Genomic DNA, 57,671 nt, shown 5'->3' on the forward strand with positions numbered 1-57,671 from the left:
CAGATCGAGTACTGCTCCTCGTCGTTGCGCACCACGAGGTACTCCTCGTCGGTGTCCGGGCGGGCCTCCTCGGCGTCCGCGCCGTTCGCGAAGTCGGGTTGCGTCACGGTGAACCTCCCGCGGGTGATGGGCCGGCCGCAGGTCACGGCCGGCGCCGACAGCGTGCACCGGGCCCGCACACCGAGGTCAGGGACGAACACGCCGACCCCGCGGCACGTGTTGCTGCCGGATCTTCTCTGTCGGCCCGCCCCCGCCGCGCGGGACCGTGCTGTCCGGCCGGAGAACCCGGCGAACCCGGGGCGGACCACCGTCCGCCCCGGGGCCGGTGGCCTCCCCGCACCCCCTTTCCGGAAGGAGCACGCGATGTCGGACGAGCACGCACCTGTCCTGCTGCCGGGCGGAGGCTGGCGGCTGTGGGAACAGTTCGCGCTGCGCGGTCCGGGCTTCCCGGCCGACGGCGTGCTGCGCCTCGCCCCTCCCGGACTGGCCGAGGCGGCCGACAAGTTCACCCCCGGCGCCCCGCTCACCGGCCCCGAGTGGGACGGCTTCACCCAGGAGCTGGCCGCCGCCGCCGTGGACACCGCCCGCCACCTCCAGGAGGTCGCCGCCCGGCCCCGCTTCCAGGCGGCCCTGGCCTGGCAGAACCCGGCCGTGCTGCGCACCGGCATCGCGCCGTTCCTGCGCTGGAACCCCGACACCGACAAGCGCAGCAGCATGCCCCGCCAGCGCGAGGAGCTCGTCGCGCACTACTGGCAGCGGTTCTGCGTGAAGAACGACACCATCGGCTTCTTCGGCCCCGTCGGCTGGGGCCGCTGGGACCTTGCCGCGACGGACGCCGTCGCCACCCGCGCCGGAGACACCTTCCTCGCCGCGAGCGCCGTGTACTTCTCCGGCTGGGCGATCGACGCCCTGGCCAAGGTGCTCGCCGAGGACCCCGCGCTGATGCGCTGGATCCCGCCGCGCCGCGTCTCCCTCGTCCGCACCGACGGCCTTACCGTGCGCGTGCCCGGACGGCCCGCGCGGCAGATGACGGAACGCGAGGCGGCCGTCCTGGAGCTCTGCGACGGAACCCGCCCGGTGCCGGAGATCGCCGCCGCCCGCGACCTCACCGAGGACGAAACCGAGGCGCTCGTCCGGGAGCTGGTCCGCCGGCGCTGGGTCCACTGGCGTCTGGAGGTGCCCGCGGCCACCCACCCCGACCGCGCCCTGCGCGCCATCGTGGAGCGGGTCCCCGACGAGGAGGCCCGCGACCGCGCCCTCGCCAAGCTCGCCGTCCTGGAGCGCGGGCGCGACGCCGTCGCCGACGCGGGCGACGACGCCGAGGCGCTGACCTGCGCCATCGGGGCCCTGGAAGCCGACTTCGCCGCCCTCACCGACGCCGAGGCCCAGCGCGCCAAGGGCGCCCGGACCGCCCCCTGCCGCGGACTCGTCTACTCCGACACCCGCCGCGCCGCCACCGCCACCGCCGGGCCCGGCCTGCTCGCCCACCTGGAACCCCTCCAGCTGTGCCTGACCGCCGCCCGCTGGATGACCAACCGATTCGCCGACGGCATCCGTGCCCGGCTGCGCGCCGTGTACGACCGGCTCGCCGCCGACGGCCCCGTCGACCTCGCCGCCCTGTGGCTGCACACCCTGCCCTCCCCGCACCCCGAGGCCGGCGCCCTCATCGACGCCGTCCAGGGCGAACTGCGCGCCAAATGGGCCCGGTTGCTGGACATCCCGCCCGGCGCCCGCCGTGTCCGGCTGACCACCGCCGAACTCGCCGCCCGCGTCCGCGAGGAGTTCGAGGAGCCCGGCGACGGCTGGTCGCTCGCCCGCTACTTCAGCCCCGACGTCCTCGTCGTCGCCGAGGACGAGGCGGCGCTGGCCCGCGGGGACGTGGAACTGGTCCTGGGCGAGATGCACAGCGCCCTCAACACCATGGGCGCCTCCCTCTTCGTCCACCAGCACCCCGACCGCGACGAGCTGATCGCCGAGACCGGCCGCGACTTCCCCGGCCCCCGGCTGCTGCCCATGCTCGCCAAGGAGCTGCCGCTGAAGTGGTCCACCCGCAGCCGCCCCTCCCTCGACCGCGACCAGGACCACTACGTGGCGCTGGTCGACCAGACCGGAGACCCGCACCGCCCCCGCACCGCGCTCGGCGCCGACGTCCCGGTGGAGGACGTCGACGGCAGGCTGACCGTCCGGCTCCCCGACGGCACCCGCTACGACCTCCTCGACGCCTACGCCAACACCCTCACCCAGCGCGTGATGGACCGCTTCACCCTGCGCCCCGAGGGCGACCACACCCCCCGCATCAGCGTCGACCGCATGATCCTGGCCCGCGAGACCTGGCAACTGCCCGTCGCGGAGCTCGACTTCGCCGACGAGAAGTCCGAGGCCGCGCGCTTCGTCCGCGCCCGCCACTGGCAGCGCCGCCACGACCTGCCACGCTTCGTCTTCGTCGTCTCCCCGACCGAACCCCGCCCGTTCTACGTCGACTTCGACAGCCCGGTCTACACCACCATCCTCGCCAAGGCCGCCCGCCGCCTCGCCCGTACCGACCCGGACGCCCGGCTGAAGGTCAGCGAGATGCTCCCCACCCCCGAACAGGCCTGGCTCACCGACAGCGACGGCCGGCGCTACACCTCCGAACTCCGCTTCGTCGCCGTCGACCAGACCGTCACCGCCGAGGGGGACCGGTGATGCGCACCCTCGCCGACGACCTCGCCGAACACGCCGCACGACACCCGGACCGGATCGCCCTGGACACCCCGGACGGACCCGTCACCTACGGGCAGCTCGACCGGCGGACGCAGGAGGTGACCCGGCTGCTGCGCGCCCACGGGGTACGCCCGGAGACCGTCTGCGCCGTCGCCGTGGAACACGGCCCGGACGCCGTCGCGGCCATGACGGCCGTCCTGCGCTGCGGCGCGGCCTTCCTCACGCTGGACGTCACCCAGCCCCGGGACCGGCTGGCCTCCTTCGTCCGCAGCGCCGGCGCCCGCCTCCTGCTGACCACGACGGCCCACGCAGCCGCCCTCGACCTGGGCACGCCCGTGATCGAGCTGGACGGCCCGGGCCCCGATGCCCCGGACGCGACGGCCGCCGACGCGTGGCACCCGACGGCCGCCGACACCTCCGCGTCCCCGGCGGCCGTCGACCCGCACGCTCTCGCCTACGTCAGCCACACCTCCGGCAGCACCGGCGAGCCGAGTCCCGTGTTCGTCGAGCACCAGGCCCTCGACACCTACCTCCGCGACACCGTCCGCGCCTTCGGGCTCGGCCAGGACACCGTCGCCCTGCAGACCGCCCCGCTCGGCTACGACGCCTCGCTCCGCGACACCTTCGCACCCCTGCTGGCCGGGGCCCGCCTCGTCCTCGTGGAGCGCGCGCGGCTGCTGCGCCCCGCCGATTTCGCCCGCACGGTGCGCGAGCACGGCGTCACCGCCCTGCTCAGCGTCACCCCTTCCTTCCTCACCCACCTCGCCGGACAGCGCGACCTGCCCGACCCGCTGGCCGGCGTCACCCTCGTCGCGTCCAGCGGCGAGTCCCTGCGGCCCTTCCTCACCGCGGGCGGCCGGTCCCTCGTCCCGGGCCGGCTGGTCAACCAGTACGGGCCGACCGAGTGCACCATGACGACCACCCGCCACGACGTCCCGGCGGACCCCGACCCGGCCCACGACGTGGTCGGCCTGCCCCGGACCGGCGCCACCGTCCGCGTCCTCGGCCCCGACCTGACCCCCGTCCCCGACGGAACCGTGGGCGAGGTCTACATCGGCGGCACGGGCCTCGCCCGTGGGTACGGAGGGCTCCCGGCCCGCACGGCGGCCGCGTTCCTCCCCGACCCCTACGGTCCGCCCGGCTCCCGCATGTACCGCACCGGCGACCTGGGCCGGTGGACCCCGCAAGGGCTGCGCTACGAAGGCCGCGGCGACCGCCAGATCAAGATCCGCGGCTACCGCGTGGACCCCGCCGAGGTGGAGGGCGCGCTGCTCACCCACCCCGCGGTGAGCGGAGCCGTCGTCACCCCGCACACCGACGACCGGGGCCGCGTGTACCTGGCCGCCCACGTCACCGGCGACCACACGACGCCGGACGCCGCCCTGCGCCGCCACCTGGCCCGCACCCTGCCTCCGCACCTGATGCCGCGCCGCTTCCTGCGCCACACGGCCCTGCCCACCACCCGTGGGGGCAAGGCGGACCGCGGACGCCTGGTCGCAGGGAGCACCGCATGAGCACACCGACCACGACGGGCCGCCCGGCCGCCACGGTCCGCCCGCCGACCACGGTCCGAGCGGCCACGCCGGCCGCCGTCCCGCACTCCGCGCTCGGCGTCCACGGGCCCGCCGACCTCGCCGTCGCCGCCGCCCGCATCGCCCCGTACACCGTGCGCACGCCCCTGCTGCCCGGCCCGACGACCACCGTCTGCGGTCCAGGCCTGCTCCTGAAGGCCGAACACCTCCAGACCGGCGGCTCCTTCAAAGCACGTGGCGCCGCCAACGCCGTCCTCGCCCTCGCCGCCGACCGCGTCGTCACCGGTTCCTCCGGCAACCACGGCATCGCCCTCGCCCGCATCGCCCGCACCCTCGGCCTGGAACTGACCGTCGTCCTGGCCGCCGGCGCGTCCCCCGCCAAGGCCGCCGCCATCCGCGCCCTGGGCGCACGGGTCGTCCAGGTCGGCGGGGGAGTGGCCGAACGCGAGGAACGTGCCCGGACGATCGCCGAGACGACCGGCGCCGCCCTCGTCCCCTCCTCCGACCACCCCCTGGTGATCGCCGGCCAGGGCACGGTCGGCGCCGAAGTCCTCACCGACGCCCCCGACACCGACACGGTCTACGTCCCCGTCGGCGGCGGCGGCCTCCTGGCCGGCGTCTGCCTCGCCGCCGCCGGACACCCCGTCCGCGTCGTCGGCGTCGAACCCGCGCTCACCCCGCGCTACGCCCGCTCCCTGGCCGTCGGACACCCGGTCCAGCTGCCGCCGACCCGGACCGTCGCCGACGGCCTGCGCGGGCAGCGGCCCGGCCACTTCACCTACCCGATCATCCGCGACCGGGTCGACGACCTCGTCGCCGTCGGCGAGGCCGAGATCCTCGCCGCGGCGGCTCTGCTGCACCGCCACGGCGTCGACGCCGAACCCAGCGGCGCCGTCGCCCTCGCCGGAGCCCTGCGGGCCGCCCGGCGCCGCGAAGCCGCGGTGGCCGTCGTCTCCGGCGGCAACACCACCGCCCGACTCCACACCCTCACCGCAACCACCACCCTCCGGAAGGACACGCCATGACCGAGAACACCGCCACCGCCGTCAGCACCCTCGACCTGCTCGTCGACATCTTCCGCGACGTCCTCGGCTATCCCGGCCTCACCGCGGACACCGACTTCTACGAGGCCGGCGGCGACTCCCTGGCGGCCTTTCAGGTCACCGGCCGCCTCCAGGAGACGCTGGGCTGCGACGACATCCCGGTCTCCCTGGTCTTCGCCTACCCGACCCCGCGCGACCTCGCCGAGGTCGTCGACGCGGACTTCGGCCGCGACTGAGCGGAGGGCCGGCGCGGCGGCCCCGCGGCGCCTGCGCCGCCCCGACGTCGCCCGACAGGCGCAGGCACCTGGGCCGCCCGCCGACCCTGCCGGCCACAGACACCGACCGACACCTCAGGACCCACCGCACACGCCCCTCCACGACCACACCTCCCTCGTCCCGTAACGCGTCAAAGGAGTGCCGTCATGTCCGAAGACCTCGTGCCGTTCCTCGGCAGATGGCGCCTGTGGAACCAGTTCGCGCTGCGCGGGCCCGGGTTCCCGGCCGACGGCGTGCTCCGCCTCGCCCCGCCCGGACTCGCGGAGGCCGCCGACAAGTTCCTCGTGGACACGCCGTTGTCCGGCCCCGACTGGGAAGCCTTCGCCGCCGAACTGGGCACCGCCGCAGTGGAGACCGCGCACGTCCTCCAGGACATCGCCCGCACCCCGGCGTTCCGCGAGGCCCTGGCCTGGCAGAACCGCCCGCTGCTCGACTCCGGCATCGCGCCGTTCCTGCGCTGGGACCCCGACACCGACAAGCGCAGCAGCATGCCCCGCCAGCGCGAGGAGCTCGTCGCGCACTACTGGCAGCGGTTCTGCGTGAAGAACGACACCATCGGCTTCTTCGGCCCCGTCGGCTGGGGCCGCTGGGACCCCGCGGCATCCGGCGCACACGTCGACCCGGGTACCGGGCTGATCGCCGACTCCACCGTCTACTGGGCGAGCTGGGGCATCGACGCGGTGGCCAGGATGCTGGACGCGGACCCGGCGCTGCGCGAGTGGATCGCCCCGAGACCGGTCCCGTTCGTCGTGCTGAACGGGAACGAGGCACGCGTGCCCGGCCGCCGTCCGACCACGGTGTCCGACGCCGAGGCAGCGGTCCTCGCCCGCTGCGACGGAGTGCGTCCGGCCCGCGACATCGCCGCCGACCTCCCCGGCACCGACGTGGCCCGGACGCTGCACGACCTGGTCGCCCGCCGCTGGGTGACCTGGCGACTGGAGGTCCCGGCCGGCACCCACCCCGAACGCGCCCTGCGCGGCTGGCTGTCGACCGTCGGCGACCCGGACCTCAGGCGACGCGGCCTGGACGCCCTCGACCTCCTGGAGCGGGGCAGGGCGAAGGTGGCGGCGGCCACCGACGAGACCACCCTCCTCACCGCACTCCAGGACCTCGAACGCGACTTCACCGCACTCACCGACACGGCCGCGACCCGCGAGAAGTCGGCCTCCACCGCCCCCTGCCGCGCCCTCGTCTACAGCGACACCCGGCGCTCGGCCACGGCGCGCCTCGGCCCGGCCGTCGTGGAGGCACTGTCCCCGCTGCGCCTCCTGATGGACAGCGCGGGCTGGCTCACCGCCCGGCTTGCCGCCGTCGTGGAGACCGAGATCCACACGGTGCACCACCGCCTCGCCGCCGGCGGCGACCCGGTCGACCTGGCCTCCTTCTGGTTCGCGTGCCTGCCCGTGCTGCACGGCACCGCCCGTACGGCGGCGAGCGAGGTGCAGCGGGAGTTCGCCGAGCGCTGGCAGCGGATCCTCGCGGTCCCGGACGACGCGCGCAGGGTCACCCGGCGGGCCGTCGACATCGAGGAGTCCGTGCGGCGGGAGTTCGAGGGCGGCGGGGGCTGGACGGCGGCCCGCTATCTCAGCCCGGACATCATGATGGCCGCCGACGGCCCCGAGGCCGCCGCGCGCGGTGACCTCACCCTGGTCCTCGGCGAACTCCACCTGGCCGCCAACACCTTGGGCGCCTCACTCTTCACCCATCAACACCCGGACGTCGACGAGCTGTTCGCCCTGACCGACCAGGACCACCCCGGCCCCCGACTGATGCCGCTCATCCCCAAGGAGCACCGGGCCCGGCTCTCCGCCCGCGTCCGGCACACGCTGGTACGGCCGGAGGACTACCAGGTCGCCCTCACCGACTTCACGGCCGACCCGGCCCGCCCCCGCGCCGTCCGCAGCGCCGACGCCCTGGTCGAGGAACGGGACGGCGCCCTCGTGGTCCGGCTGCCCGACGGCGCGGTCTTCCCCGTGATCGACGTCTTCTCCCACGTCCTGACCACGCTGTCGATGGACCTCTTCCAGCCGCTGCGGCCGGCCGCCCACACACCCCGGGTCGCGGTCGACCGCCTGGTCATCGCCCGTGAGGCCTGGCAACTGCCCGCCGCGGAGGCCACGTTCGCCGACGACAAGGACGAGGCCCGGCGCTTCGTACGGGCCCGCCACTGGCGCACCCGCCTCGGCCTGCCCCGCTTCGTGTTCGTCGTCTCCCCGACGGAGTCCCGTCCGTTCTACGTCGACTTCGACAGCCCGGTCTACGTCACCATCCTGGCCAAGGCCCTGCGCCGACTCGCCCGCAAGGACCCGTCGGCCACGGCGACGTTCACGGAAATGCTCCCGACCCCGGAACAGACCTGGCTCACGGACGACGAGGGCCACCGCTACACCTCGGAGCTGAGGTTCGTCGCGTTCGACACGCAGGGGAGGGAGACGGAGGGGGCGGCCCTGGCTCGCGGTTCGGAAGCGTGGTGGGCGACGGCGTCACTCCGCTGAGGTCAGACATTCGCTGAGGAGGCCGACGACGTCGTGCCAGGCGCGCTGCGCGTGCCGTGGGTGGTGGCCGACGCCGGGGAGCGTGGTGTGGTCGACCGGCGGGTGGTGGAAGGCGTGCAGGGCGCCGCCGTAGACCACGAGGCGCCAGTCGACGCCCGCGGCCTGCATCTCGGCGGTGAACGCCTCCCGTTGCGCGGGCGGCATGATCGGGTCCTCCGATCCGACGCCTGCCCACACAGGGCAGCGAATGCGCGCCGCCTCGCCCGGCCGGCCTGTGATCAGTCCGTTGACCGTCCCGATCGCGCGCAGGTCGACGCCGGCGCGGCCGAGTTCCAGCGCGATCGCGCCGCCGGTGCCGTAGCCGACGGCGGCGATCCGGTCGGGGTCGGTCCGTGGTTCGGCGCGCAGCGTGTCGAGCGCCGCGTGGCCGATGTCCCGCATCCGGTCGGGATCGGCGAGCAGCGGCAGGCAGCGGGCCAGCATCTCCTCGGGGTCGTCCAGATAGCGCCCGCCGTGAAGGTCGAAGGCGAGCGCCACGTATCCCAGCTCGGCGAGCGCGTCGGCCCGGCGGCGCTCGACGTCACTGAGCCCCGTGCCCTCCGGCCCGAGCAGCACCGCGGGCCGGCGATCGGCACCGGCCGGGAGGGCGAGGTGCCCGAACATTGTCAGACCGTCGGCCAGGTACTCGACCGTGCGCGTGGTGATCGTCGTCATGAGACGGACGGTAGTGATCGTCGGGTCCGGTCGGGCCGCTGTTCTGCCGCTGGCAGAACGGCGCGGGTGTTCCTCCGGGACGCGCCGACGGCTCAGGGTTGAGTTGCCGGTGGATGACACTGGCCCCTGCCCTCAGCTTGTCCAAGGCCTTACTGATCGTTTCAGAAGGGGGCGGACGGTCAGTCGTCGTCGAGCCGCTGAAGGACCCGCGTGAAGTCACCACCATCGAGCGGCACCAGAAGTAGCGGCCATTCAGGGACTCGCCGGTTCGGGAATCCTTTTCCATGAGGCGCTCGACCTCAGCAAGAGTGAACACGGTTGCGCTCCAGCGTGATGGGCTCAACCGGTGTGACGTCCTGCCGCCGGTCGCGTGCCGGCATCGTGTCTCACCGCACGATGCCGGCGGTGCGGGCGGCGGCCAGCCAGTCGGGGAACTCCTGCAGCAACTGGTCGAAGAGGTGGTGGTCGGGGATGGTCTGCGGGGTGCGGCCGGCGTGGAAGAAGCCCGCGTTGTCGACGATGCGGCGGGCGGGGACGGCGAGCGTGTCCAGCTTGCGCAGGAAGGTGAATTCGTTGTCGTCGGGGTCGCCGAAGCCGATGAACTGCCAGAACAGGGGGAGGCGGGCGGCTTTGCACAGGTAGCGTTCGGCAGCCGGCCTGCTGGTGGGGCCGCCGTCGGTCTGGAAGATGACCAGGGCGGGGCAGTGGCTGCCGGATTCCACGTAGTGGTCGATGACCGCGTCCATGGCCCAGTGGTAGTTGGTGCGTCCCATGTGGCCGAGGTTCTCGTGCAGCTTGTTGATGCGTCCGCGGTGTCTGCCGAGACTCAGATCGGTGGTTCCGTCGACGTCGGTGGAGAAGAACACCACCGGAACGGTGTCGTCGTCATCGAGGTGGGCCGACAGTGACAGGACCTGTTCGGCCAAGTGCTGCATGGTGCCGTTCTGGTAGTAGGGCCGCATTGACCCGGAGCGGTCCAGCACGAGGTACACCGCAGCCCGCACGTCCTCCAGCCCGTGACGGCGCACGCTGGCGCCCGCCGTTTTGTACAGGCTGACCAGGTCGGGCGCCTTTTCCTGCACCTTGGTCAGGCTGATGGCCGCAGCGTGCTCGATGCCGTTCGTCGGGATCACTCCTTCTTGGCTGTCCCCCGCTTCTCACCAGGTGCCGGTGGCTGCCGCGTCGGCTGCGACCAGTGCGGTTCAGACTGTATGACCGGGCTGGGCCGGGTGCGGGCCCGTGCAGGGGGACCGCTGCGGGGCGGGCGCAAGCGGCGTTGCCGCCGCCTGCGCCCGGGTGTCACTCGGCTGCCGTGCGTTCCTTGGACGGTGTCCGGCGTGTTGTCGGGGTGTCCAGGTGAACGACGACGGTGGTGTAGAAGCGGTGCACGGCGTTGTCGACGCTGCGGATGAAGCCGGTCTCGGCGTTGCCGCGGCCGCTTCCCATGCTCTTGAGCAGGGACAGGCGGAAGCCGGTGATTCTGGCGTTGTCCTTGGGCAGCAGGTCCGCCGGTTCGGGGCGCAGACGCTCCAGGGTTCCGCGCGGGCCTGCGGCTTCGCCGTCGACGAGGGTCTCGACATGCAGGTCCGCCGGTGCCTCGGCCAGGCGCCGGACAAGTCGCTTGGCCCAGCTCAGGGGGTAGCCCTGTGCAGGGGCCGGGATGTCGATACCGGTGCGCAGCTTGCCGGTGCGCAGGTCGGCGCTGACGGTCAGGACGCCGGGCGTGCCGTCGATACGCAGCTCCGCCTGGAGCCGCCCGTCGAGGCAGAGCCGGTCGGCCAGGCGGTCTCGGCGCTCCTTGGGATCCGCTCCGCGCTTGGCGCGCTGCACGGGCAGGACCTTCTGCCCGAGTTCGCCGCCCAGTCTGAGGCAGACCTGGCGGATGAGCCGCTCCCAGTTCTCGACCACTTCCAGTGCCCGGGCGTCGCCCTGGCAGAGGGTTTCGTCGTCGATGCCGTTGCGCACGGGGACCCAGGCCGGCCCCATGTTCTGGAAGCCGTGGCAGCCGGAGTTCTCGTGCTGCAAGTAGTGCAGCAGTTCCTGCAAGAGCCAGGCGTGCGCGGCGTTGCCCACCCCCTCGTGCCTGATCAGCATCTGCGCCTGGTGGGCGACTTCCGCCCAGGACAGGTGCCAGAGGGCGACCTTGTGCTTGCGCCGCTTGTCGATCTTGACGTCGACGAGCGGACTGCCCTCCAGCGCCACGTCGTTCGTCAGCGTGATCACGGCCTCGTAACCGCGGCGCGCGGCGATGTCCATGTACGCCTGCACCTGGTCGGCCTTGAGCGCGTTGCCGTTGGTCTTCGTCTCGACCAGCGCGGTCCACAGCTTGCCTGCCCGCTCCACCCGGATCACCCCGTCCGGGCGCCGCGGACTGTCCCCGTGGGGCAGGGAGACCTCCGTGAACGTCTCCATACGGCCCGCCGGAGCCCCGAACCCCGCGGTGAGCCTCCTGCTGAACTCCGGCACCTGCGCCATCACCGACAGCAGCACCGAGGTGGCACGCATCTCCCGGTCCCGGTCGCTCTTGAGCACCGAGACAGGGAAAAGCCTGGCCGACTTCCAGGAGTCGTTCTCCGCAAGGGTCTTTTTGACCGTCCTGGGAAGGGTGACCTTCTTCTTCGCGGTGCGAGGACGGGCGGCCTGCTTCCGCGGCTCACCAGCCTCGCCCTCAGGAGGGCGAGGAGCGGGGATGGCCCCCAGCGCCGTCTGCCGGACCGGCGTCCCGGCCGGCGCCGGAGCCGCTGCATCCGCCTGCTCGTCGGCTTCCGCGCCGTCGAGCGCCGCTTCGGCTTCCGTAGCCGCGTCGTCCTCGATGTCGACCCCGAAGTCCGTCGCCAGCCCCGCAAGCCCGGTCTCGTAGCCCTGCCCGACGGCACGGAACTTCCATCCCTCGCCCCGCCGGTACAGCTCACCGAAGATGACCGCCGTCACCGAGTCGGCATCGTCGACGGCGAACCGCAGGAGGCTCGCACCGGCTGCGTCGGCCAGCGTGATCCGCACATCCTCCAACTCGCCGAAGCGGGCTTCGCCGTACCTGCTCGCAGCGACGACGATCCGGTCGATCCCGGACGGCACCGCGGTGAGATCGAAGCTGATCCGGTCCTCACTGCCGTCCGCCGTCGGTGTCTTGCCCAGAAGCTGCACACTTCCGTCAGCAGCCACCGGATGGTTGTAGAAGTAGAAGTCACCGTCGCTGCGCACCTTGCCGTTCGCGTCCAGCAGCAGGACCGACACATCCGCGTCGCCTTCGCCGGTAGGGCTGACCCAGCCCAGACTGACGATGACCGAACCGACACTGTCGCTCAGATCCGCCAGGGCCACATTCGCACCCTTGATCATTTCCTGCACAAAGCCCCCCAGCGGCACATCATGGGCATGCGGAAGATTCCGCCCCATTCATCCTTTGCGCGACACAAGATGACGAGCCGCGCGCAGATAACTGTAATGCGCACCGAGCCCGATCGTGGAGGTTCCGTGAAGCACGGCAACCAGTGCTCTGACCGCATAGGTCCGCCAGGTTGGCGGAGCCGGTGCCCGGGCCGGCTGGGCTCGGTGCGGGAACGATTCCAGTTCGCTGGCCTTCCAGGAGTGGTGGGGATCGCGGACGACGACTGGGCGGCGCTGGGAACGGCGGAGTTCCTGCGGTCCTGGGTCGGGCACCCCGCCTTCCGGCTGGTCAGGTTGCGGCGAGAGCGGGGCGTCCGCCCAGCGGATGCCCTTCTCACTTCGGATGTCAGTGCGTTCTCTGCCTTCGGCGGCCAGGACGCCGCGGTGGCGGACATTGGCGTTGCGCCGGCGCAGGTAGGCGTGCGGTGCCCGGGTCTGCACGAGGTGGTTCGGGTGCGGGAGTTGGCGATGGTGAACTGCCCAATGGTTCGAAGTACGCCTCGATCGGGTCCGCCCGAGAGGCGTAGGTCGGCGTGAAGTACAGCTGATCGACCTCAGCCCGGTCGGCGTGTTCGCCGCACCCTTCGTGGCACGGGGCAACGCACCGCGGAGCGGAGACCCGCGCAACTGCTCGGAGCCTCCCTCACGGCGCAGCCGAGTCCCCGAGCACCTGTCACAGTGAAGCGGAACGCCCGCCGGGCTGGTGGTCTGCTCAGGCGCCGCCCCGGAGGGGCGCCGCCGCTGAAGTCCGCCGTCGGGCACGTGCCCGCCGTCCCCTCCCTGCCTGGCCGCTCATTGCGGTCGCAGGGCCTGGCGCATCCAGCGGAGGCGGTCCAAGGAGCGGCGGCGCATCCACACAACCCAGAAGCACAACGCGACCATGCCGAGCGCGAAGAGAAGGGGAAAGACCAGCGACCCGCTGACGGCCCCCAGGACGAACATGCCGACCGCGATGAGGCCCATGGTGCCGAACCAGTACGGCAGCCACTTGCCCGCCCGCTCCATCTGGCCGAGCTGCTCGGCGACCAGCCGTCGTACGGCCGCCCGCTCATCGGGGTCCTGCGGCACCTCATGGTGGCGGATCTTCCGGTTCAGCTCGGCGAGTCCGCCCGCGTCGGTGCCCACGGCCCGGGCGGCCCGGTGGCGCTGTACGGCCAGGAACGCAACGGCGATCCCGGTGTAGAGGGCGCTATGGAGCACCCAGACAGCCGGGTGCTCGTCCCTGCGGATCAGGGCCGCAATGCCCAGTCCCAGCAGGAACACCAGGATTGCCTGCGCGGTCACACTGCGGTCGAGTAAGCGCTTGAGCGAAAGCACGGCGTAGGCCTCCTCGAAGAGGGAGTCGGGGACAGCGTGGTCGCCTTCCGGATACCCCCTCCTCCCCCCACCCATCTGACCAAGCGCCGGCTGTCGCACATCCCATCCAAGAGCGAGGGCCCGGCGTCCGGCCGCGTCGATGCCGATGGCGAACCGGCGCAGCACCTCGCGCCGTTCGGCCACGAGGTGCGCGGCGTGGCGGTCAGGCAGAGCCGGAAAGCCCCGGGATCCGCTGGTCGTCGTGGAACGCGGCCCACGGGCGACCAAGATCACCGACGGTTGGCGCGAAGGGGCGCGAGGTCGAAGCCGTCCAACCCCCGGCTGTGAGAGCTACCGGTCGGGTCCCAGCACTGCCCCGGTACTGACGTAAGCGAGCCGTCGGCCGGATGTCAGTCAGCTGACGGAGGCTGTCAACACAGCGGTCGAGCCACCCTCGTGGAGACATCGAATCCGCCCGGTACCCGGGCGGGACCACGAGGAGCGGACCATGAACACCATCGCGCAGCACTGGATCAATGGACAGTGGACCGGCTCCGGTTCGGTTCTGGAATCGATCAACCCGGCCGACGGCACCGTCGTCGGCTCGTTCTACGACGGTGGCGAGGCGGAGGCCTCGGCCGCCGTGGACGCCGCCGCCGTCGCGTTCGAGACCACGGAATGGGCGCGCACTCCCTCGCTCCGGGCGACCGCACTCGGCCGGCTGGCCGACGCCCTCGAGGCCCGGGTGCCCGAGGTCGCGGCCATGTTGTCCCGGGAGAACGGCAAGCTGCTGGGTGAGACCACGTGGGAGGTCAGCGGTGCCGTCGGGTGGCTGCGGTACGCGGCGGCGTCCGCGCGCACCCAGACCGCGGGGCGCGCCGCCGAGACGGCGCCCGGTCAGTACACCCACTCGGTGCCCGAGCCGCTCGGTGTCGCCGGGATCATCTCGCCCTGGAACTCGCCCGTCATGCTGACCGTGCGGGCGCTGGGCCCGGCGCTGGCCGCCGGCTGCACCGTCGTGGTCAAACTGCCGGCTCAGACGGCGCTGACCAATGAGCTTTTCGCGCAGGTCCTGGCCTCGGTCCCGGACATTCCGGCGGGCGTGGTCAGCGTGTTCACCGAGTCCGGCAACACCGGGGCCCCTTTCCTGGTCTCCTCGGACAAGGTCGACGTGATCAACTACACCGGCAGTACGCCGGTCGGGCGCCGTATCGCGGCCGCGGCCTCCACCACGCTCAAGCGGCTCGGTCTGGAACTGGGCGGCAAGGCGCCGATGGTGATCTTTCCCGACGCCGATCTGGACATGGTGATCCCGACCGTGGTGCAGTCGCTGGTGCTGATGAACGGGCAGTTCTGCTGCACCGGCTCCCGTGTTCTGGTTCACCGGGACATCGCCGACCAGGTGCGCACGCGGCTCACCAGCGCGCTCGCGCAGGTGCGGCTCGGCTCGGGCGACGACGAGAAGGCCCAGCTCGGCCCGGTGATCGACCGGGCGTCCGCCGAGCGGGTGGACGTGATCGTCGAGGAAGCCGCCTCGTACGGCACGGTGCTGCTGCGCGGCGGTGTGGTCACCGACGGCCCGCTGGCCGCCGGCGCGTTCTACCGGCCGAGCCTGATCGAGGTGGACCGCACCGACGTCCGGATCGTGCAGGAAGAGGTCTTCGGTCCTGTCCAGACGTTCGAGATCTTCGACGACGAGGACGACGCCGTGACCAAGGCGAACGCCACCGTCTACGGCCTGGCCGCCTCGGTGTTCAGCTCGGACTCGATGAAGGCCCGCCGGATCGCCCGGCGCATCCGCACCGGCACGGTGTGGATCAACACCTGGGGAGCCATCAGCGAGGACTTCGAGGAGGGCGGCGTCAAGGGAAGCGGTTACGGCTACCTGTGCGGCCCGCGAGCGATCGAGGAGTTCCAGGCCCTCAAGGTGTACGTGGAGCAGGACCACACCCAGTCCGCTCACTGACCGGATCACGACCTGGCCCGGCGCCCGCCTGGGCGCCGGGCCGTCCCCCTGCACGGGAAGGCCCTGCGCTGCTCACCGGCAACTGCTGCCGCTGTTGCGCGCGGGGCAGCCCCTCACGCAGCGCCGACACCGCCTCGGTCGCGCAGGAACCGATGGAATCGGAACGACACGCAGCATTTGAAGTGGAGTGGTCCCGTTCATGAACGAGAGAATCGTTTCCCCTGCCTACGGTGCCGACGATCCTGGACTGCCGAGCCCACCGGCGGTGACAGACATCCGGCACACGCACCGGGAGCAGAGCCGGAACGCGTTCGCGCACGCCGAACCCCCGCTCGACCCCACCGTTCCGGCCGCCGTCCGGCGTTGGAAGCTGTGGCTCCTCACCGTGTGCGGTATCTACCCCACCATCGTCCTGCTGGGCCTGGCCACGAACCCTGTTCTGGAGGATCTGTACCTGCCGGTGCGACTCGCCGTACTCGTCCCGGCGGCCGCAGCGGCGATGGTCTGGCAGATCAATCCCCGGCTGCAGCGGCATTTCGGGGCGTGGCTCACCAGATGACAAGCAGCCCGGCTCCGCCGCCGGTGCACTCCGCGGCGCCCGCACACCACAGACCACTGCGCAGACTCACCGCGCGAGGCCGCGACGAGACCCACCGCGGCGTCTCCTCACTGGAGCTCTTCTTCGACCTGTGCTTCATCGTGGCCACGGCCCAGGCAGGCGCCCAGTTGGTGCACGCCATGGTCGGGGGACACACGGGCGAGGGGATCCTCAACTACGTGATGATCTTCTTCGCCATCTGGTGGGCGTGGATGAACTTCACGTGGTTCGCCTCGGCCTACGACAACGACGACGTGCTGTACCGGATCGTCACGCTGGTCCAGATGGCCGGCGTGCTCGTCCTGACGGCAGGCGTCTCCCAGGCGTTCGAGGAACACGCGTACCTGGTCGTCGTCCTGGGCTATGTGATCATGCGGCTCGCGATGACGGCGCAGTGGCTCCGCGTGGCGCGGTCGAGCCAGGGCCCCGAGCGGACGATGGCGCTGCGGTACGCCATCGGGCTGTGCCAGATCGGCTGGCTGGGGCTCCTGGCGCTGCCGGAGGCCGGCCGCCCGTGGGTCTTCCTGGTGATGGCGCTGCTGGAGATGGCCGTACCGCTGTACGCGGAGCGGGCCCACCCCACGCCGTGGCACCCCCGCCACATCGCCGAACGGTACGGGCTGCTCACGCTCATCGTGCTCGGCGAGACCGTCGCGGCGGCCACCGTCGCCGTGCAGTCGGGGATCGACGAGCACGAGGCCCTGGGTGAGTTGCTGCCCATCGCCGCCGGCGGACTGCTGATCATTTTCGCCGCCTGGTGGGTGTACTTCGCGGTCCCCATCCACGGGCACCTCCGGTCCAACCGGCAGTCCTTCCTCTGGGGCTACGGCCATTACCTGATCTTCGTCTCGGGTGCCGCGATCGGGGCCGGCCTGGAGGTGGCGGTGGAGCAGGCGGTGGGCAAGACGCACCTTTCGGTGCTGTCGGCGTCGGCGGCGGTGACGCTGCCGACAGCGCTGTTCCTGCTCACGGTGTGGGCGCTGCACTCGCGCTTCTACAAGGTGGGGATCGCCCAGCAATCGGTGCTGCCGGCCACGGCGCTGCTGGTGGTCGTCTGTACGTTCCTGGGTCACTGGGCGGTGCTCGCGGCGGGGCTGGCGGCGGCGCTGGCGGTGGCAGCCGGGGTGACGCTGACGGCGCTCGGGGCGAGCCCGGAGCGCGGGAGGGGCGAGGAAGGCGTCGCGGTGCCCGTTCCGTGAGGGAACCCTCGCCGCCGCGGAAACCTGGCCGGCACGGCGTACGACGGCGCCCGTGCCGTGCGCCCGGTGTGCCTGCTCAACGACGGCGACACGTTGTTCACACCGGCGACGGGGCACCCGCTCGGCACCCCGTATCTTCGTCCGGGAGTTGCGGGTGCCGGCGAAGTGGACGGCTTCAGGCTCCGTTTGCCGGTGGGTGCGATACTTCCTGGTCAGGCGCGTGGCTGGTGTTTCGGCTGCTGCGTGAGGCAGGACGAGGGACGCGGCGGATGTGGGCGAAGTCAGGGACGGGCACGGGCGTCGGCCCGGCCGGGCTGGTCGGCCGGGAGGGCGAGCTCGCCGAGCTCGCGGCGTTCCTGGACAGGGCCGGGACGGACGGAGCTGTCCTGCTGCTCACCGGTGATCCGGGCGTGGGGAAGACGGCACTTCTGGACGCGACCGCCGAGCTGGCGGTGGCGAAGGGAGTGCGGGTCGTCCGCGGGAGCGGTGTCGAGTACGAGACGGACATCAGCTTCGCGGGGCTCCATCAGCTCGTCGGCTCGCTGCCGGACGAGCTCGGTCGTCTGCCGCGTTCCCTGCGGGAGGCCCTCGAGGTCGCCCTCGGTCTCGGCGCCGGTCCCGCGCCGAGCCGGATCGCCGTCCTGAACGCGGCACTGGCCCTGTTCGACGAGGCCGCGAAGGAGCGGCCGTTGCTCCTCGTGGTCGATGACCTTCACGTCGTCGACCAGGCGAGCCGGGCCGCGGTGGGTTTCGTCGCCAGAAGACTGAGGGGCCGCCGCATCGGGCTGCTCGGAGCGCAGCGGTCGGAGTCCGGCGGATCCTTCCGGTCCACCGGTCTGCCGGAGCTCGAGGTCGCGCCGCTGGACGACGCGGACGCCCTGCGGCTGCTGTCCCGGCGCTTTGCTCACCTTCCCCGCCGGGTTCTTTCGACCGTCGCCCACGAGGCGCAGGGAAATCCCCTGGCGCTGCTCGAGTTCGCCGGGTCCACCGGGGTGTCCGGCGACCGGCACGGCCAAGGAGCGGGGTGGGCGAGCGGCCCGGGGCGGGATGTCCGCGCTCTGTACGGCGCCCGCGTCGGACGACTGCCGCGGGGAACGCGTGAGGTACTGCTGCTCGCGGCTCTCGAGGGCTCCGGCGACATCGGCGTCCTCGAGGCGGCCGGCGGACCGGGCAGCCTTGAGGAACTCGCGCCCGCGGAGCGTGACCACCTGGTCATGGTCACGGAGAACGGCCGCGTGGTGCGCTTCAGGCATCCGCTGGTCAGGTCCGCCGTGGTCGACGGTTCCACCGGCGAACAGCGGCGCGGCGCCCACCGCCGGCTGGCCGACGCGCTGGCCGACCGGCCCGAGCTGCGCGGTGATCACCTCGCGAGAGCCACGACGGCGCCCGACGAGGCGGTCGCAGCCGTCGTGGAGTCGGCGGCCCGGAGCAGCCTGCGGCGCGGTGACGCCGACGGCGCGATAGCGAGACTGCGGCGCGCGGCCGAGCTGAGCCCCGACCGGGCGGACCGCAGACGCCGCCTGTCGCAGGCCGCCTACGCCGCCGCCTGGGTCGCGGGCCATCTGAAGGTCAGCCACGAGATCATGCGTGAGGTCGAGGGCAATCCGGCGGCCCGGTCGCTCTCGGCGGCCGCGACGGCCGGCTTCCTGGTGCTCGTCACGGAAGGCGACGCCGATACGGCCCACGCACTCCTGACGGAGGCGGTCGGGCAGGCCCCGGTGATGCCCGGACCGCCGCGTGAGGAGCTGGAGACCGCGCTGTTCACCCTCACCCTCGCCAGCCAGTACTCGGGCCGGCCCGAGCACTGGCAGCCTCTGGCCGACGTGCTCGCCCGGTTCCCCGAGGCGGCGCCCGCCGCCGCGGCGTCGCTGGGGCGCGTCCACCACGACCTCGGCTCCGTCACCGACGGCATGCTGCGCCGCCTGGACGAGGAGATCGCGCGGCTGAGGGACCAGAGCGACGCCGACGTGGTCATCCGCACCGCCCTGACCGCCTCGTACCTCGACCGGCTTCCGGGCTGTCGCGAGGCCGTCTCCCGGGTCATACGCGACGGCGGCGCGGTGGGATCGAGCATGCCGGCCCTGATGTTCGTCGCCCTGGACGACCTGTACGCCGGCCGGTGGCAGGCGTCGGCCGGCGCCGCGGACGAGCTCGTCGCACTGTCCGAGGAGACGGGGTACCACCTGTTCGCCCAAGTGGGGCACTACATCGCTGCGATGACCGCGGCCCAGCGCGGCGCCCTCGACGCGTGCCGGGAGCACTGCGAGGACATCTGGGGGTGGTCGGGTCCCAGGGGCCTGCGGCGGCTGGAGAACTGCGCCCACCAGGCGGCGGCCCGGGCGGCCCTCGGCAAGAGGTGACCGACACCGGCGTCGCGCAGCGCGTCCGCGTGCCGTCGCGCCTCCGCGTGCCGCCCGGAGCGCACGGCGGCCTCGACGAGGTCCGGCGCGGACCACACGGCCTCGGGGTTGAACGGCGGCAGCACACCCGGGGCGCAGATCGCCGTGGCGTGCCGGAACGCCGTCTCGAAGTCGGCGGCAGGCGCTCGGGCTGCCGGGCGTCGAGCAGTGGCCCTTCGAGGCCGGCCGTGCTCATCTGGCGTACGGCGAGAGGCTGCGCCGTCAGGGGCTCAACCGCGAGGCCCGGGTGCAGCTGGCCGCCGCCCGCGGCCGCTTCGAGGAGCTCGGGGCCCGTTCGTGGGAGGCCCGGGCCGCGGCGGAGCTCCGCGCCACCGGGATGACGCGGATGGGCCGGGGCAAGGCCGGTGAGGCCCTCACCCCGCAGGAGCTGGAGGTCGCCAGGCTGGCGGCGACGGGGCTGTCGAACCCGCAGATCGCGTCGCGTCTGTTCCTTTCGCCGCGGACCGTGTCGTCGCATCTCTACCGTGTGTTCCCGAAGCTGGGGATCACGTCGCGGGCCGGGCTCCGCGACGCTCTGGAGGCGCTGCCTCCCGAGCCTCCATCCCCCCGGCCGTGAGAGCCACCGGCCGGGTCTCGACACCAGCCCCGGTACTGACGTAAGCGAGCCGTTGGCCGGATGTCGGTCAGTTGACGGAGGCTGTCGGCACGGCGGCCGAGCCATTCTCGTGGAGACATCGAATCCGCCCACTACCCGGGCGAGACCACGAGGAGCGGACCATGCCGTTCGTCACCACCGACGACGGAGTCGAGATCTTCTACAAGGACTGGGGCTCGGGCCGGCCGGTCATGTTCCACCACGGCTGGCCGCTGAGCTCGGACGAGTGGGACGCCCAGTTGCTGTTCCTCGTCCGGCGGGGCTACCGCGTCGTCGCCCACGACCGCCGCGGGCACGGGCGCTCCGCCCAGGCCGGCCACGGGCACGACATGGACCGCTACGCGGCGGACGCGGCCACCGTGGTGGCGCACCTCGGCCTGCGCGACGTCGTCCACGTCGGTCACTGCGCCGGTGGCGGAGAGGTCGCCCGGTATATCGCCAGGCACGGTGCCGGCCGGGTTGCCAAGGCCGTCCTCATCGCAGCGGTCCCGCCGCTCATGGTCCAGACGGAATCCAACCCCGCAGGGCTGCCGGCGGAGGTCTTCGACGGCTTCCGCGAGGGCGTGGCCACCGACCGCTCCCAGTTCTACCTCGACCTCGCCTCCGGGCCGTTCTACGGGTTCAACCGTCCGGGTGCGGACGTCTCCCAGGGCGTGATCCAGAACTGGTGGCGCCAGGGGATGGCGGGCAGCGCGCAGGCGCACCACGAGGGGATTGGGGCGTTCTCGGAGACGGACTTCACCGACGACCTCCGGGCGATCGACGTGCCCACGCTCCTCCTGCACGGCGACGACGACCAGATCGTCCCGATCGCCCACTCCGCCCGAACGGCGGTCGCGTTGGCCGGGCACGCGGACGTGAAGGTCTACCCGGGCCTGTCGCACGGCATGTGCACGGTCAACGCCGGCACCGTCAACGCGGACCTCCTCGACTTCAGTGAGCGTTTTCAAATGCGGCCACTGATCGGGTGACGGGGGCGGTGTGAGGTCGGGGTGCGCAACGGACAGGGCTCCCGTGCCGTTGAGGGAGGTGGTCGACGCCTCAGCTCAGGAGCACAGGAGCCCTGTTGGTTCCGTATCCTGCCGCACTCGACCTGCCCCACGCCCTGGTTGAGTGGGTCACGATGCTCATCGTCACCCGTGAGGGCGGCCGACGGTGCAAACTCCCGCCGCACCGCGTGCGCTGGTCGCACTCGTGTACCTGCGCTGCCATGACACCCTTGCCCGTATCGCCAGAGCCTTCGGGATATCTGTCGGCACCGCCCACGCCTACGTCGCTGCGGTAACCGGTCTGCTCGCCGAGCAGGCGCCGGGTCTGCTGAAGACGCTGCGCGCGCACGGTCCGGACTTGTTCCTCCTGGACGGCACGCTCCCAGATGATCAACGAGGCCCCCGAGCTGCATGGTTGAGACGTCAGACGTCTCGATCAACTGCCTGGGGGCCTCGCTCGTTGCGGATCGCGGGCCGTCGCCTGATCGGTGGCCACCTCGAAGAAGCTCCGTGTCAGATCGTGCGCTACACCTCCGTCGTCCCGGCGCAAGAAGCCGGAGAATACCCGCCACTAATTGAAGCCGTTCCCCGAGGCGATCTCTGAGCTGTGTGGATCAATTTGCATACCTTCATCCGAGTGCGATGCTTACAGAAGAAGGACAGAACGGGGGCCGCACGGGCGCAGACCCAGTGCAGCAGATCGCTGGATCATTTTGATATCACCGGCCGCGAGGGCGCAAGAGTCGACCGTGCACAGACATCCCGAGCAACGCTCCCATCATCCCGCCACGCAGATTATAGTCACCATGCCCGGTCGGAGGGATCGCCGTGACAGAGACTAAGGCGGCGCTTCCCTGAGGACCGCCGAGCGTTCATGAAGGATCCCAAATGAACGATCCACTCAAAACCTTGCTCAATGAGCATACGTGGACAACGATCAAGAACGTCCCGGGGAGCACCCACCACCTCATCCCTCTCGGCGGTGCGAAGGGCGGCGAACTGCTCGATTGGGTGGAGCAGAGCGGCCAATACAACGTTTGGGTCGCAAAGGCGTCCCCGGGGCAGACGGGAGACCCGTACCAACCTGACGCTCGAACAAGCGGGGCCTTCCAGACCATCCGTTCCGGACATACTGTGGTCCATCTTGCCGACAGCCCCGGCAACTGGCACGAGGGAAACGTGCTGGACCTCAACCTTGTGACCAAGGGCGTGCGCATCTATCGCTACCACCGGGGCATTACCAGCGGCGATCCGATTCCTACAAAAGTCAACCATTCGTCGTTCTCGACGATCGGTAGCGGCCACAAACTGATCTACCTCGACCACGACCGCGTTCTGGACTGGCAACCGGCCACCGGTCGCGCCCGCGTGTGGCTCTACGACCGTTCCCGGACCACCACCGACCCGCTCCCCGTCATGGTGACCGGCGTCACCTGGGTCACGATCCGGAGCGGGTACCAACTGCTGTATCTGGGCGGAGACCTGTTGCTCTTCTGGGACGAGACCGACGGCGGTGTCTACATCTACCGCTATGACCGGTCACTGGAGGGCGAGGACGTCGACCCCTTCCCTGAACTCGCGATGGAGGACTCGTGGAGCGGCGAGATATCTGCGGGCCGTCTGCTCCACTACCTCGGCGGCGACAGAGTACTGGAGTGGGATCCCGTCAGCGGTAAAGAGCGGATCTGGGATTTCGACCGGCCGACCATGCCCGCTACCCAGTTCCAGACGATGCTGAACGGAGACATCGCACGCGCTCTCACCTGGGTGAACGCCGCCCGGACGGCACTGCTTGCCTATCAGGCTGATCTGGGCAGCAGGACCCACGACACGCAATGGCATCTCACGGACGGTGCACTGCTCACCCACTTCCACGCGCACAACCACCCAGACGGACTCGAATCGTCCATTTCGATGATCCTGGCCACTTTCGACTCCGTGGCTGACCGATTGGTGAACGGCACGGCCAGTTTTGCGCGAGTATCCAAGGCCCAGGCGGTGGCGGACCTTACTCGCCCGCGCTACACCCGGGCTTACACCTTGAAGAACGTCTACACACGGTTCAGTCCTGCTTACCGGCCCTTCGACACGATTGGTGAACCCGGCATCGATGGGGCAGGCGACCTGTTGCGAGCGGCGATCGTCATACATGAGACCGTTCATTTCGTCGGTGAGAACCCGGACGGCGCTGCGGAGTGGGAGACTGCCTACAGCTCGCTGAGTCCTGACAAGGCAGTGAGAAATCCATCCAGTTATGCCGCCTTCGCTCACCATGTCCTGACCGCCGAAGACGTGCGTTTCGGCAATGTGCCCTGGCGCTGAGAGCCTGCTCATCCCTCACGGGCCCGGCTTACTTCAGGAGCTCATTCGCTGCTACGGGACGCGACTCAGCGGGAGATCTTGTCGACACCGTCGACCAGCGGACGCTGATCGCCCTCTATCGGATGATCAGTCAACTATTGCGGCGCTGGACTGACGGAGTCGCACCGCCTGCCTTCTTCAGGGTGCGGGAAGGCACGAGGAACGGCTGCCGCCCACGCAAGCCGTGGTTTCTTCATCACCCGGGCGGCACTCAAACATCCGCTGACCGCCTGTGCACGATTGGCAAGACGAGCATTTTGTCCGCGTGCCGGACGGCCGTGTGATCACGAAGCCGATCTGGGCAATACCGGCCGTCGAAGTCATCTCGGAATCAGGTCCTGCACCAGCCGTCTCATGCGAGGAGAGGGATGGATATGCAGTTCCGCAGCGAGAAGCTTCCTGTACTCCTGGTAGCACTTGAGGGCGCTGGCCACGTTCCCTTCCGCTATGTGCACTTCCATGATCAGGCGGTGAGCCGTCTCCCTCAGCGGATCTATGGCGACGGCGGCGAACGCGGCGTGGAGAGCTGCAACGTAACGCTGTTCGCCGGTCAGTTGCTGGGCCAGCTTCTCCAGGGCGTGGAGCCGTAATTGGTCCCAGCGTTCGCGCTCGAGGAGCAGCCAGTCCTCGGTCCATGTGGGGAGCAACTCTCCGCGCAGGTCCGTGACGAGCCCAGGAGCCGCTTCGGGGGCTATGCGGGCGCCGGCGGCCACCCCGCGGGCCGTGTGTGACACCTGGTGCAGGTCGACTTCCACCGTGGGGGAAAGCGCTAGCGTCTGGTCGGTGCTGTCGATTGTCATGCCGTGGCCGACGTGTCGGGCGTGGCACAGGGCGGACCGCAGGTTGCCCGATGCACGCTGCGGCTGGCAGTCGGGCCACAGCTGCTCGGCGGCTCCGGCCCGCTGCACATGATGGTCGTGGAGAGCGAGGTAGGCGAACAGCCGCTGCGAGGAAAACGGCAAGGAACACCTCACGCCGTCATGGGTAACGGCGAAGGTGTTGAGGAGCTGTAGCGCCACTCCGCTTCCGGACACGCTCCCCAATATGCCCGCCTCGCCCGGTTGCCGCATATTCAGCGATGCCTGCCGCGATCTGCACCCGCTGCTTTCGTGCTGTGTACAGGAATGCGACAGCGTTGCAGCGGTCCCACAACGCGTCTGAAACGCGCCACGGGCAGACCTCGCACGTGTGGCTGACGGGTGAGTGACGCCGGCCAGCGAAGGTGTTGAACATCAGACGGGCGGTGCGGACCATCGTGGTCCGGCCACAGTCTGGACATGGAGCGGCAGCTTCGCCGGAGGGAGACGCCTGTGCATCCCCGCTCGATACTGTCGGGTCTGCCATCGCACTGGACGGCCGGAGACGCGGAGGTCCGTGTTGCCGTGATCGACGGTCCGGTGGATCTGTCACACCCCTGCTTTGCCGGAGCCGATCTGCACCGGCTGGACACCCTCGTAGGGGAAGAGGCCGGACCTGGCCCGATGTCTGTTCACGGCACCCACGTGACGAGCCTGCTGTTCGCGCAGCACGGCCACTCCGTGACAGGGCTGGCGCCGCGGTGTCGGGGTTTGATCCTCCCAGTGTTCCGGGAAGGCCGAGGCAATCGGGTATCCCAGCTGGACCTGGCGCGCGCGATCGAGCGAGCCGTTGACGAGGGCGCGCACATAGTCAACATCAGTGGCGGCGAACGCTCCAAGGATGGCAAGGCGGACCTGCTCCTGGACCATGCCCTGGAGCTGTGCCAGAAATACGGCGTTCTTGTCGTGGCGGCCGTGGGCAACGACGGTTGCGACTGCCTACATGTCCCAGCCGCCGCCCAATCCGTACTGGGAGTCGGCGCCGCAGGCCCGGACGGTGAGCCGCTGGAAAGCAACAACTGGGGCGACGTCTACCAGTCGAACGCCGTGCTCGCCCCTGGCCAGGACATTGTCGGAGCCACCCCCTCCGGGGGGTTCGCCCCGATGACTGGTAGCAGCTTCGCGACGCCCCTAGTGACAGGAGTGGCCGCTTTGCTGATGGCCGCCCAGCTCCGGGACCGCGGTGAGATCGATCCGCTTGCCGCGGGGCAGGCCGTGCTCAAGGCCGCCTCGTACACCCCCTGCGGGCCCGACGACGCCCCAGAGTGCCGTCGGCAGTTGGCGGGCCGACTCGACGCGGCGCAAGCCTTCCGCCTGATTGCCGAAACAGCGCAAGCCGCCACGGCCACCGCGCCGGTAGCCGACACGTCGGAATCATTGACAGACCTCAATTCGAGCAAGGGAGCAATCCTGATGGCCAGCCACGACATGAGCCCCACAGAAGGTGCCTCTGCCACCACCGTGCCTGGGACAGACGGCGCCCCGTGGCCAGGTCCCGACACCGATCCTGCGCGGCAGAGCCCGGCGTCCCCACCTCCCATTCCTCCGGACGAGGACCCCGCCGCGGCCACGTCGGCTCCCCGTCCTGTCGTGCAGCCGGCAATCGCACAGCCGGTGGCACCGGATATTGGTGCGTCGGTACAGCCGATGGCATCTGAACCTGGACACAACACTCCGCACCCCGGGGCTCGTTACAGCCTTTCTGCCGCACGCGCCCCTTCCGGTGCCCCCTCTTCAGACCCGGTATCCGGGGCCACAGGAGCTGCCGGGACGTACGGAGGTTCCGGCGGACGTGAAGCAATCACCCCTGATACGGCCTTGGCGGGCGTCGTCCCCTCCTGCGGCGGGACTGACCCCGCGCACTGTCCATGCCACCAGAACAGCCAACGCCCTCTGGTGTACGCCATCGGCACCATTGGCTACGACTTCCGGACCGAGGCTATACGGGATGGTTTCCGGCAGTTGATGCCCGCCGCCTCGTACGTGGGCCAGGACGGCGTGCCGGTGGAACTGCCAGCCGACCCGTACAACCCGAACCAGCTGTACGACTACCTCGTCATGAACCCGTCGGCGAACGCCGACCTGACCTGGACGATGCAGTTGGAAGGGACCAACGCCTACGCCTTGGAAGCCCAGCCCTCGGTCGGTATGGACTCCTACCCGGACAACCCGGACGACCCCGTCTGGGATCTCGAGGAACTGAAGAAGACAGTGCAGCGCCCCGGCGAGCTCGCGACGATCATCAACCGGCTGGCCCTCCCTCCGGTGAACCGTGTCTATCGCCTGTTCCGTGAGGCCATCGTGGGCCAGGTGAAGAACGTCGACGACCCTGCCTATGTATCTCGAGTCTCCATACCCGGCGTCCTCACGGACCGTACTGTGCAGACCTTCTCGGGCGACTACCTCCCGGTCCTTACCGTAGACGCCCGTGCCGTATACACCTGGAACGAAGGCCAACTGGTCAGTTCGATCTACGAACAGGTCGCGGAGGACACCGAGGAGCGCAACGTCACCATCGACGCCGTCACCGTCAAGAAGACGATCCGGAGCCTCCTCGACAAGATGTACTACCAGTTCCTCAACCTCGGCCAGAGCTCCCCTGACCGCGCCCTGAACTACGCCGCGACCAACGCCTTCCTGATCGGCGGCCAGATCAGCGAAGGCCTCTTGTCCGCCAAGTACGTCCCTGGCCCCGAGGACCGCTTCTACGCCCTCGACGGCATTTCGGTCGAAAAGAGTCCTTACTGCCGTAGCGACGCCGACTGCCAGCTCGTGAAGATCACCTTCTTCGACCCCGAGAACAATCAGCGCTCCCGCGTCACCCTCATGTTCACGGTCGACGTGAGTGCGGTGATCCCGGTGGTGCTGGCGGGTCCCCGGATCTTCCTCGACTGAATCGACCGGACCGGCGCGTCCGCCTCTCCCTCAGGAGGAAGCGATGAACGACAAGCAGAATAGCCTTGCTCCGCGGACTCCGCGGGCCACACCACCGACTCTGGCCCCGCCTGTTTCCCGGGACAACCTGGCGGGACAGGTGAGGGAGCCGGAGGGCACAGACGGAATGCAGACTTCTACCTCGTCCCGCCTGTCGCGCTGCGCGCGACTCCCTGGCATGGCCAGGGCAATGTGCTACGCCTCGCTCTGAGGCGCTCTCGACCTACCCGACCCCCGTACACCACTGCACCATGTGAGGAAGCAGCGCCATGACCGTCCACATCGGAAACTCCACACCGCAACGGAGGCAGACACATTCAGCTCCCCTCGCGTTGCCGCTTCAGGCGCGCCCGGTCCCCCGGGCCGCCACCTTCACCCACAGCTCCAACGACCCGCACGGCGTCGTCCCGTCGACGAGCGCCGCGGAGGTCGGCTCCCACATCGGGCAGGTGATCGACGACATCATCAGCATCTTCAAGTGATCCGACCTCCGGCTGTCACGGCCGAAAGCTCAGGAGGGTGAGACCCTCATGACACAGTCACAGAAACAGCAACACCTGGCCTCGGGACCGGCACCTCACCTGCCGCCACAGGCCGCACCTGTCACGAGGCGCGGGGCTACCCCCCGCCATGGGGACGGCCTGTCCGGCGTCGCAGCGAGTCGCCTGGTCCTCCCGGATCCGTTCGACGACTTCCTCCCGCCGCCGATCATTCCTCTGGACAGGTTCCCCGATCTAGAGGAGCTGTGGGGCAAGTAGGCCCCGCCGCTGCAATGCCGGCACCGGCGTCGACAACGTCGAAAGACACGAACACTGGATCGTCGCCATGAACGTGAAACTCGAAGACAGAACCAATGCGGCCACGACTCGGGCACCCCTGAGGCTGCCTCAACAGGTGCCTCCAGTAAACCGCTCCGCTCCCGCTCTTACCGACGCCCCGCCGGGCTCGGGGGTCCAGCCGAGCCTCAGCCTGTGGCCCATCAAAGTTCTCTGGGACTTGATGGGTGGGGGCTAACCGCCAAGGAGAAAGTGCATCACGCAGTACAGCCACTCCCGGTCCGGCCTGTCGGCCGGACCGTCACCCCTCACCAACCCTGCCCGCCCCGGCTTTCTGACCGCAGGTTGGACCGATGCGGCCGACCGCGCGAGGAACCTGATGGTCAATGGGTTTCCACGAACCGGTGACTAACCCTAGACGGTAAGGCAGCAGCCATGAACCTCAATTTGCCCGTGCAGACCGCCGTCAAGCGCTACGTCGATCTCTACGAGCACTTCTTCGTCCACCTGCGGGACGTGCGCAACAAGGAAGGCGAAGTTGTTCTCCGCGTGCACGGCACCCGCGACGGGATGGCGGAGCACGACCCCCAAGATCCCAGTCCCTGGCTCCGCCGATGCCCTCGGGCACCGGCGCGCCCGCGCCACCCATGCCGTCGCCGCCGCTGAGTAGCGGTCTCCGACGGTGAGTCCGGAACCCGAGCAGGTCCGGCGCCGGTCGCCGACGAGAAAGGGGACCGCGTCAGTGACGCGGTGAGTGATCGTGGGGCGGGCGGCTTCCTCTGCGGCAACTTCGTCGCAGAAGCCGGGCAGGCCCGCTCGGGAGAGCGTCTTGCGGGTGTGCTGCCAGAGCTGGTTGCGGACCTGCCGGAAGCGGGTGGCGGTGGTGACGAGGAGCATGGCGGCCGCCGCTACAGTCCCGTGCGGCTGGCGGCGCTACGGATCGGTGGGGGTCCCGCGGGCCTGTTGCGTTGCAGGGGTTTCCCTCCCCATAGATCGTCGCGGAAGGCGTTACGTACAGCGAATTCCGCATCTTCTAATTCTTCAAGTAATCGCTGCATCATGGCGTCGCCTGAGGGTAGGTGCAGATCTCTGCGGTCGGTGACTCTTGAGTGCAGCGCGTAGGCGCAGTTCACCAAGCCGAGCATGGCATTCATCGTGGAGTCTGCGGCGATGCGCGTACTGAGTGTTGCTGCGACGTTGGAGAGGTCCACGTAGAGGACGCGCACCCCGTTCGCGTAGTCCGCGCTGATTTGCGGGACCGTTGCATGCACGGCCTATGGCTGCGCGGAAGCGAACATGACACGGATGAAGTTGGCGTAATCTTCGCTGCGAAGCTGCCAGGCAGCTTGCTTGCGTTGGGCCTCTGCGGTCTTCGCTACCTGGCGGAGTACTACCCAACCAGCTATGCACCCCACTACAAGCGCAGAGAGTGCACCGACCGCTGCGGCGTATAACGCTGCCTGTGTCTCTGTCACGGCCTGATGATGGCAGGGTGCGACGCGGTTCGTGGCACGCTCGGCTAACGAGCTCGTGCACGGTAGGCGGTGAGACGTCAGGAACTTCGGTGTGACCTGGGTTCACGTCTGCCGTGTCGGCTTCAGGTCCACGGTCTGCTGGTGGGACAGCAGGCCAGCGACGCTTGGATGGTGTCGCTCATATGCTCGCGGCGGCCGAGATGACGGGCCAGTGCCCGCCAGTTCTTCAGATGGGCGATGCCGTGCTCGACACGGATACGGCGTGAGGAGTGCGCCTTGCGCTGTCGTTCGTGTATCTCCTCGTACCAGTCGGGGGCCTTCTTCTTGAACTTGCGGTGCGGTGGTGTCACCACCCGGCCGCCGGTCTGGGCGCCCAGGCCCTGGTAGCCGGCATCGGCGAGGATCTCGACCGCGGGCCCGTCGGCCAGGAGCCTGACCAGTCCTAACTGGCGGGCGTGGGTGATGTCCGCGCAGCTTGCGGGCCGTGCTGGGCTGCACCAGAGCACACGGCCTTCGCCGTCTGTGACGACCATGGACTTGACGGCGTCCTGCTTGTTCTTGCCGGAGATGCACTTGTCGCGGTCCTTGCGTCCGGCGGCCGGGCGGCGAACCCGGATCTCGGTGCCGTCGACGATGCCGGTCGTCCCGCTCGAGCCGAGATGGTCGATGACCTCGGCCAGAGACCGCAGCCGCATGTCGGGGCTGACGGTGCACCCTCTCTCGGCGAGCAGGGGCCGAACCTCACCGACGGCCCGGGCGATGGTGGAGCGGTCCACTCCGAACCAGCAGGCCAGCACGTCATGGGTGACCCCATGACGAAGATGGACGAGCGTGGCCAGGAGCCGGTCGACGAACACCAGCCGGTGCTTCGCGCCGGCGCCCACGGCCCGCTTACGCGATCGAGCGGCAAGCCTCGCCTGGTGACGTTCCTGCCACAACGGGCCGATTTGCTTAACGAGTTCAGCAATCACTCGGCAGTCAGGCCCGTGATCCGCCGATTGCTGATGATCACCGCACGCGTCGAGTCCCCCACCACCCGACCATGATCAACCATCCAGGCTCGACGTCTCACCGCCTACGTGCACGAGCTCGTTAGAGGTCCTATGTGAAAGGGCTCCTGGGGGCGCGCAGCTCGGCGACTGCAGCCGCCTCGCGGGCCTGGCGTTCGACGCGGCCCTCTTTGGTGGCTGGTGCCGGTAGTAGCCGCAGCGGAAGACCTCAGGGCCCGGCACAGCCGCTTGACACTGAGATCGGCGCGCTGGTCGGAGATGAAGTTTCAGCGGCGGGTCTTCACTTCACCTCCCTGGCGAAATACGCGGCCGCCCGGCGCAGGATCTCGCGCTCCAACTGCCACTCCTTCACAGCCTTCAGCAGCCTGGCGTTCTCGGCCCTCAGCCGGGCCAGCTCATCAGCCTGACTCTCCGGGCCACTCCCTCCCCGGACGGCCGACCCGTTCGCCCAAGTGTCCTTGCGGACCCATGTGCGCAGTGTCTCAGCCGACGCCCTCGGCACTCCGCGTTCGGCTACCTCGCACCAGTCGAGTTCGAACAGCGTCTGATCGCATCACGCACTCTCTCACTTGCCGCATGAAATCCCGGTGTCCACTCCCGGGGATCAACCTCAGTGATATCCGTGGACCCTCCCTGTCACCCCGCGCACCGCACGAGGAACGGGAACATCCCGGGGCCGAGCCGAAACCCGGACCATCTCGCCGCCGTCCGCCACATCCTCGATGACCAACGCCGACAGCCCCGAAGTGCCTTTCCCACAGGCGTGTCCGCGTCATGCACGCTCAATCATCACAGGCGAGCACTCACTGTCACAGTTCCGCACCGCCTCACTGTGTGGGATGTCTTACTGGCTCTAACAAAAGCTGTTTGATCATGTGACTGTCTGCTTGATCGTTCGTTGATGTGGTCATGGGGAAGCGTCAGTCGCGGCCGTGGATCGTGTCGGACGAACTGTGGTCGCTCATCGAGCCGTTGCTGCCCGAGCCGCCGCCGAAGCAGGTAGAAGGCCGGCCGCGGGTGCCCGACCGCCAAGCGTTGTGCGGGATCCTGTTCGTCCTCCACACCGGCATTCAGTGGGAGTACCTGCCCCAGGAGCTCGGCTTCGGCTCGGGCATGACGTGCTGGCGGCGTCTGGCGGCCTGGAACGAGGCCGGAGTCTGGGAGAAGCTGCACCAGCTGCTGCTGAACAAGCTGCGGTCGAAGAACCAGCTGGACTGGTCCCGGGCGGTGATCGACTCATCCCACGTCCGGGCCGCACGCAGGGGCCCAAAAGCGGACCCAGCCCGGTCGACCGCGCACGGCCGGGCAGCAAGCACCACATCATCACCGACGGCCAGGGCATCCCGCTCGCGGTGTCGCTGACCGGCGGAAACCGCAACGACGTCACCCAACTCCTGCCGCTGCTGGACAAGATCCCGCCAGTGGCGGGAGCCGTGGGCCGGCCGCGCAGGCGGCCCGACATGCTCTTCGCGGACCGCGGCTACGACCACGACAAGTACCGCCGGCTTCTGCGGCAGCGCGGGATCCGCCCGGTGATCGCCGAGCGTGGCCAGCCGCACGGTACCGGTCTGGGCACCTTCCGCTGGGTCGTCGAACGGACGATCTCCTGGCTGCATGGCTTCCGCCGCCTACGCATCCGGTGGGAACGACGCGACGACATCCACGAGGCCTTCCTCGGACTCGCCGTCTGCCTGATCACCCACCGGCACGTCCAGAGGCTTTGTTAGGGCCAGTAAGAGGCCGTTCGCTTTCCGAATGCTGTGTGCGGATTCCGCTGGTCAGGCATGAGATTCCGGCTGTGGCGGGAGTCTCGACTCGTTGCTGATCGAGTCGGCCTGGGGGTGGCGGATGCCGTCGATGCGGGCGGTCCTGGAAACGCGGCGGAAGACCGCTGCCGTGCGGGTGGAGGAACTCGAAGCCGAACTGGAGCGCGTGCGGGCGGACTTGGTGGAGGCCGAGGAGGTTCTCAAGCTTCGGACGATCGGCCTCGAGCAGTATCTGGAAGCGCTCGCCGAGGAGGAACAGCCGGCCGAGACGGTCGTTGGCCCGTCGCCGAGGAAGCCGGTGGGCCCGCGCCGTGCGGTGCCGCACCGCCAGAACGCGGCCGGGGTCGAAGACCTGTCGGTGGACTACCAAGCGGTGATGGCAGCCGCGGCCGAGGCCGGGAACGACGGGCTGGGTGCCCGGCGGGCGGCCGTGGTGCTCGGCTGGGACAGCGCCTCCGCCTCACGCGTCGAGGGCGCGAGAGCACGGTTGAAGAGGCTGGTGGAACGGGGCTGGCTGGTGGAGACGAAGCCCGGAAGGTTCACCCTGCCGGCAGAACAGCGCACTGATGAGGCTGTGCGGCCAGGCGGCGGTTCATGAGGGCGATCATCGACCAGCGGATGACGGCTTCGCTCGTGTCGGTGCGTCGTTCGTAGTCCCGGACCAGGCGTCGGCTGCGCAGAAACCAGGCGAAGGACCGTTCGACGACCCAGCGGCGGGGCAGTGGCTGGAAGCCGCGGACGTCCTGTCTGCGGCGGACGATGTCGAGGACGAGCCCGAGATGCTGGGCGGTCCAGTCGGTGAGGTGGCCTGTGTAGCCGCCGTCGGCCCAGACCCGCGCCAGCCGCCGAAAACTGCCGACCGCTCCCGGAAGGAGTGTCCGGGCGCCGTCCCGGTCGGTCACGGACGCCGGTGTGACCAGCACTGCCAGGAGAAGTCCGAGCGTGTCGGTGAGCAGGTGCCGCTTGCGGCCGTTGATCTTCTTGCCCGCGTCGAAGCCCCGTGAGCCGAAGACGACGGTGGCATCCGCCTTCACCGACTGCGAGTCCACAACCCCCGCGCTCGGCTCGGTGCTGCGGCCTTCGCCAGCGCGGACGGCTTCCCGCAGCCGGTCGTGCAGCTCGGTGACCAGTCCCGTGTCCCGCCAGCGGGCGAAGAAGGCATGGACGCGCGGCCAGGGCGGGAAGTCCGCCGGCATCGCCCGCCACTTGATGCCGTTGTCGACGAGGTAGCGCACTGCGTCGATCATCTGCCGGTGGCAGTAGCCCTCCGGACGCCCGCCACGACCCGAAAGCCAGCCCGGAACCGGAAGCAGATCCTTCACCACGGCCCACTCGGCATCGCTCATGTCCGAGCCGTATCGGGGCCGGCGCTGCGGCCGGTCGACAGCGTTCCCGAACCTGTGGGCGAGGCAGTCACACCCACGAGTGGACAAACTGGACTCGGCGACCGCGACCACGCGACACTTCGACAACAGGGCCTCTTGGTTTTCGCTGGACTCGACATCCGCGAGCTACCAAGAGGCCCTTCCTTCATGCACCGGCCCCGGACAACTCACCCGAACCAGGCCCCCGTTCGAACCTGTCCGACCACGCGAACGGATAGAGAACAGGCAGTAAGGCTCCCAGGGCAGCCCGCCCACACGACTGCAACAGAGGGTGCATCATGGAGGAGCCTGGAGAGGACCACGACGACGGAACGGTCGCGCGGGTCGCGTCGATCTACATTGCGAAGGCGTCCGGGATGGTCTGCCTCCGCATTCCGCACGACACCATCGAGGGCCGCCGTCTCCAGAGGGTCTGGACGGTCGCCTCGACCACGAATGGCAGCGCTCGCCGCCGCCCGTTCCATCTCGCTCAAGGAGCTGCCCAGCGTCGAACGCCGCTCTCGAGCCTTGAGCGACATTGTCGTCACCTACGACCGGCTCGGTCGCCGCAGCGACTGCATCCGCACTCTGCTGCAGGCCGAGCGCTGCACTCCCAGGAAACCCAAGCCCGCCCGGCGACGAAGGCGCTCATCTCCACCCTGCTGGTCTCTGGCCCCACGACGACGGAACTGCGCGCCCTTGCCACACGCAGTGGAGTCATCGCGTGACAGTGGCCCCGCGGCTGGAGGGCGGAGAGGGTCTCGGCGAGGTCCGGGCGGTGGCCGTCCGCGGCGACGGCGGCGAGGTAGCGGGCTTCGGTTGTGGCTTGGTTAGGGGACTGCGCGGCTGCGGCCTGCGCGATTTCGTGGGCGACGAAGTGCCCGGCCACGAAGGCTGTGAGCTGGGCGAAGATCTCCAGTTTCGCCCTGCAGCCAGTCCGGTGGGCCGCAGGGCTGCTGGGCGAAGATCTCCAGTTTCGCCCTGCAGCCAGTCCGGTGGGCCGCAGGGCGGCGAGCGTGTGTCCCAGAAGGCCAGAGTGTTGATCAATCTCAGTGCCGACCATGGTTCTGCAGATCTCGGGGCCGGGCTCCACCTGTCCAGTGGTGACCGGTTCTGGACAGGGGGTTGGTCCGTGCCGGGGTCGCCGGAAGTCACTCCGTGGCTGATGGCGGGGGTGGAGGTGGGGTGGGGGTGAGGCAGCGGCTGAGGGCGTCGCCGATGCCGGGGGCGAGTGGGCCGGTGGGGTCAAGGCCGAGGCGGTCGGTGAGGTCGCGGGCGTGGACGCGGGTGGTGGCTTCCAGGAGGAGTGCGTAGGTGTCGGTGGCGGCGCGGGTACGGATGCGGGCGGTGAGGGCGAGGGCGAGGGTGATGAGGGCAGCGGGCCACCACCAGGCGGTGAGAGAGAGGTAGAGCAGGGCCCAGGCGGCCAGGGCGGTGGCGCGGGTGAGGGACTGGCGGGCGGAGGTGACCTCGGTGCGGATCTCCTCGGGCAGGCTGAGCCACAGGTGGGGCCATATGGCGGCCAGGTCGATGCCGTGGTCGCGGTCCAGACGTAGGGCCGCCGCGTTGAGGCGGTCACCACTCCAGGTGGGGCGGGCGGGTTCCTCCAGGGCGATACGGGTCATGGCGTGTTCGGCTGCGTGCCGGGTGGCGGGGTCGACCCGCCGGCCGCGTGCCAGGGCCTTCGCGGCGCCTTCGCGGTGCTGGTGCCAGGTGCGGGCGGCAGTGGCCCAGCGGCGGCGGCGTCGGGCGGTGTGCCAGGCGGCGAGCTGACGGGCGGGAGGCGGCCAGGCGGGCCAGTCCGCGGCCAGCCAGAGCCGTTCGGTCAGCGACCCGAGAGCCTGGGCGGCGAGACCGACGGCAGCAGCCCCGGCCAGCACGGCGGCCAGCAGCACCACCTGGCCGCCTGCCTTGCCCGTGGCGGGGTGGTTGGCCCAGGTGGTGATCTGGTCGGTGAGACGGGACAGATCGAAGGGGTGGGTGTGGCCGAGGGCGCGGGAGGACGCGGCGACAGCGAGGTAGAGCGCGCCGGGCAGGACCAGCAGGGACACCCACCGTTCAGCGAGTTTCTTGCCCAGCTCCGTCAGCAGGCCGCCCACCGGGTCACAACCGTTCCCGGCGCAGAGCGGTGCCGCTGACCGCGCAATGAGGCACGTCGGTGGCGGGTTGGGGCCACCAGTAGCGTGCGCACCGGCTGCCCGGGCACAAGTACAGTTGTTCGCCCGGCCGGTCGCTGATGCCGACAGGCCGCAGGCCGCGGGTTCCCGGGCCGGAGTCGCCGTAGCCGTCCAGCCCGTGCGCATCACCGCCGGCCTGGAGGACCGCGTGTAGCACGGCCAGCCGATCGGTGATGTCCCCGCCCGCCCGCGCAGTGACCAGCACCTCGTCCACCAGGTCTTCTCCGCCACTGTGACCTCGACGCAGGTCCTCGCGGATCTCCTCGAGATGCGCGCACACCACTGCCAGCCGCTCCGCCGTGTCCCGGTGCTCGTCGATCACGAATCTCCCTTCCGTCACGCCTTGGCTCAAACCGGCCGAACACCCCTGCTCGGAGACCGGATTGCTGTAACGGAAAGCGTACGCTGCGTACTCTGGGCGTGACATGACTAGGCGTCAGGTCACAGGGATGGTGACGTGACGGTGGGGGCACGTGGTGCGTGAGGAACTTCTGGCTGCGATCGGGGCCCGGGTGCAGCGGATCATCGATACCCGTGACCTGGCCCCGGCACGGGATCCACAGGCGCACACCGAAGCGGTGCGGCTCGCCGAACTCCTGCAGGCCAGCTCTGGGAACGCAGATGACCTACGCGCTTGGTACGGGCTCGGCTGGCTTCAGTTCTACCGGTTCTTGGCGAAGGCTGATGCCGACAACGAAGCGACCTTCACGGTCGCCATCGAGGCGTTCGCCCACTGTTTCCTTGCGGGCGTAGTGGAAGGCCTACCCGAAACAGCGCTGCCGATGATCGCCGAGGCCGCGGCACCACACGCGACCGCGATGTCCCACCGGACAAACACCTCGACCGATCCGGCCCTCCTCTCAGCCGCTGTGGACGTGTGGGAGCGCATCGTAGGGGCTGTTCCCGCCGAACATCCCAATCGCCCGGCGTATCTGGGTAACCTGAGCCTCGCCCTGCTGCGTCGAGGAGGGCGCACGGGAAGCCGGGCGGACCTGGACGAGGCCGTCGCACGCAGCAGACAGGCACTTCGCGCCGTACCCGACGACCACTCCGACCGTCGGCAACACCTGGCCAATCTGGGGGTGATGCTACGGGCCCGGTTCCCGCACACCGGTGAACGAGCAGACCTGGAGGAAGCCATCGGTCTGTTCCGGGTCCTGGCGAGCACCGGCCCCGACAGGCCTGAGTACCTGGGCAGCTTGGGGCTCACCCTGTGGATGCGGGGTAAGCTCACCGCGGACCTGGCGGACCTGGCGGACCTGGACGAGGCCGTCGAACACCTTCGGGTGGCGGTGGACGCCACCCCGGCCGACTCCCCGGACCGCCCGGAGCTCCTGGCCAGCCTCGGGACCGCCCTGCGTACGCGGGGGGAGCGCACCGGGAGCCGGGCGGATCTGGAGTCGGCCGCCGCCCACCTCCGGGCGGCGGTGGACGCCAGGACCGCCCCGCCCGCCAGGTATTCGCACAACCTGGGACTCGCGCTGTGGGCCCGGTTCCGGCGCGGCGGGGAGTGTGCGGACCTGGACGAGGCTGTCGAACACCTTCGGGTGGCGGTGGACGCCACCCCGGCCGACTCCCCGGACCGCCCAGCCGCTCTGGCCGACCTCGGAACCGCGCTGTGGACCAGATCCGCACGTACCGGAGACCGGGCGGATCTGGACGAATCCATTGTTCGTCTCCGGACCGCTGTCGAGACCACCCCCGCCGACGACCCCGGACGAGCGACTTCTCTCAATGGTCTGGGCTTTGCGCTGCACGCCAGGTACGAGCGCACCGGAAACCGGGCGGATCTGGACGAAGCCATCTCCACTGCCCGAGAGGCGCTGTCGGCCCTCCCCGCGGACGCCGCCGCCCGAACGAGACACCTGGCCAACCTGGCAGCCGCGCTACGGGCCCGGTTCCTGCGCACCGGGAGCCGGGCGGACCTGGACGAAGCCATCACCATCGGGCGAGAGGCATCTGAGTCCGTCTCCCCCGACGATCCCGGCCACTCGGACGTCCTGGCCAACCTTGGGGCCACACTGCGGACCCGCTACGAACACGCTGGCGGGCAGGCGGATCTCGACGAGGCCGTCGGTCGCCTTCGGGCCGCTGTGGAAGCCACCCCCGCCGATCACCCCCACCGGGCGAGCCACCGGAGCGTCCTGGCAAACGCGCTGATGGCCAGATTTGAACACACCGGGAGCGAAGCGGACCTGGACACGGCGATCACCTTCCACCGGGAAGCCCTGGCGGCCGTCCCCACCGACGATGCCGAGCGTCCCATGCTCTCGGCCAACCTGGGGGGCGCACTGTGGCGCAGGTTCCAACGTGCCGGGGGCATGGCGGATCTGGAGGAGGCCGTCGTGCATCTTCGGACCGCTGTCAACGCCACGCCCGCCGACCACCCCGGACAGGCGGATCGCCTCAGCGACCTGGGGACTGTCCTGTTCACCAGGTTCCAACGTACCGGGAGCACGGTGGATCTGGAGGAGGCCGTCGTGCATCTTCGGACCGCTGTCAACGCCACACCCGCCGACCACCCCGCACAAGCGAGATACCTGCTCAACCTCGGGGCCGCGCTGAGGCTCCGATACAGCCACGCTGGGCACAGGGCGGACCTGGATGACGCGATCACCACCTGGCGGATGGCGCTGACCCTTTCCATGGACATCCGCGACCGATCGAGGTGCCTCCTCAACCTGGGCATTGCACTGCGCGTCAGGTTCAAGCGAACCGGGAACGGGGCGGACCTTGAGGAAGCGGTCACATCCTGTCGTAGCGCTCTGACGACCCTCTCCGCCGAGGACTCAGAGCGAGCGCGCGGCCTGTACGAGCTCGGCGTCGCACTGGAGGCCCGGCACAGGCACACCGGTGAGAAGAGGGACCTGGATGAAGCGGTGTCCGCTTACACCGGAGCGTGGGAGCCGGCCACAGGGGCGCCGTCGGACCGCATCGACGCCGCCCGGGCCGCAGCCGCGCTGGCCGCAGGGGTGGACGTCGGCAAGGCGGCGGACGCGGCGGAGGCTGCGGTGCGGTTGCTGCCCGAAGTGGCTTCCCGGCAGATCGGACGGGAGGACCAGCAGTACGCGCTCGGCCGGTTTGCCGGCCTGGCCGGGGAAGCGGCAACACTGGCCCTGGCGGACCCCCGCACACACTCACAGGAACGAGCGGCTCGGGCACTTCGGCTGCTGGAGGCCGGGCGGGCGGTCCTGTACAGCCAGGCGCTGGACACGCGCAGCGACCTCACCGAACTGCACCAGCGGCATCCTCATCTGGCCGCACGGTTCGTCCAGTTGCGCGACCAGCTCGACCAGCCTCACAACCTGTCGCTTCTTGTTCCTCCCGGGGGTGAGGACAGCGACGCTGCCGGGATGCGAGAGGAGAGCAGCGGGCGCGACCGGCACCGGCTAGCCCGCGACTTCGCCCAGACCCTGACCGAGATCCGCGCGCTCGACGGGTTCACGTCTTTCGCTCTTCCGCCCACAACCGAAGAACTTCTCGCCGAAGCCGCCCATGGCCCCGTAGTAGTGTTCACCATCGGCCGCGACCGCGGCGACGCCCTGCTCCTCACCCACGAGGGCATCACCCATCTTGGACTGCCCGAGCTCACCGCCAAGACCCTGGTCGAGCGTGTCAACGCCTTCCGCCGGGCGCTGAACACTGCCACCGCAGGAGAACACAGGGAGCAACGACAGCAGGCGCAGAACGTCCTGACCGGGACCCTGCAGTGGCTGTGGGACGCCGTGACCGAGCCAGTTCTCGACGCTCTGGGTTACCGCCAGCAACCGACCGAGGGGGCCGACTGGCCGCGGGTGTGGTGGGCACCGGGCGGACTACTGGGACTGATGCCGCTACACGCTGCCGGCTACCACACCGACCCCGCTGACGACCCGAACCGCCGCACAGTCATGGACCGGGTCGTCTCCTCCTACACTCCCACGGTCCGCGCCCTCCGCCACGCCCGCCAATACCTTCGCCGCCAGACGCATGACCCGGACGTGCCGCCCCAGGGGCTCATTGTCGCGATGCCCACCACACCCGGTCTTCCCGGCCATGGCCGCCTGCGCCACGTCGACACCGAGGCCGAGTTGGTCCAACGCCACCTGCGGCGCACGGTGCTGCTACGCGAACCCGACGCCGCCTCCTCGCCCGGCCTGCCCGAGAACGCGCCTACCAAGACCGCGGTCCTGGACCTTCTGCCCGACTGCACGATCGCGCACTTCGCCTGCCATGGTGCCAGCCACCCCGTCGACCCGTCCCGGAGTCGGCTGCTGCTCCACGACCACGAAATCGATCCGCTCACCGTCGCGAGCCTCGCCCCTGTCCGCCTCGACCGCACGCAGTTGGCCTACCTGTCGGCCTGCCGCACCGCAAGCATCGACACCGCTGGCCTGATCGACGAGGCCATCCACCTGACCTCCGCCTTCCAACTCGCCGGATTTCCCCACGTGGTGGGCACCCTGTGGGAGATCGACGACCGGACTGCCGTCACCGTCGCCGACGCCTTCTACACCCACCTGCGCACCCCGACCGGCACCATCGACACCAGCCGCGCGGCCTGGTCCCTCCACCAAGCCGTACGTGCCCTGCGCGACGGTCACGACCTCCCCGCGCAACTTGACCGGAACCGGATCCCCTCCCTGTGGGCCGCCTATCTGCACGTCGGCGCCTGACCGTTGCCACCCGGGGTACCGGGTGGGGCACAGCCCTACTGGCTCAAGATGTAACCACCGACGCGGACTGAGCCTGCCACCCGTCTGCCTCGCTCTGAGGTGCAAGGTGGACGTCCCAGACCGGAGCGCCTACGCGGTCCTCGATGACGAGCGACGAGACGAGCAATGCTTCAGCCCCGCGGTTCGGGGAGTTCCCCTGGTCTGACGGCCACGATCTCCACGCTGGTGCAGCCGACGCTCTCGAGATCAGCCTTCCGATCCTGGGCGCTGGGCTTGTCGTAGGCTACGGCGGAGGCACGAGGCGTGCCGGTGGGGTCAGTCCAGGTGAGGCCGTAGTTCTGCATGGTGATCACGGGTGCATCGTTGCTCCTCCCGCCGGCCCGACCCTGGTAGGAGTGGTCGTCGTCTGCGACGGTGTCGTCGACGACACCGTCGATGCAGTTGGCGTCGGCAGTGCCTCCGCATACGCGCGGTTGACCGACGCGGAACGAGAGACTGTGCGCGGCGCGCCAGGCATCAAGGGCCGGAACGGTCGCCTGACCAACGACGATCGCCGCGGCGCCCGGCTTGAGACGGGTCATGGCGTGCACGACATCGATGAAAGGTGAGTCCAATAGCGCCTGCGCCAAACGGTCGGTCAGTGGATCTGCACTCTGGTGCAGCCTGTGCCAGTCGCGCATATTGGAGCAGGCCCGGAAGAAGGCGTCCTGCCGCCCTTTAACGAGATCAGGGCGGTTGAGACCGAACACCCGGATCGTCTCCTCGCCTCTGGGTGACTTGTCCACCGGGTCGTACAGACCGCTTTCCAGCAGCAGCTGCAGATGGTCTGCCGGATCCTCCGCAGAGGGGTCGACCAGGAGACACACACCGTCCGCGTTCACCGGGTACTGCGACCGCTTGACGTTGCTGTTGCAGTACGAGCAGGCCAGGAGGTGGTTCACCCACTCGAAGGCACGCAGCGGCGCGTTTTCCAGCGGCTGGAAATGGTCAATGTCGGTGCCGCGGCTATCGTCGCAGTACATGCACCGCACAGCACCACGGGTCATCGACTCCAGCGCCGTGCGCACGTGCCTGCGGGGGGTCTGCGCCTTGATCCACTGCTCACGCGCCGCCTTCGACGTTCCCCCGGCATCCCGGACGCGTCCCGTCCACCGCGTCAGCAGAACCTGCGTGCTGTCGGAGACAGGCACGCGCTGAACCGGAATCACCGTTCCTGCTCCAGCCGCGCCGACACCTCGGCCACCCTGCTCTCCAGAGAGCTCGTCAGCAGGCTGCTCAGCTCCTGGTACTCGGCGATCTCCTCAGCCGTGGCCGCTTCGGCATACACCTTGCGCTCCAGGGCCACCAGACGCCGGCGCTGCTGCTCGGCACGGCTGGAGTACGGCGTCTCCAGGCCGAAGAGCTCCGAGAGCACAGCATCGTCTCCGCTCCCGTACACGACCCTGCGGTAGAGATCCTCGTCCACCACTTCGGGGGGCTGTTGCTCGTCTGCTCCAGGGAGCCGGATCAGTCCGCCCTCGTCGGCGGCCTGGCAGATGTATGGGCTGTGGCTGGTGACGATGAACTGGATGTTGGGGAAGTGGTCCTGCATCCAGTCGCCTATCTTGCGCTGCCAGGTCACATGCAGGTGCGCGTCCACTTCGTCGATCAGCACGACGCCCGGGGCGAGGATCGCCGTACCCCCAGACCTGGAAGCGGTCGGATGAGTGTGCAAGTACCCGTAGGCGCCGTGGAGCTGCCGGACGATGTCCAGCACCAGTGCCGCCACCGTCCGGTAGCCGTCGCTCATCTCCCTCAACGGGAAGCCGGGCCCCTTATGGCCCTTCTCGACCACCCACAAGCCGTCCGCTGACACCCTCTGGATCTGGTACCGGTCGGGCAACAACCCGTCCCGCAGCAACGACAGGACCTGATTGAGCAACACGGCGGCCTCGCTGCTCGTGCCTTCCTCGTACATACGCAGCCGTAGATCGATCAGCCACGCCACGCCCTCGGCCAGCGAGGCGTCCTCGTGGAAGAGCGTTGCCAGGCGCCCACTGGGCCCCTGGTTCAGCATGAGCCGCTGCGCCTCGCTGGAGCCGCCGGTCAACCGCCGGAACGGCCCGTAGCCGGCACAGAACCAGCCGATCGGGTTCTCCACCCACGGCCCGCGAGGGCCACTCTTGCCAGTACCCAGCGGTGCCATCACCGGCCGAGGAGCATGACGATCAGGCTCAGGGTGTGTCCACCGCAGGCCCAAAGAGATCTCACCTTGAGGCTTGTTGCCCGATCCCGTAAAGCCATCGTGCACCGGGTCGCTGACGACGTGGACCTCTACCTCCCCCTTCTTGGCAGGCGTCGAGATCCAGCCGGTGAAGTCCGACACCAGCGCCCGCGCGACTGCCGGTCCACCCAGCGCCAGGGCAATCGCCTGCAGCACAGTGGATTTGCCCGAACTGTTGCGACCCGCAAGCACCGTCCAGCCGCTACGCCCGGGCAAAATCAGATCGGCCGCCCGCCTACCGGTGAAGCCTTTGACGTTCCTGAGCTGGACCCTCGTGACGTACACCCGCGCTCTGCCTCCATCCGACCGCCTCGCCCCTCACACGAACAGAGCCTCGCGGGGCACCGATGCCCTACATTCTCACGCCTCCGGCCACGCGCGACGCCGCGGGCTAGGACGACGAGCACAGCAACCCGCCCCTGCGGCGCCCCTCCGCGGCTGACAACAACAACCACACACGGCCGGCTTCCCCGGCCGACGCTGAGCCCTCCCACTACAGCAGCCCCGCCTCCGCATGGACGTAACCGAAAGCATGCGCCATATGGGCCACCGCGCGGCGCATCACGTCCTGGCACTCGGTGCCCGGGGGCCGCGCCGCTGGCGGTCGCCGGAGAGCGCGACGATCCGCTGTACCGGCAGCGCGACGGCCAGATGACTGCCGGTGGGGAGAAGCCCCCCGGCTCGGGGCATAGGCCTCCTGCCACCGATGCCGGAACTCTGCGTCCGCGCGCCTACGGCGCGGGTGAGGAGAACAGACGATCGTGTGACTCTCGATCGTCAATCCTGGTCCTCGTCGAGGCCGTCGGCGGGGTAGGGGTGCAGTGATACACCTACCGCTATGCGCGCCTGCCTGAACTCCTCTTCCACTGTGCCCTGCAGCCTATAGGTGTTGCGGAGCAGCGGCACCGGCCAGCCGGCTTCACGCAGAGCCGCATCATCGATCACACCGGCCTTGGCCGCCCAGTCTCGAAGACCGCGCAGCGCGGCCTCCGCCGCTGTGGCGGTCATGTTCGCTGTATACACCAGCCACCCATCCTCGGCGAGTTCCTCGCCGAGGCCACACTCGGGGCTTCCCTTGGATGCCCCGAGTGGCTGGTCCGTCCCAACGACCAGGACACGGCCGCCATCCATGCGGGCGAGAACCAGCACAACCCGGGACCTGTCCGCCTGAGTCTGCACTTCACCGGCAGCCGCAACCACCCGGCCCCACAGGTCCGCTGCCGACACCTCGTCGAGGTTCACGGTTTCGCTCTGGCCGCCCTGCGGCATGCGGTCTGCAGGCATGCGCGCGTTCACTCCATCGATCTTGAGCTGCCGAAGGACGGACCGCTCCACCTGCCGCGCGGCCTCCCGGGAGGGCAGCAGCACAGCGCGGTACAGGTGCCAGCCCTGGCTCCGGTGCTGATCGATCCGCGCGGAATCCAAGCCAGCAATCCCCACCTTCCCAACCCCGGTGGCGCTATGCGTGACCACGTAGACGTGCGTGGGCGTTTCGATCATGCGTTCATCTCCGTCCGGGCCGACCCACACAGCCCGGCGTGGTCGGCGAGATGGATGTACAGCGCGCCAGGACTCACCCAGGGGCGCGCCCCGTTCAGTGTTCGTCCACCGGTTCGTGGGCGGGCACCTGTCCGGGGCCGCGCCGCTGGCGGTCGCCCGAGAGTGCGACGATCCGGTGGACCGGCAGTGCGACGGCCGGGTGGCCGCCGGTGGGGGAGAAGCCCATCTGGCCGGTATCGGGCTCGAAGAACGTCACCGTGCCGTACAGGCGGTGCAACACCGTATCCGGCCGGCTCCCGCACTCGACGTCCACCCACAGCGTCCACTCCCGCAACCAGTGGAAGGGAAGGTTCGCCAGTTCCGCAGCCGCGGCGCCCGGGTGATCGTCGTCCGGTACCCAGATATATGCGCCCACGACCAGGTCGTTGTACCGCTCGATCGATTCCAGCCCGCCGCCCCCCGGCCCGCACCGACCGCCGCGCATCACGCCGCGCCGCCCTCACCTTCGTCACCAAGACCGTAGGCAGCGCGCCCGCCCCATCACGCTCAGGCACCTTCTGCTCCCCGGGGCCGGTAGCACCCGGCGCCACGTCCGGCCCGACCACGATCGCCCACGCTGCTCGCGGGTATGTTCGACGGTATGCCGGGCGGCGAAGCCGGGACGGCCAGCACCAGGGAGTGATCCGGCTCCCACCTGTAACCGGGTGCGGCGTCCACCGAACGGCACGCAGGGCCCGTGCTGCTTGTACTGGGCCAGGGAAGCCAGGCCCGCATCCTGCTGCCAGAAGAATCCGGCTCAGAACTGCCGTACGGTCAGGAGCCGGCCCAGCGCCGGGCCGACGTCCTGTTCGCGATGCTCCGCGACGGCACCTTCTACGAACCGCAGCCGGTCAGGTCAGGCTGAGTAGCCGAGACCGCTCCCACCGGCCGCGACCAGCGCGTTGTCCGTCAGCCCCCGGCACCTGCAACCCGCCCCTGTTCCAGCCTGCCTTGGGCGGCCGTGAGCGGGCGGGCCGCCGCTGCGGGCCGGCTCGGACTCGGGAACACCGGCGATGGGGTGATGTGTGGCGCACGGACGGCGGTGGAGGCGAGCGCGGTGAGGAGGCGCAGGGCGTTGCCCGCCTTGCAGCGTCTGCGGCGAATACGGGTGGCGGCCTCTACAGCTGGAGCTTCTGACCGTTCCCCCGCGAGGGCCGCTCGTTCTTGACGCCGCTGCACGCCAGGAGCTCGGTCCCGGTGGCGTCGAAGTAGAGAGTGAAGAACCAAGATCGGTTTGCTGCGACGATGTTGCCGGTACGCAGTTGCTCATCGCGGTGCCGAGCGCGGAGGATCTCAACGGTCTCGTCAAGACCGAGGGTCGTCAGGCCGATCTTCAACGACCGTTTCAGCCTTGTCGCAGCGATGCCGAGGACCATCAACTGTGGCGGCTGTCCGTCGTAGAGCATTACCTCGCCGCCGGCGGCGATGGCGTCGCGTGCTGCCTTGCAGGCACTGGTCTGGTCTTTGAGCATCGCGGTGATGTCGGGCTGACTTGGGTTCTTGTCCTCGGTGGCCATGCGGCGACTGTAGGGAGCGAACGCGGGCGTTGCTACGGGGATTGGCGTGGCCTGCGCGGGGGCGTTGGGCCGTGGGGAGCGAACAGGACCGCCTACCCAGCGCAGGACGTCCGTCGATGACGATGCTACTTCGCGCTGATGGCCGCAGCCTGCGTGCGGCATCGTTCCAGCCCTGCAGTCACCTCTTCGTGGTCCGGGCGGTCCCGGCTGGCCAGGAGTTCGCCAGCCGCGGTCATGGCGGCCCAAAATTCGGGTGGTGAGCCGCGCCCGGCCGGGAACCGGGTTTTGGCGAAGTGGAGGAAGATCTTCGTGAGCTCCCCGGCGCGAAACCACGCGAGCAGGCCGGCGGGATAGCCTCCGCGGGCACCAGCGGCGGTTCCCAAGAGGTCGCGGATGCGCTCCTCGTGTTCCTCAAGTACTCGGTCCACGATGAAGACGTGCCCGAACCTGAGAAAGTAGGCGAGGTCCTCCTCCTCACCCACCGCGAAGTCTGAGAAGAGTGGCTCGACCTCGCGGAGCCGGGCCTCGGCGTCAGTCCGGGGCACACCCAGGGCCAAGCACACGGCCAACACACAGGCACCCCAGTTGCCGGTCCTCGCAGCCAGCTCGGCGAAGACCTCCTCATCGCTTTGCCCTGCGGCGAGCATCTCCTGCGCCTCCAAAACCAGCGCGCCCTCGTCCTCCCCGTGACTCATGGCGAGAGGCTACCGCGAGGTGCGATGACCGAGCCGGCCGCGATCCCCTCGCTCACCCGGGCCTCCCGCGCATACAGCCAGCCCGGCGCCCCGACCGTCGTACGCACCACGACCAACAGTGCCACGACGGGCCACAAGCTCAGCGTGCTGCTCACCGACCACCTCGGCACGGCGAACACGGCGGTCGAACTGTCGGCCGGTCAGCCGGTCACACGCCGCGCCTACAAGCCTTACGGCGAACTGGGCGGTCCCAAGCCGGCGAGCTGGCCGAACAAACGCGGTTATCTGGGCGTCGGCATCGATGACGCAGACACAGGACTGACGCACATCGGAGCCCGCGAGTACGACCAGAGCTCGGGACGCTTCCTCTCGGCCGACCCGGTCATCGACATCGCAGACCCGCTCCAGATGAACGGGTACACGTACGCCAACAGCAGCCCCATCAGCAAAAGTGATCCCTCAGGTCTGAAGCTCGCATGCGGCCCCGGATTCGACACGCCCTGCCCGAAGTCCGACCAGAACGGCGACGGCGTACCCGAACGCTCACGTTCACGTTCGGAACATCCCTGCGTCGGCGGGAAGGACGGCCACCATCACGATCACGCTGGTGGTGAGAGCGGAACACCCCAGCGTCGGCCTCGATGGAACATCCCCGTGTCGGTGAGGAGGACCGCGGCTGTACGCCGAGGGTGACGGCCTCCTCCGGAATACCCCCGCGTCGGCGGGGAGGACCTGTGGAACCAGCCTCCGGGCCTGACCCTGGACGGAACACCCCGCGTCGGCGGGGAGGACATGGGCAGGATGATGCCGCTCTGGCCGGGCGCCGGAACACCCCCGCGTCGGCGGGGAGGACTCCCACGACAGCAGCGCCCGCCACCCGTCGAACGGAACACCCCCGCGTCGGCGGGGAGGACCACCCCACCCCCTTGGCCACCTCGCCCGGCACCGGAAGACCCCCGCGTCGGCGGGGAGGACGAACGCCTCCCGCGCGGTCTTGCCCAGGTTCGCGGAACACCCCCGCGTCGGCGGGGAGGACCACAGGTGCTGGAGCAGGATCAGCGCGGCCAGCGGAACACCCCCGCGTCGGCGGGGAGGACGCGGTCTGCGGGGCGGGAAGGTTCTCGCGGATCGGAACACCCCCGCGTCGGCGGGGAGGACGGGTCAATGCCGCCCTTGGCGTCCATGGTCGGTGGAACACCCCCGCGTCGGCGGGGAGGACTCCGAGAGCCCGGGGCGTTCGTCGTCGCCTGCCGGAACACCCCCGCGTCGGCGGGGAGGACCCGGCGAGGACGACCGCGTTGATGGAGCCGATCGGAACACCCCCGCGTCGGCGGGGAGGACACGCCGGACAGGGCGCCCACGTCCCCTGCAGCGGAACACCCCCGCGTCGGCGGGGAGGACCTGCTCGACCTCGCCCTCGTCTACGTGCCCGGCGGAACACCCCCACGTCGGCGGGGAGGATAGCGCCGCGTCCCTGCCCGAGTGGGCCACCGCCGGAACACCCCCGCGTCGGCGGGGAGGACGTGAGGATGGCGGCGCTCAGCGCGGCGAGCGACGGAACACCCCCGCGTCGGCGGGGAGGACATCGGCACGATCGCGGCGCAGCTCGGCCCGATCGGAACACCCCCGCGTCGGCGGGGAGGACATCGGCACGATCGCGGCGCAGCTCGGCCCGATCGGAACACCCCCGCGTCGGCGGGGAGGACTCGCGCTCCAGGCCCTCGAGGGTGTCTTGCCACGGAGCACCCTCGTGTCGGCGGGGAGGACGGCTGCGCGTCCGACTCCGGCTGCAGCTCCATCGGAACACCCCCGCGTCGGCGGGGAAAACCAGGGCGCGAGGAACCAGCGCGACCACCGGACCGGAACACCCCCGCGTCGGCGGGGAGGACTCCACGCCGGAGTCGATGGCGCCGGGGGAGGACGGAACACCCCCGCGTCGGCGGGGAGGACCTGTGTCGCTGCTCACCACACCGTTGATCGCCTACGGAACATCCCCGCGTCGGCGGGGAGGACCCGCATCACAACCCGCGGACCCGGGAGGCCGACGGAACACTCCCGCGTCGGCGGGGGAGGACCCCCACAGCTCGCGGGCCTCGATGATGCCGCCCGGAACACCCCCGCGTCGGCGGGGAGGACTGGATCAGGTAAACGTCGACCTCGTCGAGGTGCGGAACACCCCCGCGTCGGCGGGGAGGACGACGGCACGGCGTACCACCAGAGCCTGATGAACGGAACACCCCCGCGTCGGCGGGGAGGACACGTTGAGCGGGACTTCGTAGACCTGGCCCTCCGGAACACCCCCGCGTCGGCGGGGAGGACACCACACCCTCCACCCGCAGACCGTGAATCCTCGGAACACCCCCGCGTCGGCGGGGAGGACGACGAGGACGTCCGCGTCATCATCGAACCCCTCGGAACACCCCCGTGTCGGCGGGGAGGACCCAGACACGCGATCGGCCACACTTTGTTGAGGCGGGACACCTTAGCGTCGGCGTACACGACATCGACTACCTCTTCGTCGACGAGATTCACAACGGAGCACCTCCGCATCGGCGGAGACGACGGCGACCGGTACCGCGGGGAAATCCTGCTAGTCGAAGCACCTTCGCGTCGGCGAAGAGAGGCAGCGTCACGGGCACCATCCTGTCTGATCGGGGCCACCGCGTCGGCAAGGACGACGTCTGAAACCGCGTTCGCATTGCGTCGACGATCGGAGCACTCCGTCGGCGGGGAGGACCCGACAACGGCCCCAAGGACGCCGGCCACATCGGAAGACCCTTTCGTCGGCGGGAAGGACGAGGTCCTCCCGTGCAAGGCCCGCCGGGACGTCGAGACACCCCGGCGTCGGCGGGGAGGATCTGACGGTGGCCTGGGTCAACGTCTACCCGGACGGAACACCCCCGCGTCGGCGGGGAGGACTGAATCGCACCCCGCCTAGGGCTTGACGTTCCGGACCCCCCGCGTCGGCGGGGAGGACGCCGTGCGCAGCCACGAGTAGGCGGCGCTCGCCGGACACCCCCGCGTCGGCGGGGAGGACTGCCCGTAACCGGCGGGCGGTCTCTCTTTCGGCGGAACACCCCCGCGTCGGCGGGGAGGACCACTCGGCTACGTACTACCGGTTGTCCGGGCCCGGAACACCCCCGCGTCGGCGGGGAGGACGACGCGGCCGAGTTCATCGACATCACCGCCCGCGGAACACCCCCGCGTCGGCGGGGAGGCCTCACCTCGCCTACGGCGGGCAACCCCCCCTGCCGGAACACCTCCGCGTCGGCGGGGAGGACCACCCCTACACCGGCCTGCCCGGTCTCGCCGTCGGAACACCCCCGCGTCGGCGGGGAGGACAGGATCCGCTCCCGCAGCACTCCGTACACCTGCGGAACACCCCCGCGTCGGCGGGGAGGACGCGTTGCGCCGCCAGATTTCCGTCCGCTGCACCGGAACACCCTCGCGTCGGCGGGGAAGACCACGTTGCCTGGCTCGGCGACCACGTCGAGGGCGGAACACCCCCACGTCAGCGGGGAGGACTCACGGGCGGCCTCGACCAGTGACATGCGCAGCGGAGCACCCCCGCGTCGGCGGGGAGGACCCGGGCACCGCGGGCAGTTCAGGCGGCTGGAGCGGAACATCCCCGCGTCGGCGGGGAGGACCGGCCGTAGCCGACGAGGTAGATCGTGCCGTCCGGAACACCCCCGCATCGACGGGGAGGACGTCGTCACCGCGCAGGCATGGATCGAGCTGCGCGGAACACCCCCGCGTTCGGCGGGGAGGACTGTCTCGAGGCGGGCATCCTGACGCAGCGGCACGGAACACCCCCGCGTCGGCGGGGAGGACTTCCTGCGTCCGGCCATCGAGATGACCCCCATCGGAACACCCCCGCGTCGGCGGGGAGGACGACGACGTCCTCGAACTCGTCCGGTCGCACGGCGGAACACCCCCGCGTCGGCGGGGAGGACTGCGCCACGTACTTGTCGGTGCCCTTCGCCATCGGAACACCCCCGCGTCGGCGGGGAGGACGGGATCCTTGCCTCCTGGGCAGTGAACGCCCGCGGAGCACCCCCGCGTCGGCGGGGAGGACGACGACCGGCTGGTCATCGACTGGCCCTAGGACGGAACACCCCCGCGTCGGCGGGAAAGACTGCGCGGCCTCGTGCAGCAGGTACCCGAAGACCGGAACATCCCCGCGTCGCCAGGGAGGACGAAGCCGGGCCGGAGAAGAAGCTGGCCGCGCACGGAACACCCCCGCGTTGGCGGGGAGGACCGCCCCACGCGTTACCGGGCCTGCGCGTTTCACGGAACGCCCCCGCGTCGGCGGAGAAGACCCTGCGGATGCGACCGCCACGCTCACCCAGACCGGTACACCCCCGCGTCGGCAGGGAGGACGGCATCGGTGTCACGTCCGGCCTCGTGTGGGGCGGAACACCCCCGCGTCGGCGGGGAGGATGCCGCTGGCGGCGTCAGAACCGCATCACCGATCGGAACACCCCCGCGTCGGCGAGGAGGACCAGCCCGTCCAGCCGATGAGGAACTGCTGCACCGGAACACCCCCGCGTCGGCGGGGAGGACGGCCGGTCAAAACGGGCGGCCCTTCGGCACGTCGGAACACCCCCGCGTCGGCGGGGAGGACATGGTGATGGCGGTCTCCTGCGACAGGACCCGCGGAACACCCCGGCGTTGGCGGGGAGGACGAGCTGAAGTGCCGCGAGCTCGGGCCCGTCGTCGGAACACCCCCACGTCGGCCGGGAGGACAGCGAGACCACGTCGAAGCACGCGCTGAAACGCGGAACATCCCCGCGTCGCGTCGGCGGGGAGGACGCCCACAAAGTCGACGACCTCTACGCCGCCATCGGAACACCCCAGCGTCGGCAGGGAGGACCCGGCATGAACCCGCGTACCAGGGAGGCTACGGAACGCCCCCTGCGTCGGCGGGGAGGCGGTGTTGTCGGAGTAGTGCGTGAGTGGCAGTTGGCGGGTGTGGTTTTGGTTGTTGTTGAGTCAAGGTGCGGGGCTCGTTGGTTGTGACTCTATCGGCCGAGTGTGGGTCGGGCCGTGGCCGCGGTGGGCCGAAAGTGTGTGGCTGGGGGTAGTGGGTGGGTTTGGATAGGTGGGTGGCTGGAGCGGACCCCGGGCGGCCGGCGCCGCGGAACACCCCCGCGTCGGCGGGGAGGACAGCGGCACCCAGTACCCGGCGTCGGACAGAGCCGGAACACCCCCGCGTCGGCGGGGAGGACGCGGTGAAACGCAGCTCCGGGTCATCGGTCAGAGGAACACCCCCGCGTCGGCGGGGAGTACCGGAGGATGCCCCCGGTGACGTTGTCGACGACCGGAACACCCCCGCGTCGGCGGGGAGGACTCAGCGTCGTACGGGATGCTGCGCTTCCGCACCGGAACACCCCCGCGTCGGCGGGGAGGACGCGGTGGACACGCTGCACCGGGGCGGGATGGACGGAACACCCCCGCGTCGGCGGGGAGGACAGGTCCAACTCGCCCGCGCGGTCGAGGAACTCCGGAACACCCCCGCGTCGGCGGGGAGGACCCTCCGCACGTTCGTCTACGAGGACAACACGGCGGAACACCCCCGCGTCGGCGGGGAGGACTCCGGATCGGTCGGCGAACAGGTAGGACTCCCCGGAACACCCCCGCGTCGGCGGGGAGGACACCCACCGGGTCAGGCCGGCCTCGCTCGGCGACGGAACACCCCCACGTCGGCGGGGAGGACATGCGCGGGGCTCCCCTCCACTGGAACTCCAGCGGAACACCCCCGCGTCGGCGGGGAGGACACCGGACCCATCGAGCGCGAGCCTCTCCCCGGCGGAACACCCCCGCGTCGGCGGGGAGGACGAGCTGGCGAGCTCGTCGAACACCTGCAGCACCGGAACACCCCCGCGTCGGCGAGGAGGACCGCGCTGCCCACCACGACCTGGTACGCGCTGGCGGAACACCCCCGCGTCGGCGGGGAGGACTCCACGCCGGAGTCGATGGCGCCGGGGGAGGACGGAACACCCCCGCGTCAGCGGGGAGGACGCGCTCTTGCGGCGCGGTTCCATCGGCAGCAGCGGAACACCCCCGCGTCGGCGGGGAGGACAGTCCCTACCTGCGGATGGAACGCATCGGCACCGGAACACCCCCGCGTCGGCGGGGAGGACCTGAGCGATCTTCAGGGCGGCGCCTGCGATCTCGGAACACCCCTGCGTCGGCGGGGAGGACCCGGACGGCGAGAACGCCGGCCAGCCATGGCGTGGAACACCCCCGCGTCGGCGGGGAGGACTCGACGTCGTCCGGGGTGTGCGCACCGAACAGCGGAACACCCCCGCGTCGGCGGGGAGGACTGGTCGCTCATGACGAAGAAGATGCCCGGAGTCGGAGCACCCCCGCGTCGGCGGGGAGGACCTCGACCCCGAGCTGGTCGACGAGCTGAACGGCGGAACACCCCCGCGTCGGCGAGGAGGACCTCTCGCCCTTGTGCACGCCACGCTCGTAGGACGGAACACCCCCGCGTCGGCGGGGAGGACGTGCGGTGCGAGGAATGCCGCCACTACTGGAGCGGAGCACCCCCGCGTCGGCGGGGAGAACCTCTACGGGAAGCTCGGCGAGCACCCGCGCGACGGAACACCCCCGCGTCGGCGGGGAGAGCTGAAGGCTGATCCCCCGTGCCTCGCGGATGGCCGGAACACCCCCGCGGCGGCGGGGAGGACGTGCGTTCGGTGTGGCACTCGAACTCCCGCTCTGGAACACCCCCGCGTCGGCGGGGAGGACTCGCGCTCCAGGCCCTCGAGGGTGTCTTGCCACGGAGCACCCTCGCGTCGGCGGGGAGGACTGCACGGCGGGCGAGTTACCCACGGGCGCCTCCGGAACACCCTCGCGTCGGCGGGGAGGACGGCTGCGCGTCCGACTCCGGCTGCAGCTCCATCGGAGCACCCCCGCGTCGGCGGGGAGAATCAGGGCGCGAGGAACCAGCGCGACCACCGGACCGGAACACCCCCGCGTCGGCGGGGAGGACCACTTCGGGCAGATGGCGCTGAAGGTCGGCACCGGAACACCCCGGCGTCGGCGGGGAAGACCTGGTCAAGGCGGCGTCCAGCGAGACGGACCGCGGAACACCTCCGCGTCGGCGGGGAGGACGCACCCGTGTCATGCCACCGGGCTTCAGCAGCCGGAACACCCCCGCGTCCTCGGGGAGGACTCCACGTCCTGGAAGGAGCGGCCGTAGCTGTTCGGAACACCCCCGCGTCGGCGGGGAGGACGCGGTATTCGGCCAGGGCGGCCTTGACTGCGTCGGATCACCCCCGCGTCGGCGGGGAGGAGGCGGGTACGAGACGGGCGTGCCCTTCGGAACACCCCCGCGTCGGAGGGGAGGACGGCGGCGCCGACCAGATCGGCGGAGACGTCCACGGAACACCCCCGCGTCGGCGGGGAGGACGCGACGAAGGCGAGAGCGAAGCCGCTGCCGTCCGGAACACCCCCGCGTCGGCGGGGAGGACGACGTGGCGCGGACGAACCCGTAGAAGTGGTTCGGAACACCTCCGCGTCGGTGGGGAGGACGCCTTGCCCTCGCGGATGTCGTCTCCGACCGGCGGAACACCCCCACGTCGGCGGGGAGGATAGCGCCGCGTCCCTGCCCGAGTGGGCCACCGCCGGAACACCTCCGCGTCGGCGGGGAGGACCCGTCACACCCTGCCGGGGGAGCGGGTCGAATCGGAACACCCCCGCGTCGGTGGGGAGGACAGCAGCCGGTTCGGGTAGCACAGCACCAGCCGCGGAACAACCCCGCGTCGGCGGGGAGGACCAGCCACACGGCCACGTCCCGGCGCGTGAGCACGGAATACCCCCGCGTCGGTGGGGAGGACACGACGGCGCCGAGGTTGAGGGTGACGGTGGTCGGAACACCCCCGCGTCGGCGGGGAGGACCCGACAATGGCCCCAAGGACGCCGGCCACATCGGAAGACCTCCCCGCGTCGGCGGGGATGATGTCAACTCGAGAACAGGCCCAGCCTGCGCCGGCGGGAACACCCCCGCTTCGGCGGGGAAGACGGATTCCGCGGTTCCTACGCCCTGTCGCTGGACCAAACACCCCACGTCGGCGCGGAGGACGTCTCGTGGAGCAGGGCGACGGCGTCGGCTGTAGAACGCCCCGCGTTGGCGGGGATGACGTCGTCTCGACCACATTCAGCCGCCACACCTTCGGAACACCCCCGCGCCGGCGGGGAGGACGCCCGCAAGGTCGACGACCTCTACGTCGCCATCGGAACATCCCCGCGTCGGCAGGGAGGACCCGGCACGCACCCGCGTACCCGGGGGGGCTACGGAACGCCCCTGCGTCAGCGGGGAGGCGGTGTGGTCGGAGTAATGCGTGAGTGGCAGTTGGCGGGTGTGGTTTTGGTGTGTTGTTTAGTCAAGGTGCGGGGCTCGCTGGTTGTGACTCTATCGGCCGGGTGTGGGTCGGGGGCCGTGGCCGCGGTGGGCCGAAAGTGTGTGGCTGGGGGGGTGGGTGGGTTTGGATGGGTGGGTGGCTGGTGTGGAGCGTGATGGGGTTGATGTTCGGGGTGGGTGGGGGAAGGCAGGTGGGGGCCGGGTTCCGCATCCCTTGATCTGTCATGCGCTAGATACGGCGGTGGTGGCTGAGGGGTTGGTGGATGTGCTGGTAGGGCCGCATTGCCGTGTCGAGCTGGATCGGGCGTTCGGTCCGTTGGGTAATGCGGTGGGCTGGGTGTCGGTTTTGTGCGGTGTGCATGATCTGGGGAAGTTGTCGCCGACGTTCCAGGGGCTGCGGGAGGACATTGCCGCGCCGGCCATGGGGCCGGTGGCGGCGGGGCATATCCGGCGGTTGACGCGGTGGAGGGGGTCTGGGGCGCGTACGGACTGTCATCACGGTCTGCTCACGGCGGTCCATATGACACGGATCCTCAAGGCCTGGGGGGCGGTGCCGGCGACGGCGCGCACGATCGCCTGGGCCTTGGGCGGGCATCACGGGGTGATCCCGTCGGCGGCGTCGGTGCGCCAGGCGCGGGAGGCGGTGGGGGACAACGGGGGGCCGTGGTGGGCGGCCCTTTGCGATGACCTGGTGCGCCAGGTCGTCGCCTTATGGGGGCTGCCGGAGCCGGAGGGACTGGCGTGGCGCGAGGTCCGTCTGAGTCCTGAGGCGGTGGTGGCGCTCGCGGGGCTGACGTCGGTTAGTGACTGGATCGCCTCGGCGCGGCCGGAGAAGGACTACGTTGGCACGGGCGTCGATCTGGCCGCGTATCTGCGACAGGCGCGGCGGGACGAGGCGCGGAAGATCGAGCGGTTGGCGTGGCGGGCGTGGCGGCCGCCACGGGAGACGGGGTTTCGGGCTTTGTTCCCGCTCGAGGTGCGGCCGCATCCGGTGCAGGAGGCGGTTGAGGCGGTGGTCGGCCGGATGCGGGGCCCGGGGATCGTGGTGGTGGCCGCTCCGACGGGTGAGGGGAAGACGAAAGCCGCGCTGCAGGCGACAGCCACCTTGGTGTGCCGGTTCGGTCTGCGGGGCTTTTATGTGGCGATGCCGTCACGGGTGACCAGCAATCAGGTGTTTGATTCCGTTGGCCAGTTGCTGGCGGGGTTAGGGGAGGTGGCGCCGCCGGTGCGGCTGTTGCATTCCGCGGCGGGTGACTACCTGAAGGACCGCAGAGTGCCGGTGGATGCGGCCGATGGGCTGCGTCCGGTCGGGGTTGATGTCGATGGCCCCGACGATGGTGACGGCGAGGCTGCCGAGTGGTTCGCCCACAAGCGGGGCCTGCTGGCGCCGCTGGGGGTGGGCACGGTGGACCAGGCGCTGATGGCCGCACTGCGCTCCAGCCATGTGTTCGTGCGCCTTGCCGGGCTGTCGGGGAAGGTCGTGGTGTTCGATGAGGTCCATGGCTACGACGTGCACATGTCCACGCTGATGGACCGGCTGTTGTGGTGGCTGGGCAGGCTGAGGGTACCGGTCGTCCTGTTATCCGCGACGCTTCCCGCCCGTCGCCAGCACGCGCTGGTGGAGAGCTGGCGGGCGGGCGCGGCGGGCCGGAGGCCGCTCGATGCCGAAGCGCCGGCGGTGCAGGCGGGGGCGTATCCGCGGGTGGCGTGGGCGGATACCGAGAGCGATGCGGTGGAAACGGTGGGGGTGGAGGCGTCGTCGCTGAACAGCGATCGCCCCGTGGAGCTGGTGCGGGTCGGTTTCGAGTCGCGAGTGGACTGGGCTTTTCAGCAGGCTTCGGCTGGGCGGTGCGTGGCCGTCGTGCACAACCTGGTCCGGCACGCCGTTGAAGCGCACGAGCAGATCCTCCAGCGCGTGGAGCAACTGCCGCTCGAGGAGCGTCCCGAGGTCTTCCTGCTGCACGCAAAGCTTCTGCAGGCAGAGCGCGCCCGTGTCGAGGCGGAGATTCGCGCGAAGTTCGGCCGCCCGGATGACCGGGAGGAGAGCTTGAGGCCGCGGCGGGCAATCGTGGTGGGCACCCAGTTGCTTGAGGAGGGCCTGGACGCGGATTTCGATGTGATGATCAGCTCTGTGGCGCCCATCGACAGCCTGATCCAGCGGATGGGCCGTATCCAGCGGCACGATCGCGGCGGGAACCGGCCGCCCTTGCTGCTGGCCCTGACCGGGGTCGAGGAGGAACCCGGGAAGATCGTGTTCCCGCGGTACACGACGAACGTTTACGCCGAGGCGATTCTGCTGCGGACCTGGGCCCTGCTGCGGGGGCGTGAGCGGGTGCGCTGTCCGGACGAGGTGCAGCATCTGGTCGACCTTGTCTATGGCCCCGATGGGCTGCTCTCCTGTCCTGAGGGCTGGGAGAAGCAGTGGGCGAGGGCGGCTGAGCAGCTGAGGCGGAGTATCGCCCGTAAGGAGCAGGGCGCTGAGACTGTTCGGTTGCCGCAGCCGCGGGACGACGTCCAGCTGTGGGAGCTGACTGCGAAGGCGACCAGCGCGTCCCGTACCCGGCAGGAGAGCTACCGCCGTGATGATGCACGCTGACTGGGGACTGGGCGACGGTGCCGCCGCGGCTGCCGTATCCGGCATGGAGGAGGAGATGGGCCCGTCGGTGCATCTCGTCCTGGTTTGGCGGCTGCCCGGTTCCTC

Annotated in this window: 35 protein-coding genes, 6 pseudogenes and 1 CRISPR repeat array (2 of these 42 cut by a window edge); of the genes and pseudogenes, 22 read left to right on the top strand and 19 right to left on the bottom strand. The window is 70.1% G+C overall.

What is annotated here, in order from left to right; all coding sequences use genetic code 11:
• Positions 1 to 107: the beginning of an MbtH family protein gene (locus ACP7TJ_RS33110; RefSeq protein WP_024888416.1), read on the bottom strand. The gene continues 145 nt to the left of window position 1, outside the view; only the first 107 of its 252 coding nucleotides appear in the window; it begins with the start codon at positions 105 to 107; its stop codon lies off the left edge, out of view.
• 256 nt (positions 108 to 363) lie between these two features.
• Between ACP7TJ_RS33110 and ACP7TJ_RS33115 the strand changes: the two genes are divergently transcribed.
• The 5 genes from ACP7TJ_RS33115 to ACP7TJ_RS33135 all read left to right on the top strand — a co-directional run bounded on the left by ACP7TJ_RS33115 (position 364) and on the right by ACP7TJ_RS33135 (position 8,049).
• A complete protein-coding gene (locus tag ACP7TJ_RS33115) occupies positions 364 to 2,685 on the top strand; it encodes a lantibiotic dehydratase (RefSeq protein WP_427767829.1) in 2,322 nt (773 codons plus the stop codon).
• On the top strand, positions 2,685 to 4,217 hold the full coding sequence (locus ACP7TJ_RS33120; protein WP_427767831.1) for an amino acid adenylation domain-containing protein: 1,533 nt from the start codon (positions 2,685 to 2,687) through the stop codon (positions 4,215 to 4,217). Before ACP7TJ_RS33115 ends, ACP7TJ_RS33120 begins: the two co-directional genes overlap by 1 nt.
• The gene (locus tag ACP7TJ_RS33125; protein WP_427767833.1) at positions 4,214 to 5,260 is read left to right on the top strand and encodes a threonine ammonia-lyase; all 1,047 of its coding nucleotides are present in this window, start codon (positions 4,214 to 4,216) and stop codon (positions 5,258 to 5,260) included. Before ACP7TJ_RS33120 ends, ACP7TJ_RS33125 begins: the two co-directional genes overlap by 4 nt.
• The gene (locus ACP7TJ_RS33130) at positions 5,257 to 5,514 is read left to right on the top strand and encodes an acyl carrier protein (RefSeq protein ID WP_385996680.1); all 258 of its coding nucleotides are present in this window, start codon (positions 5,257 to 5,259) and stop codon (positions 5,512 to 5,514) included. The genes ACP7TJ_RS33125 and ACP7TJ_RS33130 overlap by 4 nt, the downstream gene beginning before the upstream one ends.
• Before the next feature lie 186 nt (positions 5,515 to 5,700).
• Positions 5,701 to 8,049 (top strand): lantibiotic dehydratase, encoded by a 2,349-nt coding sequence (locus ACP7TJ_RS33135; RefSeq protein WP_427767836.1) that lies wholly within the window; start codon positions 5,701 to 5,703, stop codon positions 8,047 to 8,049.
• Here ACP7TJ_RS33135 and ACP7TJ_RS33140 read toward each other — a convergent pair.
• The 3 genes from ACP7TJ_RS33140 to ACP7TJ_RS33150 form a co-directional block, all read right to left on the bottom strand.
• Positions 8,038 to 8,763 carry a dienelactone hydrolase family protein gene (locus ACP7TJ_RS33140; RefSeq protein ID WP_266404961.1) on the bottom strand — a complete coding sequence of 242 codons (726 nt, stop codon included), beginning with the start codon at positions 8,761 to 8,763 and terminating at the stop codon, positions 8,038 to 8,040. The two genes, ACP7TJ_RS33135 and ACP7TJ_RS33140, sit on opposite strands and share 12 nt — an antisense overlap.
• A gap of 386 nt (positions 8,764 to 9,149) precedes the next feature.
• Positions 9,150 to 9,896, bottom strand: coding sequence for a vWA domain-containing protein (locus ACP7TJ_RS33145; protein ID WP_403163695.1), 747 nt, complete (start codon positions 9,894 to 9,896; stop codon positions 9,150 to 9,152).
• A 166-nt stretch (positions 9,897 to 10,062) separates the two neighbouring features.
• Entirely contained in the window at positions 10,063 to 12,102 is a 2,040-nt protein-coding gene (locus tag ACP7TJ_RS33150; protein WP_380863948.1) for a TerD family protein, read from the bottom strand.
• Positions 12,103 to 12,207: 105 nt separating this feature from the next.
• Here ACP7TJ_RS33150 and ACP7TJ_RS33155 point away from each other — a divergent pair.
• Positions 12,208 to 12,429 (top strand): annotated as a pseudogene (locus tag ACP7TJ_RS33155) (hypothetical protein); the annotation flags it as partial.
• A 21-nt stretch (positions 12,430 to 12,450) separates the two neighbouring features.
• Here ACP7TJ_RS33155 and ACP7TJ_RS33160 read toward each other — a convergent pair.
• Together ACP7TJ_RS33160 and ACP7TJ_RS33165 are read right to left on the bottom strand one after the other, a co-directional pair.
• Positions 12,451 to 12,697: pseudogene (locus ACP7TJ_RS33160) on the bottom strand (IS630 family transposase); the annotation flags it as partial.
• Between the two features lie 245 nt (positions 12,698 to 12,942).
• Complete coding sequence (locus tag ACP7TJ_RS33165) at positions 12,943 to 13,650, bottom strand: hypothetical protein (protein WP_401544795.1); 708 nt, start codon at positions 13,648 to 13,650, stop codon at positions 12,943 to 12,945.
• Positions 13,651 to 13,954: 304 nt separating this feature from the next.
• Here ACP7TJ_RS33165 and ACP7TJ_RS33170 point away from each other — a divergent pair, with 304 nt between their 5' ends.
• From ACP7TJ_RS33170 to ACP7TJ_RS33200, 7 genes and pseudogenes are all read left to right on the top strand, one after another.
• Complete coding sequence (locus ACP7TJ_RS33170; RefSeq protein ID WP_427767839.1) at positions 13,955 to 15,412, top strand: aldehyde dehydrogenase family protein; 1,458 nt, start codon at positions 13,955 to 13,957, stop codon at positions 15,410 to 15,412.
• Between the two features lie 265 nt (positions 15,413 to 15,677).
• Entirely contained in the window at positions 15,678 to 15,971 is a 294-nt protein-coding gene (locus ACP7TJ_RS33175) for a hypothetical protein (RefSeq protein ID WP_370162074.1), read from the top strand.
• Complete coding sequence (locus tag ACP7TJ_RS33180; RefSeq protein WP_427767841.1) at positions 15,968 to 17,209, top strand: low temperature requirement protein A; 1,242 nt, start codon at positions 15,968 to 15,970, stop codon at positions 17,207 to 17,209. The genes ACP7TJ_RS33175 and ACP7TJ_RS33180 overlap by 4 nt, the downstream gene beginning before the upstream one ends.
• A 269-nt stretch (positions 17,210 to 17,478) precedes the next feature.
• Positions 17,479 to 20,179 (top strand): annotated as a pseudogene (locus tag ACP7TJ_RS33185) (helix-turn-helix transcriptional regulator); the annotation flags it as partial.
• 167 nt (positions 20,180 to 20,346) lie between these two features.
• Entirely contained in the window at positions 20,347 to 21,195 is an 849-nt protein-coding gene (locus ACP7TJ_RS33190; RefSeq protein WP_427767843.1) for an alpha/beta fold hydrolase, read from the top strand.
• A 95-nt stretch (positions 21,196 to 21,290) separates the two neighbouring features.
• Positions 21,291 to 21,610: pseudogene (locus ACP7TJ_RS33195) on the top strand (helix-turn-helix domain-containing protein); the annotation flags it as partial.
• Positions 21,611 to 22,101: 491 nt separating this feature from the next.
• On the top strand, positions 22,102 to 23,535 hold the full coding sequence (locus ACP7TJ_RS33200; RefSeq protein WP_427767844.1) for a hypothetical protein: 1,434 nt from the start codon (positions 22,102 to 22,104) through the stop codon (positions 23,533 to 23,535).
• A gap of 359 nt (positions 23,536 to 23,894) precedes the next feature.
• Here the strand turns inward: ACP7TJ_RS33200 and ACP7TJ_RS33205 are convergent, their stop codons facing one another.
• Complete coding sequence (locus ACP7TJ_RS33205; protein ID WP_427767846.1) at positions 23,895 to 24,608, bottom strand: AfsR/SARP family transcriptional regulator; 714 nt, start codon at positions 24,606 to 24,608, stop codon at positions 23,895 to 23,897.
• Positions 24,609 to 24,851: 243 nt separating this feature from the next.
• On the opposite strand from ACP7TJ_RS33205, the gene ACP7TJ_RS33210 reads away from it, so the two are divergent.
• Both ACP7TJ_RS33210 and ACP7TJ_RS33215 read left to right on the top strand, forming a co-directional pair.
• Complete coding sequence (locus ACP7TJ_RS33210) at positions 24,852 to 27,326, top strand: S8 family serine peptidase (RefSeq protein ID WP_427767848.1); 2,475 nt, start codon at positions 24,852 to 24,854, stop codon at positions 27,324 to 27,326.
• Positions 27,327 to 27,697: 371 nt separating this feature from the next.
• Positions 27,698 to 27,847: a hypothetical protein gene (locus ACP7TJ_RS33215; RefSeq protein WP_427767850.1), complete on the top strand. Its 150-nt coding sequence runs from the start codon at positions 27,698 to 27,700 to the stop codon at positions 27,845 to 27,847.
• Between the two features lie 708 nt (positions 27,848 to 28,555).
• On the opposite strand, the gene ACP7TJ_RS33220 is transcribed toward ACP7TJ_RS33215, so the two are convergent.
• The 3 genes and pseudogenes from ACP7TJ_RS33220 to ACP7TJ_RS33230 form a co-directional block, all read right to left on the bottom strand.
• A complete protein-coding gene (locus ACP7TJ_RS33220) occupies positions 28,556 to 29,038 on the bottom strand; it encodes a hypothetical protein (protein ID WP_427767852.1) in 483 nt (160 codons plus the stop codon).
• A 700-nt stretch (positions 29,039 to 29,738) separates the two neighbouring features.
• Positions 29,739 to 30,500 carry a transposase family protein gene (locus tag ACP7TJ_RS33225; RefSeq protein ID WP_427767854.1) on the bottom strand — a complete coding sequence of 254 codons (762 nt, stop codon included), beginning with the start codon at positions 30,498 to 30,500 and terminating at the stop codon, positions 29,739 to 29,741.
• A gap of 238 nt (positions 30,501 to 30,738) precedes the next feature.
• Positions 30,739 to 31,116: pseudogene (locus ACP7TJ_RS33230) on the bottom strand (IS3-like element ISRhosp1 family transposase); the annotation flags it as partial.
• 419 nt (positions 31,117 to 31,535) lie between these two features.
• On the opposite strand from ACP7TJ_RS33230, the gene ACP7TJ_RS33235 reads away from it, so the two are divergent.
• A protein-coding gene (locus ACP7TJ_RS33235) for an IS5 family transposase (protein ID WP_427767226.1) occupies positions 31,536 to 32,353 on the top strand; the annotation gives its coding sequence in 2 pieces (ribosomal slippage) (positions 31,536 to 31,887 and positions 31,887 to 32,353; 819 coding nt in all).
• Between the two features lie 130 nt (positions 32,354 to 32,483).
• A complete protein-coding gene (locus tag ACP7TJ_RS33240) occupies positions 32,484 to 32,990 on the top strand; it encodes a hypothetical protein (RefSeq protein ID WP_387624815.1) in 507 nt (168 codons plus the stop codon).
• Here the strand turns inward: ACP7TJ_RS33240 and ACP7TJ_RS33245 are convergent.
• The 3 genes from ACP7TJ_RS33245 to ACP7TJ_RS33255 form a co-directional block, all read right to left on the bottom strand.
• Positions 32,932 to 33,738 carry an IS5 family transposase gene (locus ACP7TJ_RS33245; RefSeq protein WP_427767856.1) on the bottom strand — a complete coding sequence of 269 codons (807 nt, stop codon included), beginning with the start codon at positions 33,736 to 33,738 and terminating at the stop codon, positions 32,932 to 32,934. The two genes, ACP7TJ_RS33240 and ACP7TJ_RS33245, sit on opposite strands and share 59 nt — an antisense overlap.
• A gap of 1,169 nt (positions 33,739 to 34,907) precedes the next feature.
• Complete coding sequence (locus ACP7TJ_RS33250) at positions 34,908 to 35,855, bottom strand: hypothetical protein (RefSeq protein WP_387624803.1); 948 nt, start codon at positions 35,853 to 35,855, stop codon at positions 34,908 to 34,910.
• A gap of 4 nt (positions 35,856 to 35,859) precedes the next feature.
• The gene (locus ACP7TJ_RS33255) at positions 35,860 to 36,255 is read right to left on the bottom strand and encodes a hypothetical protein (RefSeq protein ID WP_387624800.1); all 396 of its coding nucleotides are present in this window, start codon (positions 36,253 to 36,255) and stop codon (positions 35,860 to 35,862) included.
• Positions 36,256 to 36,406: 151 nt separating this feature from the next.
• On the opposite strand from ACP7TJ_RS33255, the gene ACP7TJ_RS33260 reads away from it, so the two are divergent.
• Positions 36,407 to 40,588, top strand: coding sequence for a CHAT domain-containing protein (locus ACP7TJ_RS33260; protein WP_427767858.1), 4,182 nt, complete (start codon positions 36,407 to 36,409; stop codon positions 40,586 to 40,588).
• Between the two features lie 170 nt (positions 40,589 to 40,758).
• On the opposite strand, the gene ACP7TJ_RS33265 is transcribed toward ACP7TJ_RS33260, so the two are convergent.
• From ACP7TJ_RS33265 to ACP7TJ_RS33280, 4 genes are all read right to left on the bottom strand, one after another.
• Positions 40,759 to 41,778 carry a hypothetical protein gene (locus ACP7TJ_RS33265; RefSeq protein WP_387624794.1) on the bottom strand — a complete coding sequence of 340 codons (1,020 nt, stop codon included), beginning with the start codon at positions 41,776 to 41,778 and terminating at the stop codon, positions 40,759 to 40,761.
• Between the two features lie 14 nt (positions 41,779 to 41,792).
• Entirely contained in the window at positions 41,793 to 43,136 is a 1,344-nt protein-coding gene (locus tag ACP7TJ_RS33270) for an AAA family ATPase (RefSeq protein WP_387624791.1), read from the bottom strand.
• 492 nt (positions 43,137 to 43,628) lie between these two features.
• The gene (locus ACP7TJ_RS33275) at positions 43,629 to 44,351 is read right to left on the bottom strand and encodes a hypothetical protein (RefSeq protein ID WP_387624788.1); all 723 of its coding nucleotides are present in this window, start codon (positions 44,349 to 44,351) and stop codon (positions 43,629 to 43,631) included.
• Positions 44,352 to 44,445: 94 nt separating this feature from the next.
• A complete protein-coding gene (locus tag ACP7TJ_RS33280; protein WP_427767861.1) occupies positions 44,446 to 44,835 on the bottom strand; it encodes a hypothetical protein in 390 nt (129 codons plus the stop codon).
• Between the two features lie 252 nt (positions 44,836 to 45,087).
• Between ACP7TJ_RS33280 and ACP7TJ_RS33285 the strand changes: the two genes are divergently transcribed.
• Positions 45,088 to 45,255 carry a hypothetical protein gene (locus ACP7TJ_RS33285; RefSeq protein ID WP_225629572.1) on the top strand — a complete coding sequence of 56 codons (168 nt, stop codon included), beginning with the start codon at positions 45,088 to 45,090 and terminating at the stop codon, positions 45,253 to 45,255.
• 253 nt (positions 45,256 to 45,508) lie between these two features.
• Here ACP7TJ_RS33285 and ACP7TJ_RS33290 read toward each other — a convergent pair whose 3' ends face one another.
• Together ACP7TJ_RS33290 and ACP7TJ_RS33295 are read right to left on the bottom strand one after the other, a co-directional pair.
• Positions 45,509 to 45,907, bottom strand: a complete 399-nt coding sequence (locus ACP7TJ_RS33290; protein ID WP_427767863.1) for a hypothetical protein — start codon at positions 45,905 to 45,907, stop codon at positions 45,509 to 45,511.
• Between the two features lie 125 nt (positions 45,908 to 46,032).
• Positions 46,033 to 46,602, bottom strand: coding sequence for a hypothetical protein (locus ACP7TJ_RS33295; RefSeq protein ID WP_225629574.1), 570 nt, complete (start codon positions 46,600 to 46,602; stop codon positions 46,033 to 46,035).
• 48 nt (positions 46,603 to 46,650) lie between these two features.
• On the opposite strand from ACP7TJ_RS33295, the pseudogene ACP7TJ_RS33300 reads away from it, so the two are divergent.
• The 3 genes and pseudogenes from ACP7TJ_RS33300 to ACP7TJ_RS33310 all read left to right on the top strand — a co-directional run.
• A pseudogene (locus tag ACP7TJ_RS33300) lies at positions 46,651 to 47,092 on the top strand (RHS repeat-associated core domain-containing protein); the annotation flags it as partial.
• A 334-nt stretch (positions 47,093 to 47,426) separates the two neighbouring features.
• Positions 47,427 to 49,044: direct repeats of the CRISPR family, unit length 29 nt; unit sequence CGGAACACCCCCGCGTCGGCGGGGAGGAC.
• Positions 49,045 to 55,115: 6,071 nt separating this feature from the next.
• Complete coding sequence (cas3, locus tag ACP7TJ_RS33305; protein WP_427767879.1) at positions 55,116 to 57,566, top strand: CRISPR-associated helicase Cas3'; 2,451 nt, start codon at positions 55,116 to 55,118, stop codon at positions 57,564 to 57,566.
• Positions 57,550 to 57,671 carry the 5' portion of a hypothetical protein gene (locus ACP7TJ_RS33310; RefSeq protein WP_387624777.1) on the top strand. It continues 310 nt past the right edge of the window, so the window shows 122 of its 432 coding nt (coding positions 1-122); it begins with the start codon at positions 57,550 to 57,552; its stop codon lies beyond the right edge, outside the window. The genes cas3 and ACP7TJ_RS33310 overlap by 17 nt, the downstream gene beginning before the upstream one ends.

This window comes from Streptomyces sp. DSM 41931, from assembly GCF_050271085.1.
Taxonomy (GTDB): domain Bacteria; phylum Actinomycetota; class Actinomycetes; order Streptomycetales; family Streptomycetaceae; genus Streptomyces; species Streptomyces albogriseolus.

Excerpts from the sequence above, each read along its gene's own strand:
- ACP7TJ_RS33115 (WP_427767829.1), top strand. The coding sequence starts at position 364 with ATGTCGGACGAGCACGCACCTGTCCTGCTGCCGGGCGGAGGCTGGCGG.
- ACP7TJ_RS33120 (WP_427767831.1), top strand. The coding sequence starts at position 2,685 with ATGCGCACCCTCGCCGACGACCTCGCCGAACACGCCGCACGACACCCG.
- ACP7TJ_RS33125 (WP_427767833.1), top strand. The coding sequence starts at position 4,214 with ATGAGCACACCGACCACGACGGGCCGCCCGGCCGCCACGGTCCGCCCG.
- ACP7TJ_RS33130 (WP_385996680.1), top strand. The coding sequence starts at position 5,257 with ATGACCGAGAACACCGCCACCGCCGTCAGCACCCTCGACCTGCTCGTC.
- ACP7TJ_RS33135 (WP_427767836.1), top strand. The coding sequence starts at position 5,701 with ATGTCCGAAGACCTCGTGCCGTTCCTCGGCAGATGGCGCCTGTGGAAC.
- ACP7TJ_RS33140 (WP_266404961.1), bottom strand. The coding sequence starts at position 8,763 with ATGACGACGATCACCACGCGCACGGTCGAGTACCTGGCCGACGGTCTG.
- ACP7TJ_RS33150 (WP_380863948.1), bottom strand. The coding sequence starts at position 12,102 with ATGATCAAGGGTGCGAATGTGGCCCTGGCGGATCTGAGCGACAGTGTC.
- ACP7TJ_RS33170 (WP_427767839.1), top strand. The coding sequence starts at position 13,955 with ATGAACACCATCGCGCAGCACTGGATCAATGGACAGTGGACCGGCTCC.
- ACP7TJ_RS33180 (WP_427767841.1), top strand. The coding sequence starts at position 15,968 with ATGACAAGCAGCCCGGCTCCGCCGCCGGTGCACTCCGCGGCGCCCGCA.
- ACP7TJ_RS33190 (WP_427767843.1), top strand. The coding sequence starts at position 20,347 with ATGCCGTTCGTCACCACCGACGACGGAGTCGAGATCTTCTACAAGGAC.
- ACP7TJ_RS33200 (WP_427767844.1), top strand. The coding sequence starts at position 22,102 with ATGAACGATCCACTCAAAACCTTGCTCAATGAGCATACGTGGACAACG.
- ACP7TJ_RS33210 (WP_427767848.1), top strand. The coding sequence starts at position 24,852 with ATGGAGCGGCAGCTTCGCCGGAGGGAGACGCCTGTGCATCCCCGCTCG.
- ACP7TJ_RS33220 (WP_427767852.1), bottom strand. The coding sequence starts at position 29,038 with ATGCTCCTCGTCACCACCGCCACCCGCTTCCGGCAGGTCCGCAACCAG.
- ACP7TJ_RS33240 (WP_387624815.1), top strand. The coding sequence starts at position 32,484 with ATGCGGGCGGTCCTGGAAACGCGGCGGAAGACCGCTGCCGTGCGGGTG.
- ACP7TJ_RS33245 (WP_427767856.1), bottom strand. The coding sequence starts at position 33,738 with ATGAGCGATGCCGAGTGGGCCGTGGTGAAGGATCTGCTTCCGGTTCCG.
- ACP7TJ_RS33275 (WP_387624788.1), bottom strand. The coding sequence starts at position 44,351 with ATGATCGAAACGCCCACGCACGTCTACGTGGTCACGCATAGCGCCACC.
- ACP7TJ_RS33280 (WP_427767861.1), bottom strand. The coding sequence starts at position 44,835 with ATGCGCGGCGGTCGGTGCGGGCCGGGGGGCGGCGGGCTGGAATCGATC.
- ACP7TJ_RS33290 (WP_427767863.1), bottom strand. The coding sequence starts at position 45,907 with ATGGCCACCGAGGACAAGAACCCAAGTCAGCCCGACATCACCGCGATG.
- ACP7TJ_RS33295 (WP_225629574.1), bottom strand. The coding sequence starts at position 46,602 with ATGAGTCACGGGGAGGACGAGGGCGCGCTGGTTTTGGAGGCGCAGGAG.